This is a genomic window from Paenibacillus sp. P36, assembly GCF_045866505.1.
In the GTDB taxonomy this organism is placed as follows: domain Bacteria; phylum Bacillota; class Bacilli; order Paenibacillales; family NBRC-103111; genus Paenibacillus_E; species Paenibacillus_E chondroitinus.
In genome coordinates, this window is record NZ_AP038372.1 from 6,944,124 (window position 1) to 7,001,794 (window position 57,671).

A 57,671-nucleotide genomic window follows, 5' to 3' on the forward strand; every position below is an offset into this window, starting at 1 on the left:
ATACCCTATCATTTTACATCAGCACATAAATGTCATTTCCCTCAACTTCAACCTCATACCCGCGAAGCTTGACCCCGCCTTCCACCAAATGCTTGCCATCTGTAAGTCCGAATTCCCAGCCGTGCCATGGGCAACGCAAGATCTCCTGATCCCGGCCGTATTCGTACTGATAGACAAGTGAGGGGAGCCGAGTCCCGCAAACAACGCCCTCACAGACAGGGGCAGCAGCGTGCGGGCATAGGTTTCGCCAGGCATAATAGCTGCCATTCACAACGAATATACCGATTTCTATCCCTTTTAGCGTAACAATTTTGCGGCCAATTACACTCAGTTCCTCCACAGTTACAGCTTTTATTCGCGATTTCACTTTGTTCATGGCCTACACCTCCTGTTTCAACACCGGAAATGTCTGCGGTCCGTACAGCTCAATCGCGTTATCAGCGAGAATGCGCTGCCTCAAATCCTTCCGGATCGGTTGAAGCACCATGGACGGATTATCAAAATCCCAATGCGGGTAATCTGAAGAGAACATAATCATGTTATCTCCGCCAATCATGTCAAAAATCTGGTTCAAGTGCACCGGATTCGCTGGCTCTTCGATCGGTTGTGTCGTCAGCCGGATATGTTCGCGAATATATTCCGAAGGAAGCCGCTTGAGCCATGGTACAAGGTCCCGCAGGCCCTTATAATTTTTGTCCATTCGCCACATGAGATGCGGCAGCCAAGCAATTCCGCCTTCAATGGCAACAAATTTCAGTTTCGGATATTTCTCGAACACCCCTTCGCAGACGAGACTGTTCACATGCGCCATATAATTCGTTGGCAGTATGTTATGCCATTCCAAATATGACGTCGGATAGCCCGATGGTGTCGGTGCGCCTGCTATCCCTCGTCCTTCAGTTCCCGGATGAACGGCAACTGGTAAACCGTTGCGCTCTGCCGCTTCATAGATCGGATGAAAGAAACGCTGCCCGAACAGCATGCGTGAGCCGCTGCACATAATCACCTGAATCATATCCTTATGCTTCGCCATACGATCAATTTCCTTGGCGGCAGCGAGCGGGTCCGCATGATTGACGAGAATGGAGCCTTTGTAAACAGGGCTTGCCTTTAGCCAAGTCTCTACGAGCCAATCATTGTAAGCACTCGCAACAACATTGCCATAATCGGGATTGGGATTTAAGGAAACACCGAGAATGCCTGAGCCCGTCAAAATACCGTAGTCAATCCCGTATTTCTCAAAATGGTGCTTCAGCATATGCTGCGGGTCACTGCCCGGAATGCCACCGCCTATCGGAATGGTATCCTTGCGCATCACCCCAATCGGTGAATGCCAGCCTCCACCGTATGCGGGCCCCGCCGATAGCCAGTAGTCATGCCATACTTTAGGTAAAAAGGGCAGCAGATCTTTGGAATGTGCAATCGCATTATGCACGTCAGCATCAATAATGTTAGGTCTACTCATCTTCAAACGCTCCTTCATATCAAGGTTGTAACCGCTTATAAATACCACTATAAAGGTCTATACCTCGAAGGTACATGAAGAATACGCATTTAAATCTGGACTTTTATCAGGTTGTTCACCATTAAGAATTCCGATAATCGCGAGGGTTCATACCGGTTTCTTTTTTAAATACACGCGTAAAATAAAAAGAATCGGCAAAGCCGCACGCATCCGAAATTTCGCGAATCGGCAGCCTGCTGCTTTTGAGCAAATATTTCGCCCGGTCGAGCCGCATTCGCACCAGATACTCCGTTAAGCCCAGTCCGGTAACCTGCTTAAAAGCCAGTGATAAATAGCCTGGTGATAACGATACATGCTGAGCGATCATTTCCCTGGAAATGCTTTGCTGGTAATGATTTTTAATATAATCAGACGCTTTCTGTACAGCGGCCGTTGTTGGATTCTCGCTGTTCGGCATAGCCGTTAATTCATTTACTCTTTGAATCACGTTCATGAACGCCAGTTTGACCCGCCATTCATAACCATCCACTTTTGACTGCCATAGCTGAAAAGCATCTCGAAACGTTTCTTCAATATCCGTCTGTCCGATTTGCACAACCTGACCGCTCACCGGCACAATCTCCGCGCCTTCCGTTAGCAGCATCTCCCCATTCTCCCAACGGCTTGACCAATATTTAAAATGAAATGATATAAAGCATACGGTATTGTCAGACTGCGTTGTAATCCGCATATGCGTGTTAGGCCGAATTTGAAACAAACACCCCTTATAAAGCTGATGTCGTTCCCCATCCAACTCAAGCCATCCTTCTCCTTCTACCACATAAGAAAATGTATGCAATTTCGTTCGTTCCCTTAGGAGTTCATGATGAAATTCATCCCAAAAGCGTTTATTTCGTTCAACAACATCTAAAATCCGAGGTGTAAAGCTTGTCAAAAATTCATAGTTCATACTTGTCCTGCCTTATCTCGGAATTGCCCCGGTGTCATGCCCTCAATCTTTTTAAAGAGGCGGTTAAAATAAGGTGGCTGGTAGCCGACTTGCGTCGCAATATCATTAATTTTTTCGTCTGTATCCAGAAGCAATTGTTTGGCTTGTGTCAATCTATATTGAGTTAAATAGTCAATAAACGTTTGGCCTGTGACTTGCTTAAAACCCAAACTCAACTTCTTGGAATAGGTCCCATGCAGATCCGCACAATACTCGAGTGATATGTCTTTTGCATAGCTGCTATGAATTGTTGTCAGCACGTTTTCTACAAGTCGTTTTATCTGCATATCCTGTGTACGATGTAGCCTGTGTATATACGGGGCTACGATATACTGCTTTATCCATCTGACAACTGCTTCAGGCTCTCGGATAGCTGCAAGCTGTTCCCACATATCCACCCCGTCGTTTAGCTGCAGTGGGTTATACCCTGACAGCAAAATGGTGTTCTGCAAATTCCCGCACAGCTGCATGAGGGCCTGCCTGACATCCAGCTCCGTACTCGCCTCATCTTTTAATAAGGTGAAAAAATGATCCAACAACGCCGTAAGCTCATCCTCATGCCCTGAACGCAGTGCTTTCAAGATTGCCGCTTCCTCTTCAAACGGGTAGACAATAGCATCATGTCCGCCTGGAATCATATCCTCCACATCCAAAATTTGCTGCGTCTCGCCATGCTTCCGATAAGCAAGCGCATTCCGGGCATCTTCAAAGCAAAGTGACAGCTTACGAAGTTCATTCGTTCGGGCACCGACACACACCGTGACTTCCACTTTCAACAGGCTGTTCAAGGTATGTGCCAATTCTTCCGCCAAGTGGAATAAGCTTGATTGTTGATTTTCCTCTGCCATGTCAGTGCGAAGTCGCACAAGCACACCTAATGTCAGGTCATGGAAATTAACGACAAGTCCATCGATTCCTTTGTTTTTCGTAATTTCCTTCACAATATTCATGGCAGCAAAGGTCACTAATTGCTCATCCCCAGGTGAAAATTTCCCCTCAGATCGGTAAATACCATGGATTTGCAGCGCCAAAATGGCGTGCTCGCGACCATTGACCTCCCAGCCTAGCTGTTCGATACGATCGGCCATCTCCTCTTCGCTAAGAAAGGATAACTTCCCTTGGAGCAACTGCAGCATAAAATTTTCGCGGAGCGATGGCAAATGTTGATCAATACGCTCTTGAAGAATCTGACTTTCGCGTGATAAATGCTTCCATTCGTCAGCAATATATTCGAACTCATTATGTCCCCCTGATGATCGTCCAGGAAACAATTGTTGAAAGAATCGGTGAACCGGATTGTACATCCGGCGGTAAGAATACCACGACAGCAGCAGCGCAAGCAGGATACCTAGACATCCCGTTATCATGATCACGCGTGATAATCGTTGGACAGGCTCCGTCATTTGATCGAGCGGTGTCGCAGAAGCAACCGTCCAGAGATTCCCTATTCGCTTCATCTGACCAACAGATAAGGAATAAGCTTCGCCGTTCCAGGTTTGGATGGAGGAAGTTACTTCCGTTTTACTCCCTGCAATCGATTTCATTAATATTTTATCTAAATCGGTAGGCCGCTCTATGCTGCTTTGCCCTAAAGAAATGATATTACCATCCTGCTGGAGGAAAACAGTAGAACCCGTCCCTTCCGCATCCAATTCTGAAATGAGCGCATTCAGCTTCTGCGCATTGATTTCTATAATGAGCGCAGCTTCTGTTTCAACGAGCCCCCCAGGTATCCGTACAATTAGCGAAAAAGGCGCCATGCCATTATTACTCTTTAGCTGATTGGACCAATAGACATCCCGTTGGTAGGAAGCAAGCGTATGGTACAACTGCAAGTCATCCGACGATTGAATGACGTTGATGCCTGAGTTCTCTTTAATCAGCATATGCTGTTTATCCAAATAGAGAGTCACATCGCCAATTAAAGGGTCCGATGATTTGATCCAAGTTAACGACTGAAAGATGGAGCGAGTACCCCTGAAATCCTGGTAGACGTCCAGATCCGCAAAACTGCTGCCCAAATTCAAATTAAATGACCATTGCGCCATGATAGATTCCAAATGATTTAAATTTTCATTGATCCGTTCAATGCCATAGGCGACTTGGTTTTGATGTGCTTTCTGTGCTTCTTTTTCAATCTGCTGTGTGCCTAGTACATACAAGATAATGCCGATAATCGCTGCCGGTAAGCAAGCACTTAGCATGACGATGATCAGCTCTTTCCGTCGATAAACCGGTTTGCGCATACGCACCCTTACTCCCCTCATCTGCCCGAACACAGGTAGATTACATATCCGCCACAATGTAGCTCCATCATATAAGAAATCATGCGGCCTGCAAAGAGCAGAATCGCCAAAAAACGTGCCAAGAATGAAAGTCTAATCGCAGGAAATTCTCGAGAATAAGAATGAAACGCCAGGAAATCCCCAAGAATGACTGTCTAATTGTCGGAAATCAATCCTCATCCTATAGTGGAGCCATGAACAACACATTCACTCCACAGAAAGGTGAGTCCTATGAAGTCCAAAACAACAGCGCTAATTACTCCGTCCAATAAGCGCACCTCCGCCACGATGGCCACGGCTTCCCAATGGCGCCGCACATGGCAAGGGCTGAAGCGCGATCGCATGCTCTATCTGATAGCCTCTCCGATGCTATTGTTTTTCCTCATTTTCAAATATGTACCCATGTGGGGGATACTCATCGCCTTTAAAAACTATACCCCTTACGTCGGTTTTTGGGATAGTCCGTGGGTGGGGCTGGAGCATTTCCGTCGATTCTTTGGCAATGAAAGCTTCTTCCTGCTCCTCCGTAATACGCTTGCAATTAATTTGCTGAATCTAATATTCTTCTTCCCTATGCCAATTCTGCTATCGCTCATGTTAAATGAAGTGCGCAGGGAATGGCTCAAGCGTATCATTCAATCCATCATTTACTTGCCGCATTTTCTGTCTTGGGTCATTATTGTCGGCATTACCTATCTCATGCTCTCCACTTCGAGCGGTTTCATTAATAAGCTTCTGGATGCGTTGGGATATGAGAAGATCGACTTTCTTACCTCACAAGGGATGTTCTGGGGGCTGCTGACGCTTCAATCCATCTGGAAAGAGGTCGGTTGGGGAACGGTCATTTTTCTTGCCGCCATCGCGTCTGTCGATACGCAGTTATTTGAAGCAGCACGTATGGATGGCGCAGGCAGGTTTCGTCAAATCTGGCACGTCACTTTGCCGGCTATTCGCAACGTCATTATCATTTTACTTATCCTGCGTATCGGTCACATGATGGATGTCGGGTTCGAACAAGTCTATCTCATGATGAACGGCGCTGTCTCCGATGTTGCCGATGTATTCGATACGTATGTGTATCGCAGCGGTATTCAGCAAGCTCAATTCAGCTACAGCACAGCCGTCGGTTTGTTTAAGTCGATCATCGGCGTCATCCTTGTCGTCCTTACCAATCGGCTAGCCAAGAAGTTTGGCGAAGATGGCATTTACTAGAAAGGAGTACTCAGCATGAACCAACGAACACTTGCGGACAAATGGTTTGAAGGAAGTATCCTCGCCGTGTTAATCGTGATCGCACTGACGATGTTATTTCCCTTCTATTATGTAACAGCGGTCTCTTTTACTTCACCTATTGAATATTTACAGAAATCGATCGTACTCCTGCCGGAAAAATGGACACTTGATTCCTACCGCTATTTGCTCTCCAATAATGTCTTTATACAAGCTGCCGGTGTGAGCACATTTCTAGCCGTGGTCGGCACAGCACTCAGTTTAATTGTGACATCGGCTGGTGCCTATGCCCTCTCACGCAAACGGTTACAAGGACGTCGTGTGCTACTCATCCTAATTCTCCTGACAACGCTGTTTAATCCAGGCATTATTCCACCTTATTTGGTTGTTCGAGATTTGCATATGATCAACACCATCTGGGCATTGATTCTTCCCGTTCTTACCAGCGGATGGTATGTCATTCTCATGAAGGGCTTTTTTGATAGTATCCCCGATGAGCTTGAAGAGGCAGCTAAAATCGATGGAGCAAGCGATCTAGGTACATGGTTCCGAATCATTCTGCCCCTCTCTCTTCCATCGCTGGCAGCTTTCGGATTATTCTATGCCGTTGCCTACTGGAACACGTTCTTCTCGGCGGTGCTCTACATCACAAAGCCAGATCTTCGTCCTTTGCAAATTGTCCTGCAAACGCTGCTCATTGACTCCTCCTCCTCCTCCTCGGGGGAAATTGCGAATCAATTAGCCGGGGATATCCAAATCCCAACCGATACCTTGAAAATGGCGGCTGTCGTCATTGCCACACTACCTATCCTGCTGGTGTATCCGCTTCTTCAAAAACATTTCGCAAAGGGAGTGATGGTGGGGTCTATTAAAGGATGATGAAGTACAAAGATTCAGGTACAATAACCTAGGGAGGTTCTATCTATGCAAAAAAAATTCAAACTCATCTCCATTTGCGCACTGGTAACATTGACCGCTGCCCTCACTTTAACTGCCTGCAGTTCCGATAGAGAAGAGGCAAACTCTCAGCCTGTGGCAACGAGCTCAGGACCGGTAAAAATTTCAATTTTCAGCAATCAACAAGGTGCACAGGCTGTAGATCCGAGCAATCCCATCCTTCAGGAAATTGAAAAGAAAACAAATACAACATTAAATATTACATGGGTACCCGTCAATACGTACGCCGAGAAAACCAAGATCATGTTAGCCTCAGGCGACATGTCGGATTTGAATCTGGTGATGAATGTTTTTGATTCCCAAGTCGTTCAAATGGCGACTTCCGGTGCCTTCTGGGATATCACGCCTTATATTAAAGATTACAAAACATTGAGTTCGCTTCCGAACACCGTGTGGGACAACGCCAAAATCAAAGGTAAAAATTACGGTGTTCCGCGTCCTCGCCCATTAGAAGGTTCTTGGGGCGTCCACGTTCGGAAAGACTGGCTGGATAAGCTAGGCATGAAAGTACCGGAGAACATGGACGACATGTACGCGGTGTTAAAAGCTTTTACAGAAAAAGATCCTGATGGGAATGGCAAAGCCGATACCGTTGGTCTGACTGGTCAAGTCGAAGCGGACGCTATGGGCTTATACGGATGGGTTGAAGATGTGTTCAACAACAATAATGGCTACTGGAAGCTAGTTGATGGTAAAATTACCCCTGTCTATCTAGAGCCGACAGAACGCAAAGCGTTGGAATGGCTGAAAAAAGCGTATGATGAAAAAGTGCTCACGCCAGATTTCGCTGTCATCAAAAACTCGCAAGCGCGCGAGCAGTATATGGGAGGCAAAGCCGGTGTACTAGGTTCTGCACTCAATCCCCAATGGCTCTACACCGATGCGATGCGTAAAATCGATCCGAAAGCCGATTCCTATCCACTTACGTATTTAACAACGCCAGAAGGCAATAAATTTGCCGGACAGGATTCCGGAAACTTTGGTATGTATGTGATTCCTAAGACGGTATCCGAAGCAAAAATGAAACAAATTCTGGCCTTCATGGATCGAGCTTATCAGGACGATGTCGCCGATTTAGCGCTTTATGGGCTGCCAGACAAGCATTACACGGTGAAGGACGGCTTTAAAGCAGCGACAGATCAAGCGAAAACGGATAATGTGCCGGATACGACGAATAACCTGCAGCAGATCATTCAAAAATATGATAAATATCAACGCGCCTACTATAACGGCATTCCAAAAGAGTTTTATGACCGCAGCAAGAAAATTATTGATGACCGCGCTACATTCAGCAAACCGAACGTGGCTAACGGTCTCATCTCGCAAACCAACCTCACGAACGGACCGGACTTGAACAAGAAAATGCAAGACATGAAAATTAAAGTCATTATGGGCAAAGAGACGTTAGCGGCTTGGGATGAATATGTTGCAAAAACCAAAGCTGACCCAACGGTTCAGAAAATTATTCAAGAAATGACCGACGCGTATAAAAACAAATAGGCTATGAAGTGCAAAGGCAAGATACCTGACAGGGTATCTTGCCTTTTATTTTGGAACGATTATGATCACTTGACGACGATATTCTTCCGGAGACATGCCCACATATTCCTTAAAATTGCGATAGAACGTCGCCATGCTCTGGAATCCACAATCAAAACAAACATCGGTTACGTTACGCGTAGTCACAGCCAACAATCGTTTTGCGTGCTGAATGCGAAGTGTAATCATATGGCTTTTAAACTTTCGGCCCGTTGCTTCTAGAATTAATCGCGACAGATGGGACTGGGAAATATGAAATAAGCGAGAGAGCAGCGCTAAGTCCACATCCGTTTGGTAATGCTGCTCCATATATTCCAAAACTGGCCGTATATACACGTAATTATGTACGCCATTTGACCAAGATACATTGCTGATATCTTCCTTGGACATTCGCAACAACGCAACACAAATCGATAATAACAAGCTTTTTAGCGCTGTTTTATGACCGGGAGCTTTGCGACTCTGTTCCTCATACATCTGTTCAATCATCAAACGCAGACTCTCCATAACCTCTCTGCTCCCTTGCAAGCGATTGCGAAAATGAAAGGGAAAGTAGCGGAAAGGTACCATCAACTCAGGCTCTTCCTTAGCTAATAGTTCCGCATCAAAGTTAAAGAAAATAAACTCACACGGATGATCGAGATCCGACTTGGCAATATGATTTTCAAGGATATTTACAATAAAAATATCTCCAGGTTCAACGGGGTATACTGTTTCAGCAAAATAAAAATGTCCACGGCCAGAAAGACACAGCCCCATCTCAAAGCTGTTGTGATGATGCTGAGGTTCAAGCTCCTTACTAGGAGTCCATTTAAAAACATGCAGGGGGAGCTCTTTATCTTCGTACAGGATAGGCAGAATCATCTGTGTTTCCTTTCTTTGAAACCATGTACGTTCACAGCTTTAATTGTATCAGAAAAAACCCGGAAGGAGCATCTGGATTGCTTCTCCGGGCTTACCAAATAAAATGTACTTTTAATTTTTTAATTTCAGGAACACTTCATAGCTTCTCCGAGCACACTCTGAAATGGCAATGGGGTGAAAGCCGATAACAGCTGAGTATAACGTATCGTTAAGAGGCTTTACCCAATGCGCAGGGAGCTGCTTAGCCCCAAGTGAAGCGCCCATAATCGAGCCTACTGTCGCTCCGTTACAATCTGTATCCCACCCGCCTAGAACGGATGTAGCGATGGCCGTCGTAAAGTCACCTTTGGCGAAAACCAGCGAAGCTGCGACCAAAGCGGCATTATTATTGGTATGAACAGGGTCATAGTGCTGGAAAGCATCCCAAAGTTGTTGGACTAAAGCGAGTTGATCTGTTGTACCTTGGGCAATATCCACGGCTTTTCTAACATCCCGTGCTAAGCGGCAGTTTTGCGGAATTTCACTAAGTCCAATCTCTACCAGTTTCAGGGGATTCGAATCCACGAAAGCGGCAGCAATCATTGCAGCAACAAACATTTCACCGTAAATGCCGTTTCGAATATGAGAGAAGGAGGCATCTCGCCAAGCCAACTCTGCGGCAAGCTCAGGCTGGCCTGCTGCTCCATAGGCAAAACCGTCTGCCCGAATTTGTGCGCCTATGAATTCGCGATATGGATTCAAATAAGTGCGTACCCAGTGCTTCTTATGATCCCAATCCTGCGGTTTTTTAACTTCACCATAATGATGCGTAACTTGGGCAAAATTCAAGTAGGATTGCGTTTCGGCTGTACATACCTGGTTATAGGATAGCACCTCATGCCATAGCTTGCCGATATCCCAGGAATCCCAATCCATCCCTTTTCTCTCAAGCAACATAAGTCCAAGAACGGTATATCGAATATCATCATCCGTTTGCATGTAAGCAATTCGTTCTTTTGTACTTTCCGACCCCCAGGTTGCTAATTTTATTCCATATTCTTTCTCCGCTGAGGAATTTCCTGGTGTATAGTTCTGAATTGGCCATGCATTCGCTCCTTCAAACCAAAGATACACGTTCTCCCATCCCGGTCGGCCATGTGAGCCTGCCATAAAGTTCGGCCATTCCAGCGGTTTACCCAACGCGCAGCCTATAGATCTGCCGAGCCATGCACCGTAGAACTTGTCTTGCCATGCTTCAGATGACAGATCAAGTTCAAGCTTACGCGGCCCCTCTGGACGAAGCGCTCTGATTTCTTCCAATTCATTAGGTTCATCAATATTCGGTTGCTGCGGTTCCAGAGCACATAACTCGGTATAAATCGACAACAAGTCGGCTTCATTCTCACTTGCTGCTTCAATTCGCTCCAGAAAACCATTCACATCGCAAGCTTCATCCCTGCGTTGAATGACTTCTGCTCTCATCAATTCCTGTAGACCAACCCAACCCGCCATTTGAAATCCTCCACAACATGTTTTTTGACATGTTTCAAGTCTACAGAATCGAGCCTTCCCTAACCTCCTAAATTGTGCAATTCATTCTCATTTTTTGCGAAATCAGCGAGAAGCAAGTCTAAGCCGGCGTCCCTCTATACACCCTGTAATATACATATAGCTGCCATGCATGCACATGCGTACACAACCAGCAAAAATTACGCTAGTCGGATAACAAGTTTTTCACAAGTAAATGGGCAGTCCTTTTGATGCCGATGCATAAGCGGATAAAATAATCTGAAGCGGCTTCGCTCCTTCTTCCCCGTTGACAATCGGCTCCCGATCCTGGTCAATCGCGTCAATCAGATCCTGCAGTTGCAAACGATGTACGGTACCTACAGCATCCTCCGGATTGGCTGTCTTTTTATTCAAATTGACCACTCTTTGTTCAGCGAGGTGGGACCAGTCGCTCTCTCCATCGCGTGTCGCAACATAAACAAGTTCATTGTTTTCCAGAATTGCGCTTCCCCGCTGTCCAAAAATTTCGATGCGCGTTTGAAGTCCCGGATAAGCGCAGGTCGTGGCAAACAACGTGCCGATGCCGCCGTCGGCATATGTCAGCACCGCTGCAGCGATATCCTCCACATCGATGTGCTCGTGGCCGATAGTCCTCGTATGGGCATGCACGGATGTCACGCTGCCCATCAAATACTGAAGCAGATCAACCGTATGTATGCCCTGATTAAGCAGGGCTCCACCACCGTCCAACGCCTTTGTTCCACGCCAAGAGCCGCTGTCGTAGTAATCTTGAGTACGGTACCAATTAATTGAGGCGTTGCCTGCCAACAATTGTCCCAAGCGGCCTTCCGTTATCAGTTGCTTCAACGCAATGACATCTGGACTCAGCCGATGCTGTGAAATCACGGCAAGCTTAACGTTCGCCTGCCGGCAAGCGGCAATCATCGCCTGTGCTTCGTTCCAGGTAATCGCCATCGGTTTTTCCGTAATCACATGCTTGCCAGCTTGCGCACAAGCGATGACTTGCGCGCTATGCAGCCTGCTGGGGGTGCAGACCGACACGATGTGAATGTCCTTCCGAGCTAACAAATCGGATATATGGGTATAACCTTCGCAACCAAACTCCGCAGCAAATTGCTGCACTTTGTCATGATTGCGGTCACAGACAGCAATCAGTTGCCCCTTGTTCAGCTGTTTAATGGCATTGGCGTGTATACGGCTGATCATACCTGTGCCAAGCAGGGCGAAGCCGAATATTGGGCTATTCATTAGACCTTGTCTCCTCCCTCCAGTCCAAAATCACGCCCAGCGTCGTCTCTTTAGCATGGATTAGAAGCTCATACGCTTGCCGCGCTTCCCTCGCAGGGAGCACATGCGTGAGCAAAGGATCTACAGTTAGTTGCCCGGTATGAATCAAATGAAGGGCATAACGCAGCATGCGTGTACGGCCCTCTTCGCCGTCAATTGTTTGCAAGCCTTCGTGGGCGCCTGTTAACGTAATGCCTTTGACATGAATGTGATCGTATGTCTTCATTTGAATCGGACCGCGGGGAGAACCGAGCAGAACCACCTGGCCCAACTGGCGCACCATCTCCATGGCTTCGTTGGCCATCTCCGGAACGCCGGTTGCTTCAATGACAATGTCGGCTCGATCTGAATTGCCTTTTCCGTCGCCAAGCAGGCCAGTTAACTGACTATGCAGAGCAGTATGCGGGTCGGATTGGTAGACGTTGGCAATTTTGCATGCGCGGGCTGCCTGCAAGCGGCCCGGAACGGTATCGACGCCCAACACATCGGCCCCTTGAAGGGCAAACAGCTGCGCAGCGAACACGCCGATGAGTCCCATGCCGATAACCACCGTTTTATCGCCAAGGCGGACCTGTGCTTGTTGGAGAGCGGTAGCCGAGATACCCGCCAGCCTGGCAAAAACAGCTCTTTCCCCGGGAAGATCATCAGGAAGTACAAAAACGGAGCGAGAATCCGGCGTATATGTAATAACGTTATGACTTGCATGCGCACCCATGGCAAAAACCCGTTGCCCTACCTGAAAGTCGGTTATGTTCGCACCAACGGCTTCGACTGATCCAACCACGGCATAACCAGGGGTAAAGGGATATTTGGCCCACGTGTTTCCAGGATTCAATAACCCGGTATGTGTACCTGTGTATAGTGCTAGCTCTGTCCCAGGGCTTATGAGACTGAATGCCGTTTTAACCAGCAGTTGATTCTCATCTAGCTCAGGAAGAGGCGATTGCTTCCATTCTACTTGATAAGCCTCTGGGAATATAACAGTTCGGCAACTTTCCATACGACATTCCTCCAAAATAATAATTTGTAATAACGTTATGACAATTAATTAAAAGAGAAGTGCAGGGGTTAGCCTGCACCCGTTTAAGAAGGGTGGCCTGTTCTGCCCGGGTTCACTCCGGTACTTCCTCGAATGATGAATTCCGTCGCAAGAATGGACGTACGGTTCGTTGAGGCTTGGTCTTGACCTTCGATTTCTGTAATCAAAGCTTGCACAGCAGCACGGCCAATTTCTTTTAGAGGCTGGCGTACGGAGGTGAGCGCTGGATTCACCAAGGAAGCCATAGGGATATCATCGTATCCGATGACCGATATGTCAGCAGGAATGGCGAGCCCGGCTTGCTGCAAACTTTGCATAGCACCTAAGGCCGTCATATCGTTCCAGCAGAACAACGCCGTCGGCGGCAACTCCCTGTTCAACAGGCCGGCTGCAGCCTGACTGCCAAAGGCAAATGTGCCTTCCCCGCGGATAATCAGGGCTTCATCTACGGTTAGGCCGTTTGACTCCAGCGCGAAGCGGTACCCTGCTTCCCTGTCGGACCTATGGGAACCCAGATAGGCAATTCGTACGTGTCCGAGTCGAATCAAGTACGTGACAGCTTGAACAGAAGCCTGAAAGTGATCCGCTGAGATGTTATAATGCGCCGTCGGCAGCGTGTAATCCAGAGAAACGAGCGGAAGACGATTCAGATGCGTCTGATACAGCTTGTGAAGAGCTTCAGCATCCTTAATTACGCTTCCGGAAATGATGCCGTCAACTTTGCGTTCTACGAGTGTCTTAAAACATTCCAAATTTTTGTCAAGTTCATAACCTGCTGAGCAGAGAAGTAGTGTATATCCTCGTTCCCAGGCTGCTTCTTGTACGTGTTCGGCCAACGTAGACCAATATTCATTGGAGAGCAATGGGACAATCAATCCAATTGACTTGGTTTGTTTGAAGATCATAGAACGAGCAGTTTCATCGGGGTGGAAATTCAGCCTGCTAATAGAAGCTTCCACCTTGGCTTTCGTTTCTTTGCTTACCCGGTCTTTGCCGTTAATGACGCGCGACACAGTGCCTATAGAGACGCCGGCGTCACGTGCAACATCTTTAATTGTAACTTTCATTAGAGATCCGCCTGAGTGATAAGTTTAGTTAATTTCAATTGTAAAAACGTTATTACACAAATTAAATCTATCACCTCTTTAATAGCCTTGTCAAACCATTTTGGATAACACCTTAGAAAGAAACAGCCCGCCAACGGATCAATCCCCCATTGAACGAGCTGAGTAGGAATAACTAAATGTCGGAAGCATTTTTCATAATAAATCCACGTGGATCAATCAATTCTCCTTCGTAAAGATACGCCTTATCACCAAAATTGACAATTGCCCGCTTTCCGGATGAGAACAGCGTTTCCTGTACGTGTCGATCCTCACTCACGAAGCGATGAGAGACTAACTCGTCATAACAGATCTGCTGCAGCCAAGGACAAATCCGTTGATAGCTCTCCACAAAGGTAGCTTCAAAGCTATCCCACCGATCTTGATCGATCGACCATAGCGGTGCAGAGCCATACAGAATGTTAAATAAATCCTTTTTCCACCAGATTTCAGGACTATGATGATTAGCGTCTTCCCAGCGCCAGGAAGTCACAATCGCATCGTGATAGACAAGTTCATACAGCGGGACTCTTGTGTATTCGTTAATGGAGTAGGCCAAATAAGTGTCCGTTGCAGTTCTAGTACCCAGCATCACTGAAGGCCTTTCATTGTTTTTCCAATCTCCATAGTGATAAATGGACCCCTTCTTATGAATATCGGAGTTAAACCATGTACGCTGCAGCGTCATCATCCCATGCACATACACGCCATGGGAACCTGCGAAGTCCGCCCCAAATTCTGCACCAATAAAGGTGCCGTAGTTATCTTCCAAATACTCATAATTCTGTACAATGGCTTCCGCGTACTGCTGACGGGTTAACGGATGATCCTCATGATGACATTCATAAAGTCCGTTTGCTTGGTATACGTCCACAAAATACGTCTCATGCGGGTAGATTTGCAGCTCTTTCTCTACCCGCTTAACCATTTCCGGGCGTACAGCTACAGGACACACATATGTGCCGTATTGATTTGAATACGTAGAGCCATCTGGTTTCCTGGATGTGATCTGCTCAAATAACCCTGGATATACATTCCTTTTCAGAGGAATCCGCTCGATTTCCGCATTACCTGCATGACCTTCCGGGTGAATATCAGTGAAGAGCTCATAAGCGCCTGTCGCATAGCCCAGCTCTTTCAGACGGCTGTCGTAATCCTCTTCCGGATACGGCAAGTGATTGGCGTCCCACAGAAACATCGCTTTATCAATTCCGGCTTCTTTTAATTTTTCAGCGAAGATGACCTCACGTGCTTTATCCCAAGCATAAATATGTACAGCTCCTAGGATTTTTGCAATGGCTGGAAAACGTTCCTGATTTTCTTTTAAAGAAATCACATTATTTTTCGGCCATGCATAGGCTCGATATCGTTTACACTGGGCCACATACCCACCTTGATCGAAGAAAATATAGCGGATTTTGCGTTCATAACCGAATGCTCCCATTGAGCTGAGCCAAGTCGGTGCAAAGGTGATAAGACCTCGCTCGCGCTTGAGGTCAATGGCTGCGTCAAATGGCGTCTCAATAATGGCCATATAGCCCGTTTTAAGTGCCGTATCCGTAACGCCAATCCATGCCATCGCCGCACCCCCTCCGCAGAAGAAGAGAGGCTGCTCCTCCAGTGGATAAACAGTGTCCGTTACGGGAAGCAGCAAACCCTGACTATCGGTCTGGAGTACGTAATGTTCGGGATTCGGCGCCTCGAAAGCAGGCGGAAAGCTGATTTTCTCAAAGGGCGTTTGCGAATCAGCCGATAGTGTGAAGGTCACTTCCGATTGTTCTGTTAGGGCAATGGTCACTGACATGGCGAACGTGCCTTGCAGGTCTACTTTTAACGTATTGCCGCTCTGCGACACGTGATGAATCTGCCAGTCACGCTCAAACGGCAGCTGTTCCCAGCTTTTATCTACACGTTTATCGGTAACTGTTATTCGCTTCTCAAGGGTATCCAACTTTAATTCGATCTGATGGTCTTCCAGTATCCAAGTGTTAAGCATGTATTTCTCCCTCTTCCTTATCCTTTAATCTATCTATTTGCAAGTCTGCTTCTTAATGATATTCATAAGCACCACGGTCTACGGTTCCTGCTACAGGGCGGCTAATACCATCAAAATCCAGCGTAGCTGTAAAGGAATTATCACCGCTGTTAATAGCTGGCGACGTGCTTTTTAAATGAAAGTCACGAAGTGACAGGTTGCTGAATAGCGGGTCTGTTGTTAAATTTCCTGTGCCTGTTTTGAGAATCGTCCCGTTGTAAAAAATATTACTGTTAAAATATACCGATGGGATCGGAACCCCGCTGGCATCGTTCGCTTTACTAACCGTCTCTCCACCTGCGTACATGATATTGTTGATGACATAGACATTGCTGGAGTAATTCCCAATGATCTCTCCATAATTCAGATTAGGACTCTGCGAATTCGCATAGGTCGTATTGTTATTGACATACACATTCTGCGAGCTGAAAATATTAATGCCTGCCCCTCCATTGGAATAGGAAATATTATTATCTACGATCGTCTTCCCCGTATAAGGCGTTCCGCTAATTTGATCATTTATGTTATCGTCAATAATTATGCCGTTTCCGTCGGAATACACACCGTGACCTTGCCATTTATAATTTGTCTGATTACCGTAGACCAGATTGCCGGACACAAAATTTTTGTACCCCGTACCGCTGTCCGTATTTCGCGAATGAAAGATGTTAATACCGCTCTGCGCCCAAGCTGTAAACCAACAATTGTTATTAACGGTATTGTTCGAGAAGTTAATATAGTCTGCTTCCTCGGCTCCGATACCTTGCCCTGGTGTATCATGCACTTTGTTGTTGCGAACATTGATATGCGTCGCATATACAGTAGGACTTACATCCGTATTCTTGACAACGCTGATACCATTCGTATTGAATTTGCCGATGTTTCCAAGTGTATTGGTATTTTCGTAGGACTGTGCTTCCGTATTGGATAAATTTTGACTCCAGCCGTAAATCTCGAAGCCTTCAATGTTAATGTATGAAGCTCCCTTGACTAATATATGGTGCCATGCGCCTTGGCTAACACGCAAAATCGGTGTATCGCCCGGGTAGGCCTTATACGTGATATAAGCATTAGCTGTCCCTGAGCGAGTAATCGTTAAGATCGGATTGCCGTTATCCCAATACGTACCATTCATGACATAAACCGTGTCTCCGGGATTCGTCTTGTTGGCAGCCGTTTGAATGTACCGAAATGCATTTGAAGGTTCAGGTCCAAGTCCTGTGTTTCCATCATTGCCGTTAACACTCACATAATAAGTCACAGGTGTTGCCGCATGCGCGCCAGTCGGGAGACACATCCATAAAGCCCACACACCGATTGCAATCAAAAGCCATTTGAACAAAGCGAGGTCATACTTTCTCATCATCACCATTACATCCTCCTCCAAATACTTATAAGGACAAGCGATTACTGGGTCCATTATCCTCCTTGCATTCCAATGAAACCGTTATCAATGCAATCCAAAATCCCCTCCTTGAAATGAGTTGTACGTTCTGTTAAATCCATAATATGCTTACATTTATATTCTACCTGATTGCATTTTTTCGGAAATAAAGAATATTGGGATTCCTATTGCTATATTAAGATTAATCAAAAAAAGCGCCGCCAAATGTTGAATATGCCTCTCACGACAATACTCATCATCTGGTAGCGCTGCTTCCACATAATTAATTGATATACTTAGTGTACAACTCATATAGCAGTTTAGCAGCCTCTGCACGTGTCATACTGTCAGTCGGCCGAAGACGCGTTCCATCTCCGGATATAATTCCTTGCTTAACCAATACGGCTACGCTTTCTTTGGCATAATTCGCAACGTCCGCATTATCTATAAATGCGCCAAGGCCCGATGCCTCACTTGTAAGTACGAGCTTATTGCTTAGTTGTAATGTTCTAACCGTCATTACCATTAAGTCCTGTCTGGAGATTGGAGCATTGGGCATAAACTGTTTGCCATCTGCCCCATTCGTTATTCCTAGTTTTCGGGCTATGCTTACCGAGTTAAAGAAATAATCACTGGTTTTAACATCATCAAAGGATGCCCCATCTGCGTAATCTGCCTTCAGCCCAAGGGTGCGAACCAGAAGTGAAATAAAATCTGCGCGTGTAATAGGGTTACTCGGCCCAAACGTTGTATCCGTAACGCCATTAATAATACCTTTGGAAGCGAGAACTTCAATCGCTTTACGCGCCCATGCGATGTCCGTAACATCAGCAAAGCTTTTAATCTCATATACGATCGCATACTTGCTAAAATGAGTCGTCTGAAAAGTTACCCGCCCAGTTGCGGCATCGTATCTGCCAGATGGTACTCTTTGCACGTTGCCATTGTCGTCGACGTACCAGACATTCACATGTTCCGGGTGTAGCAATTCCTCTGCCGATGGCTGGTAAGCCACACTTACGGTAACCGGAGACTTATCGTTATGCCAAGCCAACTTTTGACCATCAACTTCAATATTTAAATCAATGACAGGATGATTGCCAATGCTATTCTTTAGTTCGCTGCTGAAAGTTGAAGTATCTGCAAGACGAATGGATAAAACGACATAGTTTGATTTTGAAAGATCACTATTTTCCAGCATATCCTTCGGTACTGTTAACGTCCCAAGCGGAGTTTGAATATCCAACTGTGTACTTCCACTATTATTCTGAAAGAATGCGGAAGGAATGGACAGGGCATATCCTGTTGCGCCATTAACAGCATGAATGGTCACTGTCTTATGAGATGTAGTATTAGATCCTGTAAGGCTTTCAAGCCCTTTTAGCTGCTCAGCCGTAAGTGTTGCTTTAGCTGTCTCCTGGCTAAGAGTTGGTGTCAGTTGAAGGATGTTCGTATTATTATCGGTAGTACCTGTCCCAGTACTTGAGGGTAAAACGGAACCTGCACCTGCACCTGGGCCTGGGCTTCCCCCAGTCGACTTGCTCGTAATACCTAGAGTTGAAGATGCACCCTCAGTCCAAGTAGAAGGTGATCTCCCAGAAGCTCCCGATTTAACGGAAACAAGCGTGACGTCTGCGTTCCCAGGCGCAAGTGCTGTAAAATTTAAGGAAAGGAGATTCACATCACCCTGACTAGGCGGCAATTGTCCTGTTTTAGTAATGGCATAGAGAATCCTATCTCCTTGCACCTGTGGTGCAACCTCTAAATTTGCACCGGCTGGGAAAAGTTCACGATTCGGAATAATATCAGGTACACCTTGTGTGCCTGATTTCTCAACAAATTGTAATCGCCGTGCATCGTACGTAAACACAATTTCCATGCCGTAAAGGTTAGTAACCTGCGCTCCTCTTATTGTCATGGTAACCGTTTGCCCTTCCTCTACCCGCTCACTTGAAAATGAGACCGTAAACGAAGGTTGGGCTGTTGCTGCATAGCTTTTAGTTGACAAAAAGCTCATCGTGAGGGAAACCATGAGCATCAGATAGGCAGCCAGCTTAACATAGTTTTTCATCGTCATTATCCACCTTGTGATCGTGATTAGGAGGAAGGTTTCCCCTTCCCCCTATCCTTGCATCTATTGTATTTGGTTAGCTGTTACGATTAGATCAAAAATGTCAATGACATTGTCGTTATTTACATCGTATTTACTTATCAGATTCCAATCACTGAGAGATAGTTGGGATTTAGCTTTACCGTATTGTTGAGCCATCTGAACTAAATAACCTAAGTCATAGACGGTACTAGTGATTCGCCCATCTTTAAACTGATTAATTGCTAAATTCAGTTGATTAGCTGCTTGGTCAACTAGTTCTTGCGTAGCTGCGAGAGTGTTCAGCACTGAAGTAGCAGTCGTAATCTGATCTTGCAGTTGCGCTTTGGAGCCTATTGGATATTGGCCGGATTGCGTACCCTCAACCGCTTCTGACAAGGTTGACTGAGCAAGCGTTATTAACTGTTGAAGCGTACTTGTGTTAGCCACGAAAATAATAACATTTTGCGAGGATAACTGATCTTGACCAAGTTGGCTAAGTTCACTTTGCGCGTTTGAGGTTTTTGCTGCTGTCACAGCAATCGCTGTTGCTTGGCTCTGTGCAGGAGCTTTAGCCTTCCAGTTTAACTTAAACAGATCGCCAGGTGCTGTAATCGCACCGCTTGGTTGCGTAGCCACGCCATAGATTCGGACTGTCCCCGGAACAGTGATGTCTGCATGAAAGGAGGAAAATCCACTCTTCAATGACGTAGTATCGACAAATTCAATATGGGCTGAATCATAGCTAACTGTTACATCCACTCCATAGACAGCCGTAGAAATCGTATTTGTCGGAGAAGTCAATCCGACATTCGTAGAGAAAGAAGCTCCTCGATAAACAGAACCAACACCTGACATGGATATTGATAAACCTTGCAGATTACCCACAGTTTGACCATTGATTGCTACCAACGTACTGCCTGATATTTGTGTACCATCTGTCGAAGTAGCAATTACGCGCACACTACCGTTCTTCAACGCCGTTAACAAGCCTGAAGTATTAATTGTCGCTTTGTTGGTTAGCGTCACACCATCAGGCTCATACACACTCCAACGTACCGTACCCTGTGTAGCTGCAAAAGGAACAATAACCGCCTGGAATTGTGATGTTCCACCGTTGGTACTAATATCGTTTCCATAGACCGAGATGGATTGAACAAGAACCGGCGCTGCATTCGTCATAACAGCAGCTGAAGCACTAGCTCCCGAGAGATTGCCCGCAGCATCTCGCGCGCGGATGGTAAAGCTGTATGTGGTACTTGGTTGCAGATTGCTAGCAACATACGTAGTACCTGTCAAACCAGAAGCTATTTTTGTCGTACCGCTATAGACCTCATAAGTTACAGAAGAAGTTTCATCCGTTGAAGCTGTCCAGCTCAGAGTAGCAGATTGGTGCGTTTTATCCGTCACCTGGACATTTCCCGGTACTGTTGGAGGAGTGGTGTCTGCCACCTGACCCCCCAGCAGTGTCACATTCCCCCATCTAGATGTGTTGGAATAACCAGTCCCCTTAATATCGCTCCAAATCGCTGTACTTGTTCTAGCCCCTACACCGTTGTCATCGTTAACCTGAGAGTCCAAACCGATTACTTTCCCATCAGAACCTTTAATGGTCTTAAACGGAATTTTCACTTCGACGATATATCCATTTGCTGTTTTTGAAGTTGCACTTGTAAATTCCGATCCGTTCCCTTGGCTTCCTACGGTCTTTTCATTGTCATAATTGATTCTGTACTGTCTGTCATCCGCTTGATGTGAGGTTGTTTTCGCGTTATTCTCATCAAGGAATATTTCCACAGAATCTTGTTCCCATGCATTTGCATTCTTTTTGCTTAGTACGGGATCCGTTACTTCCGACAAGACATACAAATTATCCGTATCCCATAGTACTCGAACTTTGCCCGTGGCACCTGAAGTCACTGGAGCCGTTGCGTTATCGATATATTTGTTAACAGTAAGAACCGGAGCAGTATTCCATATGGGGTCCATGGAACCGTCAATCGTAGGCGTACCGTAACGTGCTACACCGTTCTCGGGCATGAACACCATGGTTTGTCTAATTGCATCGATATCAATTACATCATTTACAATCGGATTAGCACTCGTATAACTGGTTTCGTAAGCGCCAATGTCGTACTTCGCTCCCTGCGGACGAGCCGCTAGCACAATGTCAATGGAAGGTGCAAGCGTCTTGGTTCCTCGATCAATCGCCGGGGAATCCGACTTAAGACGAAGGAAGTTCGCATTTGTTGGATCAAGCGATACAAATTTGGGGTCAGCGACAACATCGTTGGTACCCATTTCTTTGGGCGTACCTCCGCCATAATAAATGTTGTTGGCATAGATGACCAATTCACTGCCATTCGCATTATTGATAGCGTAATTGATTTCTCCTTGACGTAGATCTCTTGAATACACGATATTATTAAAAATATTTACTTTGTCTGAGGAGCTAGCGAACAATTGGGCATACGTTAAGTACGGATTTTGATTATTGTTGTACAGCGTATTATTCACAATATCTACGTTAGCGGAGTTAAAAGAATGAATACCCGAGCCCCCATTGCTGTAGGAGATATTATTTTGCACCAACGTTTTTCCTTTATAAGCAGGGAACGTGCTACCGGTGTTTTTATTGTAATCAATAATAATGCCGTTTCCATCCGAATAACCCTTTGTTTGATTCCATTTGACATTCGTTTGGTTATGATGAACGATATTATTGCGAATAATACTCTTATAACCTGTCTCCTTATCGACATCCACGCCGCCTAGGACACTAATCCCGCTGCAAGCATACATCGTATACCAAGCATTGTTGTAAACTATATTATCCTCAATTGTGATGTAATCCACATTGGCTGAGCCTATTCCTCCGGCAGGTAAATCGTGAATAATGCTATTTCTCACGGTAATATGATGAAACGCCGGCAAGCCATTAGCTAAGTTGGTTCCGCTGTTAATATTGATTCCGTTAGTGTTAGCTTTCGTAAATCTAGGGTCTCCATAGTTAACCGGCAGGCCAGCTTGCGTTTGCTCATACCAATAATTGTATGCGGCCTCACCGTCTGCAAGCTTAAGATTCTGGTTGTTCCCTTTCACCTCAATACCGTCAATGATGATATAGCTGGCCTGAATGAGGATGACATCCCAAGCATTATCGGAGTATAAAACAGGATGAGCGCCAGGCGCTGCTTTGTATGTGATATACGCTGGCTGATTTGTTGCTGTGTTGAATGCTCCTGATTTCGTAATGGTCACCATTCGGTTGCCACCACTATACGTATACAGACCATCCATGATATTCACCGTATCGCCAGGTGCGGTAAGATTAGCCGCCTTTTGAATGGTCTGGAATGGGGTATTCGCAGACTTTCCATCATTGGAATCGCTTCCTGACGGACTCACATAATAGTTGATTGGCGTTCCGATTACAGGTGCCGCATCAAGCAAAGTTCCCGGCGCTGCATGAATGATTGGATCTGCACCAGCAACGTTAGATGCTGATACCTTAATGTTATCGACTAGAATCGTTGCTTTGCTATGCGTGCCTGCGTCGACATTGAGCATCATAGCAGCCAACCCATTTGTTTTAAACAAATTGGAGTTTTGGATCGGCTCATTATTAACTAGACGTGTAGTTTTGCCATCCTTTACATGGTAAAGATCATAGCTTAATGTATCTGCATGTACGACCAACTTGAGGGAGAACGCTTTATTAACTTCCCATGTCGTTCTGGCGGCAAATGCGCCATTTCCCGTCCCTGAGGAGCGAGCATAGATATTGCCATTTTTCGAGAAAAGCAAGGTGTTACTCTTTACACCCCAAGATCCATCAATCAACCTTAGGTAATAATCGGCATTTGTATCTTTAAGCATAAAATCGGCTTCCAGCGTATAGCTTTTGTAAATCGAATCTGCTGCCCAGGATTGAAAGATTGGAAAACCAATATCTCCCGGTTCATCCTGCGTCGTTGTCACATCCACCCACCTGCTGCCGCTCTCCTCTACAATTTTCATGACGGATGGTGATTTGGCATCCAGAATATTGGTTAGAATGACAGATCCGGTAGCCGTACCTGCTATTGAAGTATCTGTGTCGTTTGTTTCGAAGGTCGTTGTTCTTAATAGTGTAGTTCCTGCAGCAGGAACATAGGCATCTCGAACATCATTAGAGTATGAGAGTTTAATATTATCGTATCGGACGCTTGTGCTCGTTGCAGCAGTTGTACCAACAGCCTCGATATTATAATAAACGACGCCAGTTGTTAAAAAGTCATGTCCACTATAGGCCATTAAAGGCTCACCACTGGCAAGCATCGTTGTTACGTTAGTCGTTTTATCTGTGATAAACAGATCGTATTTATTAATATCGTTGTAGAGATCCAACTTAATGACATAGGTTTTATTCGCTTCCCAAGTGCCTCGCTTGACATAAGTACCTTGAGCGACTGTACCTGATTTTACTTGTATATCTCCACTAGGCAGAAACTTGGCAATGGGAAGATTTTGTCCCCAGTCCCCCGGTATAACCTTCAGATCAAATTCTTTGGCTTGATTGCTGAATGTTAAAGAACCTTCGAAGCTAAAACGGTTTCCAGTTGCTTGTCCGCTTGCGTTTGCTGCATAGTAAAACCGCGTTTTTCCCTGTGCATCCGCCGGCACGGTTACTTCCAGTGCCCTATTACCATCTGACTCACTTACAATTTTTTTTGTAAAAGCAGTTTCTACAGCAAACATGCTTGGTACAGGCGTAATATCTGCACCGACGGCAAACGCGCCAAAGTTAGGATCCGTGGTTTCAAAGGTATGATTCATTTTAACTGTTTCAGCCGCATCAGCCCTACCGCTAAATTGCGAAAAACTTACACTTGCGATTGAAAATAGAAGTGTGAGCGCAGTGATGCATGAGGCAATTTTTTTCATTTTCTTCATTCTTTGTTTCCTCCTCGCAAACTATTGAAACCGCTATCATTTTAACCTCCAAAATCTCAGCAAACCTGATGCTTGCAATAAATATTTTTACATGATGCACCTCCATTGGCATGAGCAAATCGATTGGAATTTAGAAATCCAATTGTAGTTATTCTTTCATTCATAATCTACCTGATTGTGTTTTTTTGGAAATGAAGGATATTTAGATTCCTATCACTATATTAAGATGGTCATAAAAAATCGACCGGATGGAGGTCCCCCTCCTATCCGTTCGATTAAATATAAGCAGCGTCACCGGATTATCGAGTATCCCATGTAGGTATTCTCAATAATCTAGTGACGCTGCCTATTCCTTACTTTTTAGTTTTTATAAACTCATCGATTTGTTTTTGCTTCTCTGCAATAACTTTGTCCATGCCGGCTTTTTTCAACTTGTCATTAAACTCTGGCAAGTACTTCTCCGGATCAACCACACCACCGCTAAGGCCGTCAATATAAGATTTGACAACGCTGGCAAGAGCAGCTTCTTCATTTTTTGTGCTTTCGCTGTTATAAGTAAAGCCAAGAATTGGGGATGACACGCCTGCTGCATTGAACGTTTTGAATTTCTCCCATTTCTGTGGATCTTCGTTTTGGAACAAGTAAGTCAAAAATTGGTTACCAACTTGCCAAGTGTTCCCTGGGAAATAGCCTGTGTCTTTTGAAGCTGCGAAGCCATCCGGTACCTTGATCACGTTATCTTTACCAGCAACCTTCACGTAGTGCTTGCCTTCAATACCAAAGTCCATCAGATTGACGATACGCGGATCACTGTGCAGCAGGTTAAGGAACATAACCGCTCTCTCAGGGTCTTTGGAAGTTCTGGAAACAGCAAGCATCGAGTTGTTGAGATCAGCAGATGCTACATAAGGTTGTGTAAATTCAACTTGTACTAATGGTTTTTTACTTGAGTTGCTCGCTTCCAAGTCACCGCCCGGTTTAAGCTGCGACCATCTTGCTGCGACAAGCCCTTCATCCGTTTGTGCTTTCAGATTTGTGTTTGTTCCTGGATCCTTTTGGAAATAGCCTTTTTGATTCCAGTTATACATCAGTTTGAACAAGTCCTTAACTTCCTGTGTTTCAAAAATATTGACAACTTTTGGCGTCGTACCTGTCTTGGAAATAACTCCTGGGCTTTGGAAGCCACCAATAAACTCATATGGCAGCAAGTTCAAGAAGTTGGAGGATGCTTGAATCGGGATCACATCCGCCGACTCGCCTGCTTTGACTTGTTGCAGGAATGGTTCAAGATCTTCCAGCTTTTTAATCGTTTTCAGGTCCAACTTATACTTTTCTACCAGGTCTTTGCGCAATAGTAATCCTTGCTGGGAGGCCATTTCTTTTTCCGTAGGGAGTGCATAATTCAATCCTTTAATCGTTGTGCCCGTCAAGAACTTCGGATTCATCGACTTCAGAATATCTTGTCCGTACTTTTCCAACAAATTATTCTTGGGATCGTTCAGTGCAATATACGCGCCTTTGGCCACATTGATACTAAGATCATTTCCGGAAGTAAACATGAGGTCAAACGGCTCACCGGAAGCGATCATTAAGTTCGTCTTTTGGGCATAATCTCCCCAGCCCAAGTGATTGATCTTAACAGTCGCATTAATTTTTTCTCTCGTAATCTTGTTGATTTCTTCCTCAACCAACGCCACATCTTTTTGTGCAGTAGGTCCTGCGAAATAAATCGAAATTTCACGTGGATCCAATTTTTTGGTAGCAGCTGCTGTTTCTGCTGATGACGAAGAGCTTGGTGAAACTGCTGGTTCTCCCGATTTTGAACAAGCGGATAAAAGCAGTGCCGGTATCGTAACAGCTAGGGCAATCGTATTCAGCTTTTTCAAGTTATTCATGTACAAACCCTCCTAAATTATCTACAAGTATATGCTTAACCAGATCGTCTGGATATAGCCAATTTATCATGACTACCCTTTAACGGAGCCGACAGTAAGTCCCTTAACCAAATATTTTTGCAAGAAAGGATACACCAGAATGATAGGACCAATACCAATGACCGCCATCGCCATTTTTGCCGTTTCAGAAGGAAGCGTTTTTTGAATCGCATTAACAGCCTGAATACTGGCAGCACCAGAGTTGATATAGTTAAGATCGCTAATGACCTTATATAACAAATATTGTAAACTCACCAATTGAGGGTTGTTTATAAAAATTAATGACGTATACCAGTCGTTCCAATACGATAACATTTGAAACAATCCGACTGTAGCAAGCACTGGCAAGGATAATGGCAAAATAATTTTTCCATAGATTCTCAACTCGCCTGCACCATCGATCTTGGCTGATTCAATGAGCGCATGAGGAATGGTATTGGTGAAAAAAATACGCATAATAATGACATTAAATGGGACGACGAGATGAGGAATGATGAGCGCGAATAGCGTATTTTTCAGACCAGCTTGTGTATAGAGCAAGTACCAAGGGACGAGTCCGCCACCGAAGAGCATCGTAAAAAAGACAATAAATGAGAACTGATTTCTGTAAGGGAAATCGGGCCGTGACACTGGGTAGGCAAACAACGATGTAACTAATAAGCTCAAGAACGTGCCGACCACAGTCACTAAAATCGAGATGCCATAGCCCGTTGTTATTTTATCCAGATCATCAACGAGGAATCTGTAAGCGTCCACGGAAAAAACCTCAGGAATGAATTGATACCCATCTCTTAAAATGTGGGTCTCGTCAGAAAGCGAAACCGAAATGACCAGAATCAAAGGCAGCACACATAGTAAACTCGCAAGTCCAAGGACAGTCAATAGGATAGAATAACTAACCGTTGACATTGCGTTAGCGTGATAACTTTTGGTTTTTCTTTTTATGACTGCACTTGATTTAATAACTTCTTCCATCTTGAATCCCCCTAGAATAACGCATTTTCTTTGCTGACCCGTCTGACAACGAGATTCGTCAACAACACCAGAACAAATCCCACTGATGCTTGATATAAGCCGGCCGCAGCCGACATGCCCACATTACCGTTCAACAGAAAATTCCGATATACGAAAGTATCGATAACTTCCGTAGCAGGCAGCAGCGAACCTGAATTCAATGGAGCCTGGTAGAACAGTCCGAAATCAGCATTAAAGATACGGCTTATTTGCAGTAGCACCATAACAATTACAACGGGAGCAAGCATAGGCAGCGTAATATGCAGCATTTGTCTGAACTTGCTGGCACCATCAATTAAGGCCGCCTCATAATATTCGGTATCAATAGATACGATGGCTGCCAGGTAAACAACCGCAAAGTAACCGACGTGCTTCCACGTGTTGACGATAGGGAGAATAAAAAACCATTTATGCGCGTCCGAATACCATGAGAGGGCTTCCATTCCGAAAAACCTCAAGACCGTTGCATTTAAAAAACCGGATTGACCAAGAATGGCATATAGGATGTAGCTTACAGCGACATACGATATAAAATACGGAAAAAGGATTGTGCTTTGAAATGTCCTCTTCAGCTTCATACCACGAATTTCATTTAAGCCAATGGATACCGCAACAGCACCAATCGTGTTTAAAACGATAAAAACGGCATTAAAACCAATCGTATTGCGTGTGGCTGTCCATGCAACGTCGGTTTGTATGAGGTATTTAAAGTTTTCCCAGCCTACCCAGGGGCTGTGCCAAATGCCATCTGAGAAATTATAGTTTTTGAATGCAAGAATAACACCGAACATAGGAATATAATTATTGAAAATTACGATGGCAAGTGCCGGAAGCATCATCAAGAATAAAACCCGGAAGCGTACGATATTTCTCATGTGTACAGTAAGCTTAAGCATGTTCACCCTTCACTCCATTCTCTTGTTTGTATAGTTTTATTTTAACTTTTTACACTGTTTTGGAAATAAAGCATCTTAGGATTTATGTTAAAATATTCAGGTCAATCACAAAAAAAAACGAAGAATGTCGTTATGACATTCTTCGTTTTTTTATTTGCCGATTGGGTGACGCTTGTCAAATGAAGGATCCATATAATTTTGCATGGATACGGAGCCCATCTGAACAGCGCTTTGAAGCATTGTGTTTAATCGCTGTGTTTCAGCTTGCAGCATGTCATTGACTGAGGATGTTCCTGAAGCCACGTCCCGATATGCCTTAAGCCGATTATTCCAGCCAAAATGGTCCTGATTAACCACGCTGGAGGTTATCGTACTGTCCAAGAGGATTGGCTGTAAAGGATAAAATGATTCCATATCTGTAGGCAGGAAGTTGGTGAACTTCGACGATGTCTTTGTATTCGGATAGTCTTCTCGGATACGCGCAGAGACGGGAATGACAACGTCCTTTTGATAGAGTTCACCGATTACACGATCCGAATGGAGATACTGCCAGAAGTGAAGGGCTGCTTCGCTATGCTGAGTTGAGCTGTTAATCCCAATGACAGGCTCCGGAACTAACATTAACGCTCCAGCGCCTGCTTTCTCTTCATCTAAAGCCGGGGGCGTAGAAACGCCCCAATCCACAGAGAGCTTGAGTTCATTTTCAAGCCGATAGACATCACTGCTTGAAACAAGCATCATGCCCACATTACCTTTGGCAAATTGGGTTAAAGCTGTATCGTACTTCATCGAACTGTCTCCGGGAAACAGACTGCCATTCTTCTTCATGGTCAGCATGGTTTCCATCCACGGCACATACCCCGTTGTGTCAAATTTGCCAGTCCGGAAATCAAATAAGGTAACACCACTATAGGTCATAGGGATTTCCATACTCTGCATAAACCCGTACCAATCTTCCCCAAGCGGCCATACAAATCCGTATTTCTGATTGCCAAGTTGCTTCTGGCTAATCCGAGCAGCCATCTCTTTCATCTCGTTAAGCGTCTTTGGCGGTTGGTTCTCATCCAGTCCTGCAAGGCGAAACAGATCTTTATTATAGGCAAGCCGAACCGTACTGAGTCCATAAGGAATAGCGTATTGTTTGCCATTGAAACTGCCATATGAGAGTGCCCATTTGGAATAATTTCGCATCATAGATTCGGGAATATCACTCGTCAAATCTTTGAACCAATTCTTATACATGTACGTAGTGATCCAGTCCGACTGAACAGCAAAGACATCCGGTCCTTCCCCTGAAGCCATGAGCATATTCAAGGTTCTCGTGTAGTTTTCACGAGGAATGGTCAGCATTTGAATTAAAACATCGTCCGAATTTGAATGGTTATACACATCGATGACTTTCCGCATTTCCGTATCCGAACCATACGAGTTAAAAGCAAAGGTAAGCTGTTTTTTGGATGGTTCTCTTAGAGGTTGTACGGCTTGCTTCTTGGGCATGTTCATGCTCCCTAACTGCTGGGTGCCAACTGCAATTAAGCCCATTAGAAGAAGAAGACCACCCGCTAGAAGCCATTTTTTTTGTTTCATTTCTAAACTCCTTCCCTTACAATGGGGATAAATCTAACGCTAGGAAGACAGGTGACTGCGTGATGTGGATACGCTCTCTTAAGCAACTTTTCCCTCATCATATCAGTATTAAAAGCAGACTGCTCATCTATTTTTTGTCACTCGTACTCATTCCGTCATCCATTATTGCAATTTCTCTGTATCATCAATCTAGCTCTACCATTTCTCAGAATATGACCGATTCCATTAACCGGAGCATGCAGATGATGGAACTGAATGTCCAGGAAACCCTGGAGCAAATTGATGATATCACGACAAAAATTTACACTAGCGACACCTTACAAGGCATCCTGTCCAGTGATCCTTCCAGCGACGAAATTGGCATTGTCAACGAGATGACGCAACTGAGTACACTTCTCGACAGCTATAGTTTTTCAAATCAAGGCCGAACAAAATTCACTTTAAATCTATTCCTTATGAATCGGCCTGTCTACAATCTTTTTCCATCCATTCCCCATGTTTACAGTGTCGAATCCGTTCAAAATCTGGGATGGTACCAAGCAATGTCGTACAAGAGCAGGTTTAAAGTGCTTGGCCTGTATCAAGGTACTAATGAGTCGGGTAATCCCCCTCAATACTCCATTCGTACCGCCAAGCAGCTTTATGAATTAGATAATTTCGCTGTCCCATATGCCGGACTTATTACGGCGGATGTCAATATTGCCGATTTTGGAAAGATGATGGATAGCTTAAAGCCTTCCGAGCATAGTGAAGTCTACATCCTGAATGCTGCAGGTGAAGTCATGATTGGTCCTCGTATGGATGAAGTCAATCAGCCATTTTCTGTACCGGAACTATTCTCACCTAGCAAGTCCGTACAGGAGCCTGAATTCCAATCACAAATTACCTCCTTTCAAGGTGAACAAACACTTGTCGCGAGCAAGTTAATTCCACAACTGGACTGGAAACTTGTAACCGTTTCACCACTTCGTGATTTAAATGGGAAACTGCTCACATTTAGAAACGTGATGATTGTTGTCATCCTTTTTAGCATGGTTATGGCTTTCATCCTTGCCTTGTTCCTATCCAACAATATTACGAATCCGATTCGAAAATTTATACGAGCAATTAATACGACAGATTCGGAATTGTTCAATGTTTCCATTGAATATAAGCGAAATGATGAGTTTTTATTTTTATTCCAACGTTTTAACAAAATGATCCGACAAATGAAAGAGCTGGTCGATCAGCTCTATGTGACCGAAGTTAAAAAGAAAAAAGCGGAGCTAGAAGCACTGCAGGCTCAAATTAATCCTCATTTTTTATACAATACATTAGATTCGATTAACTGGATGGCACTGAAAAAGAAGGTGCCTGAAATTAGTTTAATGGTCACTTCGTTATCCGATTTTTTCCGATTGTCTCTTAATAAGGGTCGATCTATGATTCAACTTCAGGACGAGGTGAACCAGGTTCAAGCTTACCTTACCATTCAACAAATTCGACTGAGTAACAAATTAACCTTTGAGATTGATGCCCCCTCGCATCTCCTGCAATTGATTACGGTTAAATTGATTCTTCAACCACTCATTGAGAATGCCATTATTCATGGCTTTGATGCCAGTAAGGGGCGTGGGCATTTAATTATTCGCGTAGCCTTAGAGGACGATATCTTGACACTGCGAGTTTCCGATAACGGCAGCGGCAATCAGGCGGACGTCCATAAAATTCAAGATTTGCTCGCGTCTTCAGGCGACGAAACCGCGTCATTCGGGATAAGAAATGTGAATACCCGCATTCAACAATGGTTTGGCCAACCGTATGGCTTACAGTATGAAGCTAACGAAGAGCAGGGATTAACGGCAATTATTCGAATGCCCGCCAGAAAAACGGCGGATGGGTTGTCGAACGATCTTTTGCTGGATCAACGAGATCATTTATCCTAAGGAGGAATATGTATGATAACGATGGTGATTGCGGATGATGAAGAACTGATTCGGGAAGGTCTAAACTCGATTATAGACTGGTCTGAATTTGGTATTGAAGTCGTAGGTCTTGCAGAAGAAGGGCGCGAAGCCTATGAACTTTGCATGAAGCTGAAACCGGATATCGTCTGTACGGACATTCGGATGCCGATCATGGATGGGCTTGAGCTTTCCCAAAAGCTGCGCGATGCCGGAAGCACAGCGAAAATTGTCATTATCAGCGGCATTCAGGACTTTCATTACGCCAAAACAGCACTAAGCATGCATGCGGAAGCCTACGTCCTAAAACCTGTTAAGCTTAATGAACTCACCGAGGTCTTTGGGCAGGTGGCTAGTAAAATTAACAGAGAACGCGACAGTGAAGCTATGAACACGAAAGTGCATAAGCAGCTGCAGGACAGCATTCCCGCTCTGCGCGAGAAGTTATTGATTCAACTGCTTTCCCGCTACTACACGAATGAGAATGACATCTATGACAAAATCGCCTACTACCAAATTCCGCTCCAACAAGAGGAGTTCTCCGCCATCGGGCTGATTAAAATCGATGATTTCGAGCTTGCCATTCAGCACTATAGCGAAGAAAATAAGCAGTTATTGTTTTTTGCCATTCATAATGTCGTAGAGGAAATCCTGACGAACACCCGCTCCGGATTTGCTTTTACAAATACAATGGATAATGAACTTATCGTCATTTTTAACGAAAAATCACTGTCAGATCAAAAGTATATGGACCTTGCCGAAGAGATCATTCGGTGTATTCGTCAATACGTTAAAGTATCCGCTTCCATTGGCATCGGCTCGTCCGTCAGTTCCGTCTTGCAGCTCAGCTATTCCTATCAAGAAGCCAAGGAAGCTCTTCAGCACACGTTTTTTACCGGGAAAGAATCAGTCGTCACGATTCATGATATTGCACACAATAAAGTGGAGACCGAGCGTCATATGCACTTGTACGAGCTAGAAAAACAGCTCATTCAACAGGTGAAACTAGGCGATGCAGATGGTGTCGCAAGATTGCTGAACAAGTTATTTGACGACATTATCCTCCCGAACAGCGCACAGGTTGAACAAGTGTATTACCGCGGAGCTGAGCTTATTTTTCAACTGGCGCGTCCCCTGCATGAAGCCGATGAATCCTACGAAGCTATTTTGGGCAAATCTACCATTGAGCTTGTTCAAATGATTCAGAATACGAAAGACATTGGCAGCCTGCGGGACTTAATGACCAACATCATTAAAGACATCGCGCTATATATGCAAAATAAACATAATAGCAAAAGTCAACGCGTCATTGTACGCATCAAACAGTATATCGACAAGCATTATATGAACAATGTCACCATTCAATTGTTGGCGGAGGAAGCCTTCTTGAGCCCCACGTATATGTGTCAAATTTTCAAGCAAGAAACAGGCGAAACAATTATTGAGTTCTTAACAAAGGTTCGTATTGAAAAAGCCAAAGAACTTCTTAAATCGCCCGATTTAAAGATTTTCGTCATTGCCGAAATGGTTGGTTTTGAAAATGCCACTTACTTTACGACGGTTTTCAAAAAGATTACAGGTGTGCTTCCCGGCAAATATCGAGAAAGCCTTTGAGCAAGAAATAGCCCGCCTCCAGGCTCTGTTCAATAGAACGGCTGAGAGCGGGCTTATAAGTCCTTAACGCGAATGGGAATTTACTCTACTTGTTGATACCGATAAAGTACAAATGAAAAAGGTGCAGAAAGCATGAAAGGATAATGACCGCGGGCATCTGGCTTCAACTGAACCTGCTTCTGTCCTTGGTTCGAAATCACGACATCCTTCTCTTCCATTCGAATAATCTCCGTTAGGCAAAGCGTTGAAGAGGGTTCAACACCCCAAAGCTGCATGGCATAATCTGATTGTTTATGCTTTTCCCGAATAATCAACAGATACCCGTTTTGCTCATCCAATATACTTTGCAGCCCCGTCCAGGAAGCCCCCGACGGCTCTTCGCCAAGCGGTAAAACATGTCCCCCAAGTATGACAGGATGATGCGGTTTAACCGCTTCAATCGCTCTGCTTAACACATCCGATTGCGATGTGGTTAACCCCGTTGTCTCCATCCAGGCCAATGAATTTGTAAAAGCGACCACCATTAAGGCGTATACCTGTCCACTATGAAATGGCGCCAAAGGATCATCTGTATATTTGTCTTGATTCCGCTCTACATTTAAAAACTCCATTTGCAATCTGTCAGCGGGGAGATACGGAAGCAACGTCCACAAGTTCCGTAGTGTCCAATGGGGATAATAATTACCCCAATCCGTATAGCGATTTTCCAGAAAAATAATTCCATATTGTGTCTGTCCCATGTACCCTAACCGTGTCTGAGCCGTCGCATCGATATTGAAGACCACTTGACCTCCTGTAGCTTTGACCACTTGACGCATCATCATGAGAAGTCTCGTTTCTCCAAGCTTGGAGTGAATGTCTATGCCGTCAAGTTTAAAGGCCACGATGTGATGCTCCTTATGCAGTTCAAGCAACGTGTTAACATCCTTTTCCCAATTCACATAATCATCAGAGGAATCCGGCGAAAACCATAGGCCAAGCTGGATGCGCTTTGCGGCCGCTGCCTCCACAATAGGAGACAAGCCATTAGGAAAGCGTTCCGGATGAACATGCCAGAACTGTCCGTCCCCACTGTAATAATGGCTCCAAAGTCCGCCTCCAGGCGAGGCATTGACGGAATTGCAAGTAACTCCTTTTTGCCAGCCATCATCAATTTGCAGCAGCGTCAGACCTAAGTTGGAAGCTGCTTGTAGTTCAACCAGCAAGAAGCCTTCATGTAAAGCACCATCTTTGGAACGGTCCCCCCATGTATTACTCATCAGAAAGCTATCTCTTTCAGGTTTATAATAGCGAAGATTTCTATGGTAGTCATGCATCAGACGATGCTCACTAAAAGTATCTCCATCAAAAACGCCAACCATTGTTCCATATGAGGTTACGGTCTCCCCTGTAGTGAGATCCGCTTGCTTGATGCCTGAACCTTGAACGGAAAGGCGTTTCCCATGAAAATAAAAGTCGGTACACCCCGGCTGTAAATCTCCAAGCGGTGTCGGCCCCTCCTTCACAATCATAAGCCCGCCGGCGCCAAGCGTCGATTGGAGTGTAAGCAAGTTGCCGCGCAAACTCAACTGCTCATTGACGTACAATAAGCCACTTTCTTTGCTTATCAGATTATTATGTGTATCTGTCTGATCACGAAAGCCAACACACGCCCACCGGCAATGTAAATGCTGGATTGGGAGCAAGTCACAGTAGTCTCCTCCTACTCTCCCGCGTTCCTTATTATTGTCATCCAATTGCAGCTCGTCTTCTTTACTAGAGAGTCCCTGGCGGTCTGGTTGAATCCAAGCTAAAAAGGACGTACTAGCTTCAATTTCGGTCGCAGATTCCGCATTTCCTGCCAAGACCGAATACTCATGACGAATAAAAGAGGATCCCGGATACACTTTAAGCGTTAAACGGACACTTAAACGCTCACCAATGTGGTCATAGGCCAAGTCCACATCCGTCCTTAAGTACGGCTTGGAAATGCCGTAGTCATCCTCAACGCAAGCGGTAACAGAAGCGTTTGTCAGCTTTGCCGATGGTGACAGCCAAGGAAACTGAAACATCGTAGTTTCATTCGTCTGGGACAACCATTCCACTTGATTCTTTTTATCATAGATCGACTTGCTGATCGGCCCTCTTTCTTCGAAAGCCCAACTGCGTTCAATCGCAGCGTTACCAACTTTTAATTTTGAACCCTCAATCTGGATGTAGCAATCCTGTATCCACTTCGATTTCAACATAGAGAAACACACTCCAATGTGGTAATATATTATCCAACAAAATGAGTATATCTCCTTTAAAATGAATGAAAAATAGGAACATTTTGAATCGGAGTGGTAAAATATTGTGAAAAAAACTTTCGGATTCCGTTATACCAACGAAGATCATCACTTATTTAAACTTGTGTCCATCGGCCATGAAATCACGCGTGATCCCAACTATCACTGGAATGGCATGAAACGCGATGGATCAGGCTTTATTTTTCAATTTACACTTAAAGGAACAGGCATGCTGCGCATTGGCGAGGAACACATGGAGATCTGTAAACATCAAGCATTCTTCGTTCAAATCCCGAGTGATCACACCTACTGGTATTCTCCTGAAACCACGGATCCATGGGAATTCATTTGGATTCGATTCGAGGGCATTCGAGGAGAAGGGCTGCGAAAAGAGCTTTTCGGTGGACACAACAACGTTATCCACTTGCTTCCCGAAGCCGCACCAATTACATTGCTATGGAAACTATATGAGGATGTGAACCAAAAGCAGGTAGGTGACCGCTTTGATCTATCCCTGCGCATTTATGAATGGCTGCTGGCTCTTCAACGATTTCTTCAAAGCAAAGAAGCCGTCTCTCCGCATGAGATACCGGCTTCTTACCGCAAAGTTGCAAGTCATATTGATTCTCATTATGCCTCCGATATCTCCTTGGATGATCTAGCGGAAGTTGCGGGAATTAACAAGTACTACTTATGTAAAATGTTCCCCCTTTATTATCATGTCAGCACCATGGATTATCTCCGTAATCGAAGAATCGAAAAAGCCGCCGAGTTGCTGCAAAATCCTCATCTCTCCATTAAGGAAATCGCATCTCGTTGTGGCTATCACGATGTTAGTTATTTCGGCAAGGTGTTTCATAAAATGATGGACATGTCGCCTAGTTCATATCGGGAAAATGCGAGTAAGCATGAGGATTATTTGAGGCTGCTGGAATGACATCGCGTTTATTGGCTTTCCTGTAGCGCGCAGGCGAAAGATAAAACTTCTTTTTAAACAGATGATAGAAATGACTTAGGTTCTCGAAACCTGACTCCATCGCAACCTCAATAATCTCCATATCCGTTGACACCAGCAGGTTAGCCCCATGACGCAAACGAAAAAGATTGATCCAATCTGTCGGCGTGCAGCCAAAATGTTTTTTAATGCTTCTGCTGATATGCTCCGCGCTCATTTCACTAAGCTGATACATCGCTGCCAAGCCTACTGTAAAATGCTCCTTTTTACTCATTTGATTTTTCAAATGTACTAACCACGCAGGGACATTCTCATCTTTCCCAGCATCCAAATGAGGGACAAATTTTTGCAGCACCTCTGTAATCATCATTTTAAATAAGATGTTGGCCTCATTACATCGTTCATTCGTAAAAGAAGACCATGCAAGCTGCTGAAAACGGTCCAGCCATTGACGAGTCTCGGAAAGAGTAAGGGTTACGCTGGGAGGTAATGGCGCGTCTAACAACTGCTCGATCGGTTGGCCACTCCCTAAATAAACTTGTAAAGCTGCCATAGTCTGTGCTGGGAACGCAACATTCATAATCTGACAGTCGCCTTGTCCAATTCGTTCATAAGCATGATAATCATTTGGCCGAATGAACACTAGCGTGTTGCTCGGGAGTATGATTTTTTGATTATTTACTAGATGGTAAACTTCGCCTCCATAGGTTAAAAAAACTTCATAGAAGTCATGGTCATGCAGTCCTGTCGTATCTTTAATCGAACGATAAGCCATGTAATGAAACTCATGCTTATCCTGGAATACATTTTTGGCGTAAACACGCACCCTACATCTCCCCTTTCCCATGAATATCAACACAGCACAAAAATGATCATTCCCAAACAAGATGATGACCTTATTTTATCATATTATGAAGAAGAAAAAATCAACTCAATACATTTATGGAGGATGAAGCACATGGGACAATTAAAGCTAAATGAACAAGAAATACAGTTTTATAAGGAACAAGGTTATTCGATTTACAAAAAGCCATTATTTAGCGCTGAGAAGCAAGCTGAGTTGACTGCGATTTTCGAAGAACAGTTGGCGCTGAAGGGCAGCAAGCTATCCGATGAATTAGACACTCCGCACTTCCGTGACGAAAGATTGCTTGAATTTTTGTTAAGTGATGATGTCTTGGATCTCGTTGAGCCCATCATAGGACCGAATATCGGCCTATGGTCGTCTCACTTTATTTGTAAGGATCCGCTCGTTGGACGTGCTACGCCGTGGCATGAAGATTCTGCCTACTGGAATGGACGCCTGGATCGGTTCGATAGCATTGTGACGGTGTGGTTGGCCATTGATCGCAGCTGGAAAGAAAACGGCTGTATGCGCGTCATTCCAGGAACACATGAGAACGGGTTCTCCGAATATGAGAATGTCGATGGCGCCTCCAATACATTTGGCACACAAATTAAAAATGTTGATGAATCAAAAGCTGTTTATTTTGAGCTCCAGCCTGGAGAATGCTCTCTCCACGATTCTCGTATCATGCATGGCGCTGCAGCCAACACAAGCGAATATCGCCGCTGCGGATACACAATGCGCTATTTCTCCACGGAAGCGAAGGTGCTCCCAGAAAAAAATCCAGGTCACAAAATTTGGCTGGCGCGTGGAAAAGATATTGCAGGAAATCCATTTGTCAATGTATCAACACCTAGTCACTAATTGGAGGCAATTCGGATGAATGTGCTTGGTTTCCGGTCATTCTGGGATTTACTCCCCATTGCATGGCAGATGAATAGAGAGACAGAAGCAATCATGGAAAAAATCGCAGAAGCCGGCTTTGACGGCATTGAATTTATTCCACCTCAAAATCCCAAAGATGATGCTGTGTTCGCTAAAAAGCTGGAAAACTTGGGCCTGCAATTTATTGGCCAAATCAGCACGCAAGCACCCGATCATGCAGGCTCCTTTCGAGAAAAAATAGCTCGGCTTCGTGACCTGAATCCCGTTATGATTGTCTCTCACAGCGCCAAGGATTCCATGGCTTTTGACCAGCAATGTGCTTTTTTCGAGGAAGCACTTGCCGTAGAGCAAGCTATTCAGATCCCTGTAGCCCATGAAACTCATCGAGGAAGAGCCATGTTCGTGCCTTGGACAACAGCTGCCTTGCTGCGGAAATTCCCTGAATTACACATTAACGCGGATTTCAGTCATTGGATGGTCGTTTGTGAAGGCATGCCGCTTGAACCGGATGAAGATATGCAGCTGGCTATCTCCCGCGCCATTCATATTCACGGGAGAGTCGGCTACCCGGAGGGGCCACAGGTACCAGATCCAAGGGATCCCTACTATGAACCCTATGTGAAACAACATTTGCAGTGGTGGACCATGATTGCACAGGAACGCCGTGATGCAGGTCATACCCAGTTCACGTTTACACCTGAATTTGGTCCCTCTCCCTATCTCCAAACACAACCTTATACGAACATGCCGGTCGCAGATACCTGGGACATTAATGCCTGGATGTTCCGTACGTTCAAAGAGAGCTTAATGAAATAACTCAATGTAGTAAGTAAATTAAGCAGGGATCGCTGATGAATTCAAGTCAGCAAAGTGCTCGAGAATATAGAAACGGCGGCACCAGGAATAAAATCCTGAGTGCCGCCTCCAAGGATCATATCGTTACCTGAACATCAATTGATATTTTTTGGGTGTATCTCCATATTTCTCTTTAAAAATACGAATGAAATGATTCGTGGAATTATACCCCAGCTTATTAGCAATTTCATTCACAGTCAGTTGATTTTCTTTGAGCAGCTTCTCTGCTTCCGCAAGTCGACAATCCGTCAGATACTCCATGAAATTGATGCCCGTGCTTTTTTTAAACAATTTGCCTAAGTAGTTGGCCTTAATGTTCAATTCCTCAGCAACAACTTCCAAGCTGATGTCGTCGTATAAATGTTTATGAATATAATTTTTAATCTTGAACTCAACGTTGTGATCGTAGCTCATCTTTCTCTCTTCGATGGCAGCGATCGCCTTTTCCATCAATCCCGTCATCCAAGCGGAGAGTAGTTCGATGTTCTCGAAATCTTTATACTTTTCCCGAATGTCATATCCGAATAATTGCATGGAATTTAGTCCCATGGCTTCCATCGATTTTCGCAGCGTAATCATAACCTCACCGTACAAATTGTGAGCGTATTCAACGGTGCAGGGGATCTCAATCAAGTCATTCTTCAGCGTCTCGGATAGCTGAGACGCCTTCTCCGTATCTCAGAGGCGGATGCAACCCTCGATCTCGCCTAACACCCTCTCCGAACTTCCGGATCTTCGTCTAGCAGCGACATCGAGTTGCGCATAACTCAATTTGCTCACCTTCGGTAACAAGTACGCGTATTTCAACGCTACGAGCGCTTCCTGGTAAGAAACAGAAATGGGCGTTTCCCCGATCGTATATGTTTTTCCGTAGGCAAGCACATAGTGGTCGTCATAAATAGTCACAGTATGATCAATAATTCGCTCGAGAATGCCAGACAAGCTAGCGTGATCATCCCAAAAGAGAATGCCCTGAATTTGTTTACTGTAATCCTTGATCGCCCATATTTGAAAGTCGGGATCCGTATTTTCTTCCAGTAAAGCAATTAAATGAAACGACGCTGCGTACTCATTTTCAAATTGCTCCAACTTCGGCGTTTGAATAACAAACGAACAAAATTGCTTCCAGGGCATATCTGCTTTAACTAAGTCATTGGTCAGCAAATAGGCTTGGGTAAACGTTTCGTCATGCAACAAACTCATAATATAATTATGCCGAATGACCGGCTTATTGATTTCTGCCTTAAGGTGCAAGTCTACAAGCTTAGTCGAGTAGTCACCAATCACATGGCGAATCGGTTTATGCGCACGCTTTGTTAGGATGTAGGAGATTAGAACGCTAACGGATAAAATCAGCAGCACGACAGAGATCAGCCAATTTTTGAGATCAATTGATCTTTTGTAAAATAAATCTCTATTCACCAATGAAACGTAGTGCCAGTCGTTATACTGTGACTTCGTATAGGAAACCATGGTCGAATTGCCCGCAATATCCGTATTAAGCATACCTTCAGTCCGATCCCCGAGCACTTGAGCGATCCAAGGCTTGCGTTCATCTTGCAGCTCAGCCACTTGATCCTTAATCTGATTATGCGCGATGATATTCCCTTGTTCGTCTACAATTAGGATGAGGCCATCCTCGGGCTTTTTTAGCGCCTGCAGTGATTTTTTTAATGTATTTTGTTCCATATTGAACGCAATGATCGCTTTCCGCTTCTCGGGAGGGGCAAAGTATGGAATGCTTCTTACATAAGTAATAATAGGCCCTGTATCTGAATCGTCAACCTGTCTGGGTGGAATCCAGCGCACTTGCGACTCTGTTGTTTGAAACTCATCCAGCCAATCCCGTCTGGCGCCAATGTTACAAGTCATTTCATTCATAAAGCAAAAACGTGAATTGTAGAAAAGGACGTTGTCATTTTTGTAATAAACATCAATTGAACTAACGTTCTGCAAGTTATTCCGCAAGGTATCCAATTGGTTGGCAATGCGCAGGATTGCTATCGTATCATAGCGAATGGAATCCGTCATTGGTTTGGTGAAAGTATCATCAACCGTCGAATCCAGAAAGTATGTCTGAAGCGCTTTCATCCTGTCTTTCAGAAATTCATTATCAATTGAGTTCTGGAATTGAAGAGCGGTCTTGAGATTTAAATTCTCCAATTGTTCATTCAGCGCTTTACTAAAATAATGATAATAGACGGCAACAGGAATGAAAGTAATGAGAACGACCAACATGAGATTAAACAAAAATAATCGTTGGAAAAAATGTTGCTGACCATTTGTTTTGTTTATTTTAGTGCGCTTCATGTTAACCTCTCCCTTCAGACTTCAAACGTAGAATAGAAGCAGGCCCCCGTGAGCCGCTTCTACCCTCGTCAGTTATTTATTTGCCAATCATGTTATTGTAGGTGGCATTCACATCTTTTTCAATTTCATCCCCGCCGTTAGCTTTAAATTTTTTAACGAATTCGTCAAAGACATCTGGGCTGGCTTCACCCGTAATAATTTTGAGGTAGTACTCATCTGTCAGTTTGGTTAAATTCACCGCATTTTTAGTGAAGGAGTCAACTGTCGGCGCAAGGAATGGAACGTAGCCTGTCGTTTTTACAGTATCGGCAAACTGGAATAAGAACTTGCTTATCTTTTTGTTGAAATCAGGAACTTCGACCGCGTGGAAAACGCTAATTCCTTTTTTTGTATTTTCTGCCGTTGTAGCCGTTGGTGTCAAGCTGATATAGTTTCCATTCTCTTCTTTCCACTGTTCGCCCTCCATACCGCTGAATGTTGTTTTGTAGTAATTGTAATCTGTATTTGTCGTTTCGATCATTTTCAAAATGGTTTCCATTTTGCGCGAATCCTTGGCGCCCTTCGTTGTAATACCCACAGGCGTCGAATTCACGCCCCATTGCATTGTCCCTGACTTGCCGTTCGGGCCTACAGGCGGCTTGCCGAACACAATTTCCGCGTTAGACTGCGATTTCTTTAAGTTCTGGAAGGAGCCGCCTCCTACATCGGCAGGGTTAGCAGGGTCCATTTTATCACGCCAGTGGTAGAACATCCCTTTACCTGTAAGACCGATGCGATTATTCGTCATCGCATTGGAATCGGCCCAATAGCCGCCTGTGTTTTCGGAAGTGATGAACTCAGGGTCGATTAACCCTTCCTTATACCATTTGGCCAGCAGCTTAAGCGCATCCTTCATTTCCGGTTGAATGGCGGCGAAGGTAATTCTACCATCCTTTTGAGTGTAATCGAGGTTGACGATGCCTTTGCCGGCATTCTTGAAATCGGATATTCCGGGATAGCCGAACGCGCCCAGAATGGCTGGCAAGGCATAATCCGACAGGCCGTACGTATCCTTTTTACCGTTCTTATCCGGATCGTTATTGCGGAATTTCAACAGTGCATCTTCAAACTCCTGAAGCGTCTCCGGCGTTTTTGTAATGCCTACATTTTCCAGCCAGTCTTGGCGCCAGATTAGCGCTGTCGGGTACTCCCCGTTCGTGTTGATGTTCGGCAGCGCGTAGATTTTACCATCGCTTTTTACCGCATTCCATAGATTGTATTTATCAATCGTTTTTGCGTAGTTTGGCGCAAATTTACGAATCATGTCTTCCGGGATCGGAGCAAGCACGCCGTTGGCTACGTATTTGGAAACCATGTTGTAGTCAGGCTTGATGAGCATAACATCCGGCATTTCTCCAGCCGCCAGCTTAATGTTCATCGTATCTACCCACTTATTCGGATCTATGTACCATACATTAAATTTGGCATTAAACCGTTCTTCGACCATCTTCTGAATTCTATTATCTGCATCTGGCTGGCCAAATGCGTTGTACGCCAACCAATCAATGGTGACCGGACCTTGTGCTGCGGCGTTGGGGCCCGAAGAGGCCGTCGCTCCGGCTGAACCTGTTTCTCCACTTTTCATGCAAGCTGCGAGCATACTGACTAGGACTGTGCTGGACAGGATAACGCTTAATACTTTGAAGAATGTTTTTTTCTGCATGTGAGAACCCTCCTAATTATTTATCTTGGAATATGTTAACCCGCTAATGGGGAATAACAACGAGCACTATCCTTTGACAGAGCCAATTAACGTGCCTTTGACGAAGTACTTTTGCAAAAACGGATAGACACAAATAATGGGAAGAATGGACACGATCAGCGTTGCCAGCTTCATGGACTGTGTATTCACAGCAACCATTCCCGTTTCCGTACCGGCGGATGCCAGATCTCCGTCGAGCACAATTTTGCGCAAAATCATCTGCAGTACTTGCTTCTTCTCCGACTGGATGTACAGCATGCTATCAAACCAGGCGTTCCAGTGATAGACCCCTGTGTACAGAGCGACCGTTGCCAAGACCGGCATAGAAAGCGGTAAAATAATTTTGATTAAAATCGTAATGTCGTTCGCTCCATCCATCTTCGCGGACTCTTCAAGTGCCTCTGGTATTTCATGCACGAAATTTCTGACAACAAGCAGTAGGAACGTGCTGATCGCACCAGGCAGAATCAACGACCAGATACTGTTCATCAGTCCGAGAACTTTCACCAGCATGTAGAGCGGGATTAAGCCGCCGGAGAAAAACATCGTGATCACAATGAAGCCAGTCCAGAAGGTGCGGTTCGGTAATGTTTTTTTGGACAAAGGGTACGCTCCTAGGAAGGTTAGGGAAACAGTCAGTACAATCGCTAGTGCGGTTCGTACAATTGTGTTACCGTACGACGTCCAAATTAACTCGTTATGGAACACCTGTCGATAACCCGCCAAATCGAAAGCAGTCGGGATAAAGTGGAAGCCGTAGCTGTTGACTACTTCAATTGGGCTCATCGACAGTGTCAGCACTTGCAGAAAAGGCAGCAAGGTGGCAATTGAGAAGAGAGCTAATATCAGATAGACCATATAGGAGAATACGATGTCGGGTTTGCTTTGTCGGCGGGTGTTCATATACGTGTTCCACTCCGTTCTTCAACTATTGTTCTTGATTTAGAAAATCGTTTCGTCACTAAAACGCTTGGCCAGGAAATTGGCGGTTAACACGACGATTAGTGCAATTACGTTCTTAAATAGCCCTACGGCTGCTGCGTAGCTGTAATTCATTTTTTGAATTCCTTCGCTATAGGTGTAAGTCCCGATAACCTCTCCGACGCTGCTCACTTTCGAGTTCAACATATTGTACACTTGATCAAAATCGTCGTTAATGATTTGACCGGATGTCAGAATGAGAAGAATAACAATAACCGGCGTAAGAGAAGGTAATGTTATGTACCATATTTTTTTAATTCTACTAACACCGTCCACATCTGCGGCATCGTACATTTCCTGATTGATCCCGGCGATCGCTGCCAAATAGATAATTGCATTGAAGCCTACTGTCTTCCAAATTTCCGTACTGACCAAAATCGATCGAAACCAGTCGGCGCTTGCCATAAAGAAGATCGGTTTCATTCCTAGCATGCTAAGAATAATGTTGATCGGCCCACGGCTTGGCGATAGAAATTCGATAATGATTCCAGACAACACAATCCAGGAGAGGAAGTAGGGCAAGTACGTAATCGTTTGCACTGTTTTCTTAAATATAGGAAGACGGACTTCATTAATCAAAATCGCCAGCAAAATCGGCGCTGGGAAGCCAAACAGCAACTTGTAAAAGTTAATAATTAGTGTGTTCTTCAGCACGGGCAGAAAGTAGAGCCCTGTAAACAACTCCTTGAAATTGTCAAGTCCGACCCAGGGACTTCCGGAAATTCCTTTCGCAATTTTGTAATCCTTGAAAGCGATAATAACGCCATAAATTGGCGCGTAATGAAAAACGACATAGTAAGCGAAGACGGGGCACAGCATGATAAAGAAATACTTGTGATCGAGATACTTTTTAATGAGTAACCTTCTTTTCAGATGCTCCGGGCTGTGCGTTTTTTTCGCTTCAATCGTTGTGGTAGTCATTCTGTCTCGTCCCTTCTTGCAAGATGTTCATCTCTTGTGTTGCCCTCAATATAGAGGATGTAAGCCTTTTCATCAATGCGCCATTTCTGAAAAAGTCACGATTTTATTCACTTTTTATTTATACAAAAGAAAAATGGCGGATTTCCGCCAAATGAACAATAATCGGCATTTTTTACTTGGCAATGCAAAAAACCATACAAACTGCTTGCATCAGTGTACATGGTTATAAGGCAATTTGCTTAGGCAATCAAAAAGACACTTTGCATATACTCAGCACTCCCATGGCAGTAGCCGCCAGTAAGCAATGGTTCGCAGTGGAAGCTTGCGTTTGAAAGCACACGTTTGAAAGCAAGCTAGTCCATGCTCGATTGCATGGACTAGCTTGCTTTTTATCCTCCCTCCTCCAGCGTAACCGTAAAGCTGGTCCCTTCACCTACCTCGAAAGCTGTCAAATCGATCAAGAATACGTTTTCGGCGTAGCCACCATGATCCAAATGTCGCTCCGTTGTGATTGAGGCCATCAACTTTGAGGCTTCGTAACGAAGTAATTGGCTTTTTCCCGCCGCTTCCAAGCGGATTTCTCCATCACACACCAGTTCAGGCTTTATTAGTGTGATAAATCGCTCCGTCACCGCCGCACCCGGCGCAACAAATGCGAAGGTATCCGTCAGAGTAAGCTTACCTTTCTGCTTGTCGAGCACAAATTCTCGCTCTAGACGCTGCAACCCCGGAACCTCGTACGCTTTGGCGATGTTCAACTTATAACGATCTTCCGTTTCGGTAGAAGATATTTCAAGAACCTGTCCGGCGTAAGCCCGCCCTTCTCGCTGAGACTGTCCATTTACGATCGGAACATTATGACCTAACGAACTGTTGCACAGAATCGAATACCGTTCTGTACCGAAATAAGCTCTTGTATATAGACCTGCGCCCAAATCGTCTATCCATCTGACCCCATTCACCAGCCATATGAAGTTGCCAATATCATTATGGTTATGTGGCTCGTCGTTATGGCCGCCCTTCGCCGCAAAACTAACCTCCTGATCGCCTGCTTGATGTCTCGCAATCAGCCACTGTGCTTCCGGCAGGAAGTCTGTCCCTTGCTGCAGTCCGACTCTTTCCCTTAACAGCGGTTCATTCAGCCATGCAACATTACGAAGCGCTACCGCCAAACGTCCACAATTATCAATCGACTGTGCCAAATAGTCGATTGAAGCAATCCGGATGTCCGCAAATTGTTCGCTTAGACGGCTGAAAATACCAGGCTGCACGCCCCCGACACGGGAACAGTCCGAGAAATTGGCTACCTGATTTCCATGCAGAAAGCAGCGTTGCGGAAACAGAGCGATCCTGTGGACCTTCTCTGAGGATTGCAAGAGATCTAATTTGCCGCCGGTACGCTGTTTGAGCAACTCTGAGAAATACATATAATAGCCGAAACCATAGTTCCAGTAGACCAATCCTTCCAAGCAAGCTCCTTCGTCCGTAAACCCCTCAAGGAAGCAGTCCATTGCGTCAATCACACGAGTCAAGATCGGCAGCAGTGCCTTGGAATCTTTTAGCAGATAAATAGCCGCCATCCCGACACTGCCCGCACACACGGCCGCCCAGTTGATATCACATGTCTCCCACCAAAAAGCGCGTTTTACGCTCATGTAAGGCGTAATTACTCTGCGCAGCACTTCTTGACGAACCCGGTTCACCACTTGGCACCCCAACCTGTCCCCAAGCAGATGGCATGTTTCGCTCAGCGCATGCGCCGTCTCCGCAGCGAACAAATCGATATGCTTGTCTTCTTCTCCTTCCAGCGCAGCATCGTGAATATTTAAATGCGCTGGCAAACACCAGGTAAATTCATCGCACATTGCCCAAATCGTATCTTCCAGTGCAGAAATATACGTGTTGCTTTCATCTCGAAGCGCAGCGATGACAAGAGCAGCCAGACGCCGACGGCGGTCAAAATACGCCAGTTCAAACTCTGCGCGTGTCCCCTGTGTCCGAAATAAGTTAAACAATGTAAAAGTCAGCACCTCAATCGGCTTGTTCAAATATCCGTCCGCATTCGACAGAATTTCGTTATACAACGTTTGGAATACCGTATTATCTTTCGCCTGAATATTGTTCAATCTATGCGCTTCATGAAAAAGTTTTTCATGCTCCGTTTCATGCGCAAGCAAGGCTTGTAAGAAGTTCCGGCTGTTCATAGCATCACCTCGTAATTTTCAAAATTTCAAAAGGCCCAATGAGCTGACGGAAAGAATGAATGATACCATATCCTAAGCGTACATAAGATTCATTACTTACTCTATAATAAAACTATCAAAAAATATAACGATTCTATTAATCAAATCTGAGGGAAACAAGTTCATAATTCTAGCTTCCTTCAGACTTCACCTCGCGATGGACCCCCCTTGCTTTTCACCGCCAAGTTAATCGCCATGCGTAGCGCACAGCAAATAAGGGCGCATCCTAGGATGCATCCTTATTTGTTGCTTAACCAATGACTACGCTGATTCCCCCTTAATACTTGTAGGGATCAACGGTTTGAATCGTGCCATCAGGATTATAGTGAAGCTCAAGTATATTTGACGCTGCGCTTGTGGCACCTCCGGAAAGTGTGCAGCTGTGACAGAACAGGTACCATTTCTCCCCAACGTGCACTATGGAATGATAGGTTGTCCAGCCCACGACGGGCGTCAGAATCGTTCCTTTGAACGTATATGGGCCTTCCGGGTTACGGCTAATCGCGTAGACAAGTTTATGGGTCGTTCCCGTCGAGTAAAAGAGATAGTAATAGCCGTTGTATGTATGGACCCGAGGTCCTTCGAAATATCGACGATTCATTCGTTCTAGATTGCTGGTTTATTCAAAGATATCCACAAATTAGCTGAAGTTATTAATATTTTACCTGTTGATACTGTTAGCAAATAGAGGACCATAAATTAAAAACCGGAACCCCTTCAGGTCCCGGCCCTCATCCTATCCAACCTCACTCAACTTCCCATCGCGAAAATGCACTACCCGCTTCGCCTGCTGAGCAATCGCCAGGTCATGCGTAATCAAAACAATCGTCCTGCCTTGCTGATTCAAACCCTTAAAAATCTCCAAGATCTCAACACCCGTCTTCGAATCCAGCGCTCCTGTCGGCTCATCCGCCAATATAATCGCCGGATCTCCCGCCAATGTTCGGGCAATCGCAACGCGCTGCTGTTGACCGCCAGAAAGCTCTGAAGGCACATGCTTCCTGCGATCCACCAAGTCAACCGCTTCCAATGCCTGCATGACAAGCGGCTCCCTTTCACGCTTACTCATCCCCCTGTAAATCAGCGGCAGCTCCACATTCTCATACGCATTCAGCCGTGGCAGCAGATTAAAGTTCTGGAAAACGAACCCAATCTTCCGGTTCCTTATTTCAGCCAGCTGCGCATCCTTGAGCCGATTAATGGCCATCCCGTCCAGCACATAGTCCCCATCATCCGCAACATCCAAGCAGCCCAAAATGTTCATCAGCGTCGACTTCCCCGACCCCGACGGGCCCATGATCGCCACAAACTCGCCGTGATCAATATCTAACGAAACATCGTCCAACGCACGAATCGTTTCCCCGCCCATCACATAACTCTTACTCACATGCTCAATCTGGATTAAGGTCATCCTCTTCGCCTCCATTATCTGAAGCCAAATAAATGAAGTATGCGACTTCTCCAACTGGCCGACCTATCGCTTCGCCTTATAAAACTCATGATACAGCTTCATGAGCGCTCGCTTCTCAATCCGTGACACATAGGAGCGGCTAATGCCCAGCTCCTTCGCAATCTCCCGCTGCGTCCACTCTTCCCCGCCTAGCTCTAGTCCGAATCGCCCGACAACGTCTTTCTCGCGATCGTCTAAGATCTCTAAATTCAGATATATTTTGCTTTTCTCTATTTTTAGTTGAAGCTTATCTACGACATCGTCAGCTTCCGTACCAAGGATGTCAATTAAAGTAATTTCATTCCCCTCTTTGTCCGTTCCGATGGGGTCATGCAAGGACACATCCTTGCGCGTTTTCTTCAGTGACCGAAGATGCATAAGTATTTCGCTCTCGATACAACACGCTGCGAAAGTCGCCAGCTTTGTCCCTTTGTTCGGGGAGAACGACTCGATGGCTTTGATCAAGCCGATCGTTCCGATCGAGATCAAGTCCTCCAGATCTTCTCCGGTGTTGTCGAATTTTTTTGACATTGTGGACACGAAGCTATGTAAAACTTACTCATCAATTTCATTTGTTTGCGGTAGGAGGTCCTTCATAAAATACAAAGTTTTGGGTAACCTCACTGGTTATCAATAGATTTGTGAAACGCAACGTAGTGATTCCATTGATTCAAGATACGCTGCTCACGAGTCCGTGCTTTTTCTTTCACATCACAACCTTTCTCATGTCTGCCATCCTTTCTTCATCTCAAATATTTTTTGGAAATGAGCATAATAACTCAAGTCGTTAATTTTGCGTATACGATAAAAAACACCATCATCTCTCCAATGATTGCATAATTAGGTACATGAAAAACCAAGTCCAACGCCATAAAACATCCAATTATCCCTAATAATATCACCATTTGATAGTTCTTCAGGCGTAGGTGTTTGTGTCTGTATCGGTGAAAAACCAGTAAAGTAGAGAAAAAATATAGCAGTATTGATCCAAAAATAAAACCCAACATGAATAGATAATCGAGTTGTTCCTTAAATAACAATTGGATCGAAGCAGCTATCGAACTCATGGATAAATAAATGAATAGATGGCCATAAATAATCGTTTGACCGGTAGTTTGTATTTCTTTGCTCACTTTCCGTTCAATGTGATCAAAATATTGCCACCACAAAGCAATAACTAATATACATGTGTATGAGGCAAACAATATGGAGCGCAATGTCCAATCACTTGACTGCAAAACAGCAAGTATACTGATCACTGATTCACCAAGAAGAATTAGTGTAAACAATGCAAAGCGTTCCAATAAGTGATAGGTATGTATGGGTGTTCTTATCAGATACCGTCGGCCGATTAACGGCAGCAAAATATCTACAGCAATTCCCGCATACAGAATCGCGTAACGGATCCATGAATCAAAGAATAGCGAGCAAGAAGATATCAATATTCCGATCCAAAAGCGAGTCCCCAAGTATTTAGCGGTCATTTGTTGATGTGTGCCTGTTGCTTTGTGTAACGTAAGATATTGAATAGCTGTCAGTGCTCTCGAACCAATATAGCCTACAAAGAAGGGAATATAGAAGTGATCAAAATTAACAGATAGGCTTGCTGTCATAATTAAAACAAAGAATAGTTGTAGGAACATGAATATCCTTTGAGTAACGATATCTTGGCCAAAACGATTATTAAAGAGAGTTTGTCCTACCCACGCCCACCAGATTGTAATGAAGATTAAAACAAATTTGGTTAAGTATTCAATGGAAATAGTCCCATGATCGGCATGCAGCAAGACGTGGTTCGCTTTTGATACTGCTGCTACAAAAAGCAGATCGTAAAAAAGCTCCAACCAGGTTACTTTTTTCTCAACCATAACTTCAAAACTCCCTTTATTTGACTTCATGTTTACTAAACAATGAGAGAAAGGACTATCATCAAAGTTCGATAGCCCCACGTATATAAAAATTATATTTTCAATATATTAGAATATCACTTATCTACTAAATAAGCCGCTACTTCAGCTAATCGCGAAGCATAACTCCATTCGTTGTCGTACCATGTTGCGACGGATAGGAGTTCTCCCTGTACTTGAGTCAGAGGAAGGTCAATGATAGAGGAATGGGAATCGCCTACGATGCGAGAAGAGGCCCATTCGCCTTCTAAAATATCTAAGACTCCCTTTAGCTGACCATCTGTGGCGGCACTACGGAAAATATCATTTACCTGTTGCACCGTACATGGTTTTTCCGTAATAAGATTTAATTCAGCAATACTTCCGGTACGAGTTGGAATTCGGTATGCCTTACCTGTAATCTGTAAATCGTTCCATATGAATTTAAGCGCTCTTGCAGCTCCAGATGAAGAAGGAATGATATTTTCCGCAGCGGCCCAAGAATCCCTTCGATCCTTCATAGGCTGATCCGTAAGCGATTGCGTGTTTGTATAGGAATGGACGGTCGAGAATAAACCATATTTGATCCCGAAGTTTTCTCTTACGATTTTGATGACTGGAGCCAATGCATTTGTCGTACAACTCGCCATACTAATGATTTTATGCTTATCCGGGTCGAAACTATCCAGATTTATCCCTTTAAGCAAGACAGCATCACAATCCTCAAGGCTCTTGCTGGGTCCACTAACCAGTACTCGATTTGCACCACGGTCCAAATGGACTTGAGCAATAGCACGGGTAACGGCTCGGCCTGTGCAGTCGATTACCAGATCCACATCCAAGGCCTTCCAATCCGGAACTTCTTTAGACGAATTGATAAACTGAATTTCCCGTCCGCCGATAACTATTAGACCATCCCGTCCGGAGACATCTTCAACCCAGCGTTTATAGTTAGTGTCCACTTCGAAAAGAGCGGCAAGGGTCGCTTCGTCTTTAATATCTGAAATTGATACCGGAACGAAAAGTTGATCCTGCAAAGCGACTCTTAATAATTGCCTTCCTATACGTCCAAATCCATATATCGCTATTCTGCCCATCTTTAACCTCCATTGAAAATGAATTATACTATTCTTAGTCATCCATGCTCTATATGCCAAATTCATTCGGAATATACTCGATCCGAGACTCGGCGAAAATAGTTTGCAGATCTTCGCTCTTTAACCACTGAAATAAAATCGGTCAATTGAACACACTCCTCTCGGGAAAAAGCATCAAAATTATTTTAATAATACGTCATTATAATCTTGATGTTGGTCAAATTGACTTTTGGCGAAAGGACATAGTGGCATAATCTTTAACCTTTCCTTCCGAGCAAACTCGACTACGCGCCTAACTAATTCTTGTCCTACCCCTTGTCCTCGCAGACGATCGGAAACAAACGTGTGATCTACGATTATGATTCCATTCCCAGATGGAACATAATGTAATTCCGCCTCTCTTTTATCCTGATCTCCTACATAAAAACTGTCCGTATCTTTATTAATTTCAATCATTATTGTTACCCCATTCATGCTTGATGATCTTTTCTTATATATTGCAAAGCACCGCTTGGGCATTTATCAATAAGATCAGCGATTTTGTCAGCCGTTTCTCCATCTGTTTGAATCCATGGTTTCTTTTTAATGTTGAACACTCCCGGCAACCCTCTCACGCAATTTGCCGAATGACCACATTTTCCAGAGTGAAACAAAACATCAATATCTTTCCCTTTATATATTTTGAATTCTTTCATTAATCTGACTCCATCTCACGTACTTGAATAGGTGATAAACCTTTTTCGATTTCTGCACGTTCAGCTTCAAACCATTCCGGAAGCATCAGTTTTTCACCTAATACATCTGATTGCTCATCTACTGCAAAACCTGGTGGATCCGTGGCGATTTCAAATAGGATACCGCCTTCTTCACGAAAGTAAATCGCATTGAAATATTGCCGGTCGATAATAGGTGTGGGTTGAAGGCCATGTTCCTGTACATGAGTTCTCCATGAAGCGTGATCTCCATCATCCTTTGCGCGCCATGCAATATGATGAACAGTACCTGCTCCACTTATGCCCCACTCCATTGCCGCAATGTTTACGTCAATAACATTACCAATACTCCCTGTCGATTTATAGCGAATAAAATCCCCTTCTTGGTTCACCTTTTGAAGACCCAAGACTTGCTCTAGGACATTCATCGTTTTTTCCGGTGCGGTACTAAACAGAACAGCACCGCCAAAACCTTTGATAGCTTTATCTATTGAAACACCACCGAACGACCACTGACTCAAATCTCCTTCCTCGCGCTCTACAATCTCTAGCTGTAAACCATCCTGATCTGAAAATGTTAAGTAATTCTCATTAAACCTCGTCTTTAAAGAATAAGGAACATGAAAGCTCTCTAGGCGTTCTTTCCAAAAATCGAGTGCACCCAAAGGAACAACATATGTTGTTATACCGACCTGTCCTCCACCAATACGCCCTTTACGGTTCAATTCATATGGAAAAAATGTGATTACGGTACCTGGACGACCTGATTCATTACCGAAATACAAATGGTAAACTTCCGGAGCGTCAAAGTTGATCGTTTTTTTTACAAGTCTCAGACCCAGTATCCCTGCATAAAAGTCCACATTTTTTTGAGCATTCTTTACAAAGGCTGTTATATGGTGAATTCCTTCCGTTTGTTTTTCCATTTTGCAAACACTCCTTGTATGATCTTTAACTGTTTGTGTCCTATCATATTGAAATTATCCTTCATGAACAATTCCATTATTTCTATATCACATATAGTCATTAACTATATCTTCAAGGGCGAAGCTAATAATTTTATTTAAGAGAGGCTATCCCAAAAGTCATTTAAATGACTTTTGGGATAGCCTCTCTTGATACAGATAATATTCTGATTATCGGCCGTTGCAATACGAACGAGATTGGGCACGCCAAGAAACCTACGATGCCGCCTTGGCGATCGCTATGCAGCACAGCGATTCAATATGGGCTGGAGGCAAATCGAGGGAGCGTTTTCACAATTCCTATTTGTGATGGCCATAGTCTACCAACTTTTTCGATTGTTCTAGAAAAAAGTCGATAAATGTTTGAACCGAAGGATTGTTGTAATGATGTTTTTTAAAAATAAGCTTGATCTCACGAACAGGCGATGGATCTACAAGACGAATCATTTTCAATTTCTGGCCAAAAAAGCTTTCGATTAAAGAAGCAGGTAAAATAGCTACCCCCATCCTATGCAGTACCATAAAAAGAAGAATTTCCACAGAAGTTGACTCAAACTTTGATTGCAAAGATTTGGTGATCTTATCGCTGAATGTATGAAGTTGCTCGATTACACTTAAATCCCTAACAAATAAGGCAGATTCTAAATCCTCTAGCTCCTGAAAAGAAATAACGGTTCGATCTGCCCATGGATGATCCTCATAAACGACCAATGCTTGTTCTTCTTTATATAGGTGCATCATATGAATTTCTTTGTTTGGTTCATGATAGTCGATAATGCCAATATCGATACTACTATCCAATAATTGCTGTGATGAATTCTCTGCACTGGCAAATTTTAATGTTATACCAGGATACTGTTCATGGAATTTCAAAAATCGGGGTACTAAACAAAAAAAGTCCATAGACGAGATGCCTATCAAAAGTTTATTTGTGCGAGCATTGCGTAACTCGTAAGTTTCTTTCTTCGATTCCTCAATGAGCCTCATCACGAAAATAGCTTTTTGGTAAAGTATTTCCCCGGCAGCTGTAATCTTTACCCCTCTACCAACTCTCTCAAACAAAGGAGTTCCAACTTCTCCCTCTAAAAATCGGATCTGTTGACTTAAAGTAGGTTGAGACATCATTAAAACTTCTGCAGCCTTAGTATAGCTTCCTTCTTTGCAAATTTGAATGAAATATTCTAATTGCCTGAACATGAAAATTAATCTCACTCCTATTTTCACAATAAAGTTGTAACGCACTTAAGCATTGGCTGGTTCTGTTATTCGTTAGCATAGGGGGACTTTTCTTGGTGCTTCCCTTACTGGGTGTTCACCCCCTGGTGGTAATGAGCGTGATCGGAGTGATTGTTGGACTTTGTAAGCATTATATCAAGGAACCTGTCATGTAATATATCCGCTAGATTTCAGGTAAAGGTTGCTAGATTTTAGGGTTGGTACGTTTGTAACTCCCTAACCACCCGCTTAGTTTAATACTCTTAATTATGCAGAAAAAAGGTACAGTCCCTTCAAAAAATGAAGAAATCTGTACCTTACTTTTATACATGTGACTTTTTCAGTTGCTTGATTTGAGGGTCCTGCTAAGTTCAGTACAATTTTAGATCACTTGGATTTCAAACAGCCTTCGCTGGCTTCGGTATTCTAGCGCTGTGATGCCTTCGGTATCCTTGAATATTCTCGTAAAATGCTTCACATTTTCGAATCCAACCTGATCACTGATTTCGTACACCTTCAAATCGGAGTGCACCAGCAGCTCCTTCGCCTTGTCCAGCCTTAAACGGCGAACATAGTTCGAGAAACTCTCACCGTAATATTCTTGGAAGGCTTGGCTGAAATACGAGTAATTGAGTGAGAAATGGTTGGACACGACAGCCATGTTCAAGTTGTCGGCATAATGCGTCTGCAAGTAGGCGACAACTTTTTGCATCGTATTTTGCTCCGTAGGCGCTTGCTCTCTCCGATCTTGGATGAACCGATCCAGATTATCGAGAAGTTGCTCAACAAATGCATAATAATGTTCAAAACGATCGAAATTTCCGATATGGCCAACAGAGGCGTAGTGACTTAATAGGTCAAGCACTCTATTTCCGTATATGTGGAACACCTTGTCGAATAGCTCTTCATTGAGCAGCTGGCTGATCCGCTCCAGGTAGCCGATTTCACAGCAGCTAATTATACGAACGTCTAGAATTTGATTGAGAAGCTGCTTCATTTCGTTCCCGCGTCCCATTCCCATCAGATTCGATAATCGCCCAATCAACTCAACAGGAACGACATGCCGCTCATTGCGCTCGCTTATGCTGGTGTAGTCCAACACATCGAGTTCAGGAAGCACAATACCGTATTTCAAGGTTTGCTTCGTTTGGCTATATGCCCACCTTATCTGCTCTATCCCTTGAACAGACTCGCTAATCGCGATTCGCAGCTGCGACTCATATACACTCAACCTCCACCGTTCCGCCAACTGGTAGAACATAACCGGATCGCGTGCGATTATAATCGTTCCGCCTTTTCCGTCACGCGTGAGTATCCAATCCATATGCCCTTGTAACAGCTCAGCGATCTGATTCCTGAAGACAGCATCCGTACTGCTGGTCTGTGATCCTCTACCGCGTCGCGTAAGCAAGCCCAGCGTATATCCTGTATCCAACCAGCTTAAGCCTGCCTGCTTCAGTTTGTTCTGTGTTATTGCATCACCAGCATCCTTCTGGGTCAAATGCAGGGTTACTAGCTCGGCAGCAACAAGGACGGCATCTTCGCCCGCCTTGTCTACTCGCTCTTCTCTCATTCTTATGTCCCGCATTAATCGCTCCAGGACGGAAAACAACTCCTCCCGCATCACAGGCTTTACAAGATAATCCTTCACAGCACAACGGATCCCTTTCTGTGCATATACGAAGTCATTATAGCCAGACAGCAATACAACCTCGGGTTTAACCGGATGGTCTTGCAGCTGCTCGAGCAGTTCGATCCCATCCATAATTGGCATTCGGATATCTGTGAACATAATATCCGCAGGCTCCTGGCTAAGCAGCTCCAGCGCCTCTTGTCCATTCTCGGCAAATCGGTAGTTGAACAGATTAGGAAACTGCCTCTCAATCACCGATTGCAAGCCCCTCCGAATGTTCTTCTCGTCGTCGACGATCAGCAAGTTAATCATAAGATGTCTAATCCCCCTCCTATGGCCCGATACGGCAAAGTCATGATTATACGTGTATAGCTTCCTTCCTGACTCTCGATCTGAATCCCATATTCCGTCCCATAGCTCATCACTAAGCGTTGGTCCACATTACGCAGACCGATTCCATTACTGTCCTGGTTATTTTTGAGAACGAATAATTGCCGGACATTCTGGTAAGCGGACTCTTCCATTCGTAGCATTTGGTTCAATATGCCCAGCTTCTCTTCCGGTATGCCGCAGCCGCTGTCAGTGATCTCTATGACACAAGCTTGATCACGCAGGACGGCAGAGATCGTAATGACAAGATTTCCGTCACTGGAATGCATCCGGCTCATCCCATGCTTAATTGCATTCTCGACTGCGGGCTGAAGTGACATTTTGAGGGATTCCTGCTTAAGGCATTCCGGTGCTATTGACAATCGGAGATCAAGTCTTCCGTCATAACGGATGTTCATGACGGATACATAATGCTGAACCTGCTTAATCTCATCGCTAAGCATTACGTGATCCTGCTTCCATTCCATCGAATACCGCATCATACCGCCTAGCGAGGTCATTATGTCCGAAATAAGGTACTGCCCTTCAATCTCCGCCAGCATCTTGACGTTCTCCAGCGTATTATAGAGGAAGTGGGAATCGATCTGGTTCTTCAGCGCCCGAAGCTCTGCTTCTTTGCC

Annotated in this window: 42 protein-coding genes and 2 pseudogenes (1 of these 44 only partly in view); 8 read left to right on the forward strand and 36 right to left on the reverse strand. The window is 44.5% G+C overall.

Annotated elements, in window-relative coordinates:
• Positions 1-13: 13 nt before the first annotated feature.
• The 4 genes from ACKTT9_RS30570 to ACKTT9_RS30585 all read right to left on the reverse strand — a co-directional run bounded on the left by ACKTT9_RS30570 (position 14) and on the right by ACKTT9_RS30585 (position 4,699).
• Positions 14-376 carry a Rieske (2Fe-2S) protein gene (locus ACKTT9_RS30570; protein WP_407868955.1) on the reverse strand — a complete coding sequence of 121 codons (363 nt, stop codon included), beginning with the start codon at positions 374-376 and terminating at the stop codon, positions 14-16.
• A gap of 3 nt (positions 377-379) precedes the next feature.
• Positions 380-1,465 (reverse strand): amidohydrolase family protein, encoded by a 1,086-nt coding sequence (locus ACKTT9_RS30575; protein ID WP_407868956.1) that lies wholly within the window; start codon positions 1,463-1,465, stop codon positions 380-382.
• A gap of 121 nt (positions 1,466-1,586) precedes the next feature.
• The gene (locus tag ACKTT9_RS30580; protein WP_407868957.1) at positions 1,587-2,414 is read right to left on the reverse strand and encodes a helix-turn-helix domain-containing protein; all 828 of its coding nucleotides are present in this window, start codon (positions 2,412-2,414) and stop codon (positions 1,587-1,589) included.
• Positions 2,411-4,699 carry a helix-turn-helix domain-containing protein gene (locus ACKTT9_RS30585; protein WP_407868958.1) on the reverse strand — a complete coding sequence of 763 codons (2,289 nt, stop codon included), beginning with the start codon at positions 4,697-4,699 and terminating at the stop codon, positions 2,411-2,413. Before ACKTT9_RS30585 ends, ACKTT9_RS30580 begins: the two co-directional genes overlap by 4 nt.
• A 270-nt stretch (positions 4,700-4,969) precedes the next feature.
• Here ACKTT9_RS30585 and ACKTT9_RS30590 point away from each other — a divergent pair, with 270 nt between their 5' ends.
• The 3 genes from ACKTT9_RS30590 to ACKTT9_RS30600 are packed head-to-tail and all read left to right on the forward strand — an operon-like array spanning position 4,970 to position 8,425.
• Positions 4,970-5,950, forward strand: a complete 981-nt coding sequence (locus ACKTT9_RS30590; protein ID WP_407868959.1) for an ABC transporter permease — start codon at positions 4,970-4,972, stop codon at positions 5,948-5,950.
• A 15-nt stretch (positions 5,951-5,965) separates the two neighbouring features.
• Entirely contained in the window at positions 5,966-6,847 is an 882-nt protein-coding gene (locus ACKTT9_RS30595; protein WP_315952161.1) for a carbohydrate ABC transporter permease, read from the forward strand.
• Between the two features lie 45 nt (positions 6,848-6,892).
• On the forward strand, positions 6,893-8,425 hold the full coding sequence (locus ACKTT9_RS30600) for an ABC transporter substrate-binding protein (protein WP_407868960.1): 1,533 nt from the start codon (positions 6,893-6,895) through the stop codon (positions 8,423-8,425).
• 45 nt (positions 8,426-8,470) lie between these two features.
• Here the strand turns inward: ACKTT9_RS30600 and ACKTT9_RS30605 are convergent, their stop codons facing one another.
• The 13 genes from ACKTT9_RS30605 to ACKTT9_RS30665 all read right to left on the reverse strand — a co-directional run bounded on the left by ACKTT9_RS30605 (position 8,471) and on the right by ACKTT9_RS30665 (position 30,140).
• Positions 8,471-9,328: a helix-turn-helix domain-containing protein gene (locus ACKTT9_RS30605; RefSeq protein WP_407868961.1), complete on the reverse strand. Its 858-nt coding sequence runs from the start codon at positions 9,326-9,328 to the stop codon at positions 8,471-8,473.
• A gap of 111 nt (positions 9,329-9,439) precedes the next feature.
• Positions 9,440-10,819: an ADP-ribosylglycohydrolase family protein gene (locus tag ACKTT9_RS30610; protein ID WP_407868962.1), complete on the reverse strand. Its 1,380-nt coding sequence runs from the start codon at positions 10,817-10,819 to the stop codon at positions 9,440-9,442.
• Positions 10,820-11,041: 222 nt separating this feature from the next.
• Positions 11,042-12,085: a Gfo/Idh/MocA family protein gene (locus tag ACKTT9_RS30615; protein WP_407868963.1), complete on the reverse strand. Its 1,044-nt coding sequence runs from the start codon at positions 12,083-12,085 to the stop codon at positions 11,042-11,044.
• A complete protein-coding gene (locus tag ACKTT9_RS30620; protein ID WP_407868964.1) occupies positions 12,078-13,124 on the reverse strand; it encodes a zinc-binding dehydrogenase in 1,047 nt (348 codons plus the stop codon). Before ACKTT9_RS30620 ends, ACKTT9_RS30615 begins: the two co-directional genes overlap by 8 nt.
• 83 nt (positions 13,125-13,207) lie before the next feature.
• A complete protein-coding gene (locus ACKTT9_RS30625; protein WP_407868965.1) occupies positions 13,208-14,230 on the reverse strand; it encodes a LacI family DNA-binding transcriptional regulator in 1,023 nt (340 codons plus the stop codon).
• Between the two features lie 172 nt (positions 14,231-14,402).
• Positions 14,403-16,262: a glycoside hydrolase gene (locus tag ACKTT9_RS30630; RefSeq protein ID WP_407868966.1), complete on the reverse strand. Its 1,860-nt coding sequence runs from the start codon at positions 16,260-16,262 to the stop codon at positions 14,403-14,405.
• A gap of 52 nt (positions 16,263-16,314) precedes the next feature.
• A complete protein-coding gene (locus ACKTT9_RS30635; RefSeq protein WP_407868967.1) occupies positions 16,315-17,667 on the reverse strand; it encodes a choice-of-anchor Q domain-containing protein in 1,353 nt (450 codons plus the stop codon).
• A gap of 301 nt (positions 17,668-17,968) precedes the next feature.
• A complete protein-coding gene (locus ACKTT9_RS30640) occupies positions 17,969-19,756 on the reverse strand; it encodes an S-layer homology domain-containing protein (protein WP_407868968.1) in 1,788 nt (595 codons plus the stop codon).
• A gap of 63 nt (positions 19,757-19,819) precedes the next feature.
• Complete coding sequence (locus ACKTT9_RS30645) at positions 19,820-24,709, reverse strand: sugar-binding protein (protein ID WP_407868969.1); 4,890 nt, start codon at positions 24,707-24,709, stop codon at positions 19,820-19,822.
• A 353-nt stretch (positions 24,710-25,062) separates the two neighbouring features.
• Positions 25,063-26,604: an ABC transporter substrate-binding protein gene (locus ACKTT9_RS30650; RefSeq protein ID WP_407868970.1), complete on the reverse strand. Its 1,542-nt coding sequence runs from the start codon at positions 26,602-26,604 to the stop codon at positions 25,063-25,065.
• A 72-nt stretch (positions 26,605-26,676) separates the two neighbouring features.
• Complete coding sequence (locus tag ACKTT9_RS30655) at positions 26,677-27,618, reverse strand: carbohydrate ABC transporter permease (RefSeq protein ID WP_407868971.1); 942 nt, start codon at positions 27,616-27,618, stop codon at positions 26,677-26,679.
• A gap of 11 nt (positions 27,619-27,629) precedes the next feature.
• Positions 27,630-28,553: an ABC transporter permease gene (locus tag ACKTT9_RS30660; protein WP_407868972.1), complete on the reverse strand. Its 924-nt coding sequence runs from the start codon at positions 28,551-28,553 to the stop codon at positions 27,630-27,632.
• A gap of 150 nt (positions 28,554-28,703) precedes the next feature.
• Entirely contained in the window at positions 28,704-30,140 is a 1,437-nt protein-coding gene (locus tag ACKTT9_RS30665) for an ABC transporter substrate-binding protein (protein WP_407868973.1), read from the reverse strand.
• A 62-nt stretch (positions 30,141-30,202) separates the two neighbouring features.
• On the opposite strand from ACKTT9_RS30665, the gene ACKTT9_RS30670 reads away from it, so the two are divergent.
• Together ACKTT9_RS30670 and ACKTT9_RS30675 are read left to right on the forward strand one after the other, a co-directional pair.
• On the forward strand, positions 30,203-32,065 hold the full coding sequence (locus ACKTT9_RS30670) for a sensor histidine kinase (RefSeq protein WP_407868974.1): 1,863 nt from the start codon (positions 30,203-30,205) through the stop codon (positions 32,063-32,065).
• A gap of 12 nt (positions 32,066-32,077) precedes the next feature.
• A complete protein-coding gene (locus ACKTT9_RS30675) occupies positions 32,078-33,697 on the forward strand; it encodes a response regulator (RefSeq protein ID WP_407868975.1) in 1,620 nt (539 codons plus the stop codon).
• A gap of 80 nt (positions 33,698-33,777) precedes the next feature.
• Here ACKTT9_RS30675 and ACKTT9_RS30680 read toward each other — a convergent pair whose 3' ends face one another.
• Positions 33,778-35,925: a hypothetical protein gene (locus ACKTT9_RS30680; RefSeq protein WP_407868976.1), complete on the reverse strand. Its 2,148-nt coding sequence runs from the start codon at positions 35,923-35,925 to the stop codon at positions 33,778-33,780.
• 106 nt (positions 35,926-36,031) lie between these two features.
• Here ACKTT9_RS30680 and ACKTT9_RS30685 point away from each other — a divergent pair, with 106 nt between their 5' ends.
• Positions 36,032-36,901, forward strand: coding sequence for an AraC family transcriptional regulator (locus ACKTT9_RS30685; protein WP_407868977.1), 870 nt, complete (start codon positions 36,032-36,034; stop codon positions 36,899-36,901).
• Here ACKTT9_RS30685 and ACKTT9_RS30690 read toward each other — a convergent pair.
• Positions 36,843-37,745, reverse strand: coding sequence for a helix-turn-helix domain-containing protein (locus tag ACKTT9_RS30690; protein WP_407868978.1), 903 nt, complete (start codon positions 37,743-37,745; stop codon positions 36,843-36,845). The two genes, ACKTT9_RS30685 and ACKTT9_RS30690, sit on opposite strands and share 59 nt — an antisense overlap.
• A 132-nt stretch (positions 37,746-37,877) precedes the next feature.
• Here ACKTT9_RS30690 and ACKTT9_RS30695 point away from each other — a divergent pair, with 132 nt between their 5' ends.
• Together ACKTT9_RS30695 and ACKTT9_RS30700 are read left to right on the forward strand one after the other, a co-directional pair.
• Positions 37,878-38,630 carry a phytanoyl-CoA dioxygenase family protein gene (locus ACKTT9_RS30695; protein WP_407868979.1) on the forward strand — a complete coding sequence of 251 codons (753 nt, stop codon included), beginning with the start codon at positions 37,878-37,880 and terminating at the stop codon, positions 38,628-38,630.
• Between the two features lie 15 nt (positions 38,631-38,645).
• On the forward strand, positions 38,646-39,467 hold the full coding sequence (locus tag ACKTT9_RS30700; protein ID WP_407868980.1) for a sugar phosphate isomerase/epimerase family protein: 822 nt from the start codon (positions 38,646-38,648) through the stop codon (positions 39,465-39,467).
• Between the two features lie 123 nt (positions 39,468-39,590).
• Here ACKTT9_RS30700 and ACKTT9_RS30705 read toward each other — a convergent pair whose 3' ends face one another.
• The 17 genes and pseudogenes from ACKTT9_RS30705 to ACKTT9_RS30785 all read right to left on the reverse strand — a co-directional run.
• Positions 39,591-40,085, reverse strand: a complete 495-nt coding sequence (locus tag ACKTT9_RS30705; RefSeq protein WP_407868981.1) for a helix-turn-helix transcriptional regulator — start codon at positions 40,083-40,085, stop codon at positions 39,591-39,593.
• 99 nt (positions 40,086-40,184) lie between these two features.
• A complete protein-coding gene (locus ACKTT9_RS30710) occupies positions 40,185-41,816 on the reverse strand; it encodes a cache domain-containing protein (protein WP_407868982.1) in 1,632 nt (543 codons plus the stop codon).
• Positions 41,817-41,892: 76 nt separating this feature from the next.
• Positions 41,893-43,518, reverse strand: coding sequence for an extracellular solute-binding protein (locus ACKTT9_RS30715; protein WP_407868983.1), 1,626 nt, complete (start codon positions 43,516-43,518; stop codon positions 41,893-41,895).
• A gap of 66 nt (positions 43,519-43,584) precedes the next feature.
• Entirely contained in the window at positions 43,585-44,460 is an 876-nt protein-coding gene (locus ACKTT9_RS30720) for a carbohydrate ABC transporter permease (protein WP_407868984.1), read from the reverse strand.
• 39 nt (positions 44,461-44,499) lie between these two features.
• Complete coding sequence (locus ACKTT9_RS30725; RefSeq protein ID WP_407868985.1) at positions 44,500-45,459, reverse strand: ABC transporter permease; 960 nt, start codon at positions 45,457-45,459, stop codon at positions 44,500-44,502.
• A gap of 389 nt (positions 45,460-45,848) precedes the next feature.
• Positions 45,849-47,663: a heparinase II/III family protein gene (locus tag ACKTT9_RS30730; protein ID WP_407868986.1), complete on the reverse strand. Its 1,815-nt coding sequence runs from the start codon at positions 47,661-47,663 to the stop codon at positions 45,849-45,851.
• Positions 47,664-47,979: 316 nt separating this feature from the next.
• Positions 47,980-48,300, reverse strand: a pseudogene (locus tag ACKTT9_RS30735) (family 43 glycosylhydrolase); the annotation flags it as partial.
• A 138-nt stretch (positions 48,301-48,438) separates the two neighbouring features.
• On the reverse strand, positions 48,439-49,113 hold the full coding sequence (locus ACKTT9_RS30740) for an ABC transporter ATP-binding protein (RefSeq protein ID WP_407868987.1): 675 nt from the start codon (positions 49,111-49,113) through the stop codon (positions 48,439-48,441).
• Between the two features lie 63 nt (positions 49,114-49,176).
• A pseudogene (gene sigK, locus ACKTT9_RS30745) lies at positions 49,177-49,692 on the reverse strand (RNA polymerase sporulation sigma factor SigK); the annotation flags it as partial.
• Between the two features lie 239 nt (positions 49,693-49,931).
• Positions 49,932-51,020 carry a low temperature requirement protein A gene (locus ACKTT9_RS30750; protein ID WP_407868988.1) on the reverse strand — a complete coding sequence of 363 codons (1,089 nt, stop codon included), beginning with the start codon at positions 51,018-51,020 and terminating at the stop codon, positions 49,932-49,934.
• Between the two features lie 116 nt (positions 51,021-51,136).
• The gene (locus ACKTT9_RS30755; RefSeq protein ID WP_407868989.1) at positions 51,137-52,135 is read right to left on the reverse strand and encodes a type I glyceraldehyde-3-phosphate dehydrogenase; all 999 of its coding nucleotides are present in this window, start codon (positions 52,133-52,135) and stop codon (positions 51,137-51,139) included.
• Between the two features lie 180 nt (positions 52,136-52,315).
• Positions 52,316-52,591, reverse strand: coding sequence for a GNAT family N-acetyltransferase (locus tag ACKTT9_RS30760; RefSeq protein WP_407868990.1), 276 nt, complete (start codon positions 52,589-52,591; stop codon positions 52,316-52,318).
• Between the two features lie 14 nt (positions 52,592-52,605).
• Entirely contained in the window at positions 52,606-52,830 is a 225-nt protein-coding gene (locus tag ACKTT9_RS30765; protein ID WP_407868991.1) for a (4Fe-4S)-binding protein, read from the reverse strand.
• Complete coding sequence (locus tag ACKTT9_RS30770; protein WP_407868992.1) at positions 52,830-53,774, reverse strand: ring-cleaving dioxygenase; 945 nt, start codon at positions 53,772-53,774, stop codon at positions 52,830-52,832. The genes ACKTT9_RS30765 and ACKTT9_RS30770 overlap by 1 nt, the downstream gene beginning before the upstream one ends.
• A 339-nt stretch (positions 53,775-54,113) precedes the next feature.
• The gene (locus ACKTT9_RS30775; RefSeq protein ID WP_407868993.1) at positions 54,114-55,010 is read right to left on the reverse strand and encodes a LysR family transcriptional regulator; all 897 of its coding nucleotides are present in this window, start codon (positions 55,008-55,010) and stop codon (positions 54,114-54,116) included.
• A 400-nt stretch (positions 55,011-55,410) separates the two neighbouring features.
• A complete protein-coding gene (locus ACKTT9_RS30780) occupies positions 55,411-56,973 on the reverse strand; it encodes a response regulator (RefSeq protein ID WP_407868994.1) in 1,563 nt (520 codons plus the stop codon).
• Positions 56,970-57,671, reverse strand: the 3' portion of a protein-coding gene (locus ACKTT9_RS30785; RefSeq protein ID WP_407868995.1) for a sensor histidine kinase. The gene runs 1,197 nt beyond the window's last position; 702 of the gene's 1,899 nt are visible here — the last part of the coding sequence; the start codon falls outside the window, past its right edge; its stop codon occupies positions 56,970-56,972. The genes ACKTT9_RS30780 and ACKTT9_RS30785 overlap by 4 nt, the downstream gene beginning before the upstream one ends.

Coding starts and splice junctions, on each gene's coding strand:
- ACKTT9_RS30590 (WP_407868959.1), top strand. CDS start 4,970: ATGAAGTCCAAAACAACAGCGCTAATTACTCCGTCCAATAAGCGCACC.
- ACKTT9_RS30585 (WP_407868958.1), bottom strand. CDS start 4,699: ATGCGCAAACCGGTTTATCGACGGAAAGAGCTGATCATCGTCATGCTA.
- ACKTT9_RS30670 (WP_407868974.1), top strand. CDS start 30,203: ATGTGGATACGCTCTCTTAAGCAACTTTTCCCTCATCATATCAGTATT.
- ACKTT9_RS30660 (WP_407868972.1), bottom strand. CDS start 28,553: ATGCTTAAGCTTACTGTACACATGAGAAATATCGTACGCTTCCGGGTT.
- ACKTT9_RS30740 (WP_407868987.1), bottom strand. CDS start 49,113: ATGACCTTAATCCAGATTGAGCATGTGAGTAAGAGTTATGTGATGGGC.
- ACKTT9_RS30680 (WP_407868976.1), bottom strand. CDS start 35,925: ATGTTGAAATCGAAGTGGATACAGGATTGCTACATCCAGATTGAGGGT.
- ACKTT9_RS30715 (WP_407868983.1), bottom strand. CDS start 43,518: ATGCAGAAAAAAACATTCTTCAAAGTATTAAGCGTTATCCTGTCCAGC.
- ACKTT9_RS30750 (WP_407868988.1), bottom strand. CDS start 51,020: ATGGTTGAGAAAAAAGTAACCTGGTTGGAGCTTTTTTACGATCTGCTT.
- ACKTT9_RS30610 (WP_407868962.1), bottom strand. CDS start 10,819: ATGGCGGGTTGGGTTGGTCTACAGGAATTGATGAGAGCAGAAGTCATT.
- ACKTT9_RS30655 (WP_407868971.1), bottom strand. CDS start 27,618: ATGGAAGAAGTTATTAAATCAAGTGCAGTCATAAAAAGAAAAACCAAA.
- ACKTT9_RS30665 (WP_407868973.1), bottom strand. CDS start 30,140: ATGAAACAAAAAAAATGGCTTCTAGCGGGTGGTCTTCTTCTTCTAATG.
- ACKTT9_RS30765 (WP_407868991.1), bottom strand. CDS start 52,830: ATGAAAGAATTCAAAATATATAAAGGGAAAGATATTGATGTTTTGTTT.
- ACKTT9_RS30725 (WP_407868985.1), bottom strand. CDS start 45,459: ATGACTACCACAACGATTGAAGCGAAAAAAACGCACAGCCCGGAGCAT.
- ACKTT9_RS30770 (WP_407868992.1), bottom strand. CDS start 53,774: ATGGAAAAACAAACGGAAGGAATTCACCATATAACAGCCTTTGTAAAG.
- ACKTT9_RS30650 (WP_407868970.1), bottom strand. CDS start 26,604: ATGAATAACTTGAAAAAGCTGAATACGATTGCCCTAGCTGTTACGATA.
- ACKTT9_RS30600 (WP_407868960.1), top strand. CDS start 6,893: ATGCAAAAAAAATTCAAACTCATCTCCATTTGCGCACTGGTAACATTG.
- ACKTT9_RS30640 (WP_407868968.1), bottom strand. CDS start 19,756: ATGAAAAACTATGTTAAGCTGGCTGCCTATCTGATGCTCATGGTTTCC.
- ACKTT9_RS30630 (WP_407868966.1), bottom strand. CDS start 16,262: ATGCTTAACACTTGGATACTGGAAGACCATCAGATCGAATTAAAGTTG.
- ACKTT9_RS30580 (WP_407868957.1), bottom strand. CDS start 2,414: ATGAACTATGAATTTTTGACAAGCTTTACACCTCGGATTTTAGATGTT.
- ACKTT9_RS30570 (WP_407868955.1), bottom strand. CDS start 376: ATGAACAAAGTGAAATCGCGAATAAAAGCTGTAACTGTGGAGGAACTG.
- ACKTT9_RS30625 (WP_407868965.1), bottom strand. CDS start 14,230: ATGAAAGTTACAATTAAAGATGTTGCACGTGACGCCGGCGTCTCTATA.
- ACKTT9_RS30730 (WP_407868986.1), bottom strand. CDS start 47,663: ATGAACAGCCGGAACTTCTTACAAGCCTTGCTTGCGCATGAAACGGAG.
- ACKTT9_RS30575 (WP_407868956.1), bottom strand. CDS start 1,465: ATGAGTAGACCTAACATTATTGATGCTGACGTGCATAATGCGATTGCA.
- ACKTT9_RS30700 (WP_407868980.1), top strand. CDS start 38,646: ATGAATGTGCTTGGTTTCCGGTCATTCTGGGATTTACTCCCCATTGCA.
- ACKTT9_RS30755 (WP_407868989.1), bottom strand. CDS start 52,135: ATGGGCAGAATAGCGATATATGGATTTGGACGTATAGGAAGGCAATTA.
- ACKTT9_RS30720 (WP_407868984.1), bottom strand. CDS start 44,460: ATGAACACCCGCCGACAAAGCAAACCCGACATCGTATTCTCCTATATG.
- ACKTT9_RS30595 (WP_315952161.1), top strand. CDS start 5,966: ATGAACCAACGAACACTTGCGGACAAATGGTTTGAAGGAAGTATCCTC.
- ACKTT9_RS30675 (WP_407868975.1), top strand. CDS start 32,078: ATGATAACGATGGTGATTGCGGATGATGAAGAACTGATTCGGGAAGGT.
- ACKTT9_RS30775 (WP_407868993.1), bottom strand. CDS start 55,010: ATGTTCAGGCAATTAGAATATTTCATTCAAATTTGCAAAGAAGGAAGC.
- ACKTT9_RS30615 (WP_407868963.1), bottom strand. CDS start 12,085: ATGAATAGCCCAATATTCGGCTTCGCCCTGCTTGGCACAGGTATGATC.
- ACKTT9_RS30620 (WP_407868964.1), bottom strand. CDS start 13,124: ATGGAAAGTTGCCGAACTGTTATATTCCCAGAGGCTTATCAAGTAGAA.
- ACKTT9_RS30695 (WP_407868979.1), top strand. CDS start 37,878: ATGGGACAATTAAAGCTAAATGAACAAGAAATACAGTTTTATAAGGAA.
- ACKTT9_RS30635 (WP_407868967.1), bottom strand. CDS start 17,667: ATGATGAGAAAGTATGACCTCGCTTTGTTCAAATGGCTTTTGATTGCA.
- ACKTT9_RS30780 (WP_407868994.1), bottom strand. CDS start 56,973: ATGATTAACTTGCTGATCGTCGACGACGAGAAGAACATTCGGAGGGGC.
- ACKTT9_RS30645 (WP_407868969.1), bottom strand. CDS start 24,709: ATGAAGAAAATGAAAAAAATTGCCTCATGCATCACTGCGCTCACACTT.
- ACKTT9_RS30710 (WP_407868982.1), bottom strand. CDS start 41,816: ATGAAGCGCACTAAAATAAACAAAACAAATGGTCAGCAACATTTTTTC.
- ACKTT9_RS30760 (WP_407868990.1), bottom strand. CDS start 52,591: ATGATTGAAATTAATAAAGATACGGACAGTTTTTATGTAGGAGATCAG.
- ACKTT9_RS30605 (WP_407868961.1), bottom strand. CDS start 9,328: ATGATTCTGCCTATCCTGTACGAAGATAAAGAGCTCCCCCTGCATGTT.
- ACKTT9_RS30705 (WP_407868981.1), bottom strand. CDS start 40,085: ATGATTACGCTGCGAAAATCGATGGAAGCCATGGGACTAAATTCCATG.